A 57671-nucleotide genomic window follows, 5' to 3' on the forward strand; every position below is an offset into this window, starting at 1 on the left:
CATCCTGGCCCCTTCACGTCGCCGACTTAGCCACCGCGCCGCATCTTGCGGTCCGGAGAAAGCACTCATCACGGATTTGGTGAAAGGCATCTTTTTTACTGCATCAGCAAGAGTCCTGCGGATGCCGCTTTCCTTCAGGTCTATATGGATTTGAGGTATGTCTCTCTTACATCCCCAGGGAAACTGATAGCTCTGGATAGCCTCTCGATTCCCTTCATTGTGCCATTTCCTGATCCACCATGCGTACAGGTCAGCGGCTTGGAGCGGCATAAATCTTTCATCTGGTCTGAAGATTGGCGTGCTGCCGATACGGCCTTGCGCCGCTGGATTCATCAATACCTTCATCCAGTCCCACATCTCCAAGATATGAACCTTTTCCGACTCGTCATCGAAGATGAAATCTACTGGATCGTTCCACTGCATGAATTTCTGCTGATGTATGGCCAAAATCTCAATGAGGCCGCGCGATGCGATGTAATATGGATTTTCAAGGTTTTCTCGCCCGAGCACGGTTTCTGTAACCAATTCGCGAACGGCCTTCTTGAGGGCGGCCGTATCAACCGCAATTGAGATGGCTGCTTGCATGTTGTGCTTTTCAATCAGTCGGTAAAAGTACGCAGCTATTTCTAGCCGCTCTTTCATCTCGAACATTTTGAACCGCGCCATTTGGGCATGGTCCAGTTGCGCTTTCCAATCATCTGAAAAGCTGGCCCACGTGTCAGCATCGGCAATATAGCCGGCCAAAACAAGCGACCGCTTATCGCCGGTACCACTGCCATCAATGTACGCCTGCAGCACCATCAGATGACGCGAGGGGTTTCCATTCTGGGCAAGCCGCTGACGAGGGCCCATGCATCTGCGGCGGCATGCCGGGCAGCCTTCATGGCCTACCCCGGGCCTGCATACCACTTGGGTACGGCAACTACAATGTGCCCAGACCGGCAGCCCTTCCTCGATGGACAAGACCCGAAAGTGTCCGCAACTGATTGCAGCTCGCCTGATCACGAGCCCACATTGCTTGAGCGCCGGCAGCATCAGCCTGGCCGATATACTTCCCTTTATCGAAGAAAAGCTGTCGATCGGCCTGTGGCGGAGCAATGAAAGTGGGCAGATGCAATGGTCTCCCGGATTCTACGAAGTGTTCGGACTGGACCCGCGTCAAACAGAGCCGTCCCCTGCCGAGATCGACAGGAGAATTCATCCCGAGGACGGCGGCCGCGTCCGCAGGTTCGGACAGCGATCAATCGCCCATGCGACACTCGAGGGTGAATTTCGGATCATCCGGCACAACGGCACCTTGCGCAGGATTTGCGCCCGAGCCGAGCCGTTGCCGGACCCGACCGCAAGCCGCAATGGATGCTTGGCCTTGCTGCCGATGTCACGGAAAAGCAAAACTTGTCCGAGGCTCTCAACATTGCAACGGAGCGCTCGAGAGCTCTGGCGCGGCTCGTTCGGGGGCTGGTATGGGACGGCCAGTTGTGATGGTCACATCAGCGCGTTTTCCGATCCAGACCCCTGCGTGGAATACGGCAATCCGGGAAAGTGGGCGGACCTTCTCCATGACAAGGAATGCGAACCCGTTTTGAGGGAGTGGCAAGTCTCCTTAGCAACGGGACAGCCATCCGAGGTGGAGGCCCGGTTGCGGCAGGCAAATGGAGCTTACCGTTGCCATCAATGCACGGCTGTACCGCTCGGCAACAGCAATGGCGGTGTAAGCGAGTGGCTCGGCTTGTGGATCGACGCGCATTAGGATAACTCGCAAGGGAGCGGAAAGGCGCATCGAAGCTCACGGGGAGGCAATTGCGAGCCGCACGGGGGATGCTGAACTGGTCGGTGAAGCAGGTGGCCAAGCGAAGCGGGTTTTCATGCGCCGTCATCAGGCAGCTCGAAGAGTACAATGACACGCTTCCCGGATCCGACGATCTGCTACAGACTCTGTTGACCACGTTTGCGGGTGCGGGAATTGAATTCACATTTCCGCTGGTCGGCAAGCAAGGTGTTCGGCCACAATGACTTGATACCTTCTCGGTGCCGAACTCACTGCCTGCGGCCATCGTGAAGTGGTGCGTCAGCTCGTCTGGTTTCCTCCGATAGTTCGGCAAGCGCTAACGACGCGCGTTTGCGAGCGCCTGCGGTGAGGGCATGCGGATAGCTCTCTGTCGCTTTTGGCTGCATCGAAATTGGGCTGGCGAGAACGGCCGGCGACCCGCCGGGGCCTCTTTAACGTGTCCCGCAATGTCGGTCGCCTGGCCAACATTACCCAACATTACTCAAATCTTCCTGCGTTGATCTAGGCAATCTCGTGCCGCATGTCGTGAATGAAGCGCCGACAGGCGGGCCGCCCAAGAGGCTCACCATTGCCTGCAACTCCCCTTGTCGGGATGACCTTCCAGGAGCGCTCTCGTGTCAGCAGCCCTTCGCATTCCAACGTGCAGCTCACGCCTTCGAGCGCTCGGCGTGAAGATGATTTGCTCCCAAGCCCAAGGAATGTGACGCAGCAACATGGATACGCTACTTATCGCGGCCTTCGAGATTTTGAGCTTTGGTGCCATCGTTGTGCTGGTCGTGCTCGGGCTCGGGATCATTGCCAGCATGATGGGCATCTTCAACTTCGCGCAAGGCGAGTTCGTCCTGCTCGGCGCGTACGTCACTTATCTCGTGCACAGCGTCGGTTTACCGGTCCCGCTCGGCATGCTTGCCGCGCCCGTCGCGGTCGGCACGCTTGGCTTCGTCCTGGAAAAACTGGTCGTACGACGATTCTATGCCGCTCCAATTGTCGCCATGCTCGGCACCTATGCGCTCGGGCTGATCATTCGCGAAGCCGTGCGCGGCCTGACCGGGGGGCTTTATCTCTCGGTCCCGGAGCCAATCAGTGGCTCTATTACGATCGGTAGTCTGCATTTCGCCTCCTGGCGCGGCGTCATCGTCATCATCACTTTGCTGGTCATGGCCGCGAGCCATGCACTGCTCGCCTACACCTCGTTCGGCCTGCGAGTCCGCGCCTCGCTGGAGAATCCACAGCTGGCGCGTGCCTCAGGCATCTCCACGGGCATGATCTACAGCGTCACCTTTGCCTTTGGTGCGGCGCTCGCGGGTCTCGCCGGCGCGCTGATCGTGCCGGTCTTTTCACTATTTGCCGATCTCGGCATCCGCTTTCTTATCCAGGGTTTCGTTGCCGTGATGGTCGGTGGCGTCGGGTCCTTCGCGGGCCCGGTCGCTGGCGCCAGCGTCATCGGTACGTTCAGCGCTTGGCTGCCTTGGCTGATGTCACCGGTCATCGCCGACGTTCTGGTGTTCGTGCTCGCCATCATTTTCATCAAGTTCCGGCCGCAAGGCCTTGTTTCGGGAAGAGGGGTCAATCGATGATCAACGCCAGCCGTCAACTGAGCCGCCGCCGCTTTCTCGGCAATCTCGGCTTCGCCTCCGCCGCCATCGCGGCGGGTCCGGGCAGCTGGGTGATCCGTCCGGATTGGGCAAATGCTGCGGAAGGTCCGATCAGGCTCGGCATTGCGACCGACCTTACGGGGGCACTCGGCTTTGCCGGCAACACCGACGCCAATGTCGCTCGCATGCTGGTCAAGGAGATCAATGACTCCGGCGGCCTGTTGGGACGCCCGATCGAACTCCTGATTGAGGATACTGCCTCCGACGAATCCGTCGCCGTAGGAAATGTGCGCAAGCTGATCCAGCGAGACAAGGTCGATCTGGTGATCGGCGGTATTTCGAGCTCGATGCGCAATGCGATCAAGGACGTCATTATCTCTCGCGGCAAGACGCTCTATATTTATCCCGAGGGTTACGAAGGTAAAGAATGCACACCCTATCTGTTCTGCACCGGCCCGGTACCGGCACAGAATTGCGACCAGTTCATTCCCTGGTTGATCAAGAATGGTGGCAAGCGCTTTGCGCTGCCTGGCTCCAATTATGTCTGGCCGCAAACGATCAACGCCTATGCGCGCAAGGTGATCGAGAGCAGCGGTGGCGAAGTCGTCTTCGAAGAATACTACCCGCTCGATCAGATCGACTTTTCGTCGACGGTCAGCCGCATCATATCCAACAAAGTCGACGTGGTGTTCAACGCCATTGTGCCGCCGGGCGTGAGCCCGTTCTTCAAACAGCTTTATCAAGCCGGCTTCTCCAAAAACGGCGGGCGGCTGGGGTGCGTCTATTACGACGAAAATTTCCTGGAAATGAACCAGGCCCAGGAGATTGAAGGGCTTGCGAGCAGCCTCGACTACTACAAGGTGCTCGCGGCGGAGGATCCGGTGAGCGCCAGGATTCAGTCGGCTTACGACAAGCAGTTCCCTGCCAAGTTCCGATTCTCTGCAGGCAGCGCTGCGACCGGCACCTATCGAGGATTGAAGCTGTGGGAGGCTGCAGTGAAGGAGGCCGGTACAATTGACCGTGACGCGGTAGCCGCCGCGCTCGACCACGCCAAGATTGCGGAAGGGCCGGGCGGGCCCGCCGAAATGGCGCCCGGCAAGCGCCACTGCAGGATGAACATGTACATTGGAGTGGCGAAGGGCGGCCAGTACGAGATTGTCGCGCGTAGCGCCGGCCTGGTCGATCCGAAGGAGTGCTGATGTCATCGACCGGCACCGGCATACAGCCCCCGCCACACGTGATTGAAGCTGCTCGTTCGCCCGGCATGGCATCTGCCTTCGCCGGGCGAATGAAGGTGCTTCCGATTCTCGAAGTGGCATTGCTCATTGCAGCTTCGATCGCACCGCTCGTCCTGCGGGATTACATCACTGTCTATGCGACGCGAGTGCTCATCCTGTGCCTCTTTGCGTTGTCGTTCGACCTGGTGTGGGGCTATGCCGGGATTTTGAGCTTGGGTCAGTCGTTGTTCTTCGGCATGGCCGGCTACGGAGTGGCGCTGCTTTCACGCGACTTCGGAGTCGGATCGATTTTTGCCGTCCTCCCGGCTGGAACCCTGATCGGTTTTGTGGCGGCATTGTACCTGGCTGGTTTCCTGCTGCTTGGCCGTCACCCCTCCAGTGTGGTCTTCGTTTCGCTTGGTACGATGACCGGAGCTTACACAGCTGACCGGCTTGCGAGAGGCTCTCATTACCTTGGCGGCCAGAACGGTATCCCTTCGATCCAACCGATGACAATCGGCTCATACCAACTGAGCGAGGGACCAGGGTTTTACTACCTGGTGCTCGCCATTCTGGTTCTGATCTACCTTCTGTCGCGCTTTTTGTTGAGGTCGCAGTTCGGTCTGGCGCTGGCGGGATTGCGAGAGAACGAACAGCGCATCGCCTTCTTCGGGTACAAAGTGCAACATTTGAAGGCGATCATATTCGCAATCAGCGGCGCGATCGCAGGGACTGCCGGCAGCCTCTATGCGTTTCACGAGGGGTTTGTCTGGACCAACATGCTGGGCGTGGTCATGTCGACCCAGGTCGTACTCTACGTCCTGTTCGGCGGCTCCGGGACATTGATCGGCGCGGTCATCGGCACCGCGATTGTCGAGGGCCTCAGCTTCTGGCTCTCCGACAACTATCGCGATATTTGGCCGATCATACTCGGCGTTCTGCTGTTGCTCGTCATTTTGTTCCGGCCACTCGGCTTGATCAGCCTGGTGCTGGGCGAGCGGGAACGTGTAGGTCATTTCGGCCCGAGCCTGAAGGAAAAGCGCAATGCCGCTCCTTGAAGCCGTGGGCATCTCCAAGGTCTTCGGCAAGCTCACCGCGCTAGACGGAGCGGCGCTCACGGTCGGCGAAAGAGAGTTTCATGGCCTGATCGGGCCGAACGGCTCGGGCAAGAGCACGCTGATGAAGTGTCTTGCAGGTGCGCTGGTGCCGACGCAGGGCAAGGTGACGTTCATCAATACTGACGTCACCTCGTTGACGCCGCCAGAGCGTGCGCGAGCGGGCATGAGCCTGAAATTCCAGATCACCGCCGTGCTACCTGCCCTCACGCTTTACGACAACATCCTGCTCGCGCTGCAGGCCCGGTCCTCACTGCTGGATCTGGCGTTCTCGCGTAGTCGGGGACGACTGCACGAGGAGGTCATGGCGATGCTCCTCCAGTTCCGGCTCGCCGATCGCGCCTTTGATGCTGCGGCGACCCTGTCTCATGGGCAGCAGCAATGGCTGGAGATCGCGATGGCGCTCGCTTGCCGGCCGCGCCTTCTGCTGTTGGACGAGCCGACCGGTGGCATGAGCCTCGAGGAGCGCCGCGTCACGGGCGAGTTGCTGCAGCCGATCAAACAGCATTGCTCGCTCCTGATCGTGGAGCACGACCTAGATTTCATCCGCGACATCTGCGACCGCCTGACTGTGCTCGATCAGGGCAAGGTGCTGGCGTCAGGGACGGTTGCCGAGATCCAGGCCAACAGAAGTGTCCAGGAGATCTATTTGCGCCGTGCCTGAATTCCTCAATATCAAGCATCTCGACGCCGGCTATGGACGCAGCCAGGTCTTGTTCGGCGTCAATATGGCCGTCCCGCCGCGCGGCGGTGTGGCCGTCCTTGGCCGCAACGGCGCCGGAAAGAGCACGCTCATGAAGGCGATCGTGGGCGAACTGCCGGCATGGAAGGGCGGCGTGCAGTTCGGCGGCCGGGACATCGATCGCCGCCGCACCGAAGAGCGGGTGCGGGCCGGTATTGGATATGTGCCGCAAGAGCATTCGGTGTTCGCGCGCCTGTCCGTGCGCGACAATCTCGCCGTCGGATCGCTTTTGCACCGCGATGGATCGGCAGTGGACCGGGTCATGAGGATGTTTCCAAAACTCGGCCAGCGCCTGGATCAGCCGGCCGGAACGCTGTCCGGTGGCGAGCGCAAGATGCTCGCAATCGCCCGCGCGATGCTCGGCAACCCTAAGCTTCTCCTATTGGATGAGCCGACCGAGGGTGTCTGGATCGGCGTCATCGAGGAGATCACCGAGCGCTTGATGGAGCTGGCCAGAGAGATCGCCATCATCATCGTTGAGCAACATCTCGATCTTGCAATGCGTGTCGCGGAGCACGCCTATGTGCTCGATCGCGGCCGTGTCGCGCTGTCGGGCCCCTCGCAGCAATTACGCGACGACCCGCGGCTCCTGACGTATCTGGCGCCGTAGAGGCGTCCCCGGCTGCCATCACAGCCCGAAAGATGGCGCCTTGAAGTTCCTTGCGATGGCCGAACAGAGAGGAACGATGTCCAAAACCATGAGCGATTTTGTGAATGCGTGCCAAGTCGTCGATGTCCATGAACATCACATACCCGAGGTCGCACATAGCCGGGACGTAAATCTGTTGAAACTGTTTCAACAGAGCTATGCGGCTTGGACAAGCAACGTCCTGCCATCCGAGCCCAAGGCGACGGGCGACATGTTATCTACCGCTACCGAGCCGACCACCTGGGAAGCCCTTGCGGCGTTCCTGGAGAAGAGCGGATCGAACGCATTCGTTCGCAACCTCGCCGGCGGTGTTGCCGAGCTTTACGGCGTCGCCGAGACCGGAATCACGCGCGACAACTGGGAGGCGGTAGACGCTTCCGTGCGCTTACGCCACAAGGAGGCGACATGGCCAAGTGAAGTCATTGGGCGCGCCGCCATCGGGCGGATCGTAACGGACCCTTTTCTCGATCCGTTGATGGATCCGCGCCCGGGTCTTGGACAAAACTACGATGCGGTCCTCCGGATCAACGCATTCGCCCTCGGCTGGCACCCGGAATCCCGCGATCACAATGGAAATTGCGGCCATACGTTGCTGCGGCGCCTTGGCATGGAGGTGAAAACCTTTGACGATTATTGCAATGCAATCCGCGAGCTGGTAGCCGGCTCCGCCCTGCGCAATCACGTTGCGCTCAAAAACGCGCTCGCCTATGACCGGGACCTAAGCTTTGACGAACCGAACGAGGACCTGGCTCGGCAGGCCTGGGGACAAAGGTCTCCATCCCGTGCGGCGCGCAAGGCTTTCTGCGACTTTGTCGTCGACCTGTTTTGTCAGCTCGCAGGCGAGGCCGACCTGCCAGTCCAAACGCACCTTGGAACGGCAATCATCAGCGGCTCCCACCCGCTACGCATGATCGGGTTGATTGAGCGTCATCCTCGGACGCGCTTTCTGCTGATGCATTTGGCCTATCCCTGGAGCCGGGACTTATTGGGAATGGCCTTTGTGTACCGTAATGTCTGGCTTGATTTGTGCTGGTCCTTTCTGTTGAGCCCGTCACATTTCAAGCTCGCCCTGCACGAGGCCATTGAAGTCTTGCCGGATGAATCGCGAATGATGATCGGAGGAGATTGTCTTCACGTCGAGGAGACGTTTGCCGCGGTACAGGGCGCACGCCGGCTCATCGGCGAGGTTCTGAACGAAAAGGTCGCGAAGGGTTACTTTCGATCCCGAGACGCAGAGCGCCTGGCGGTCAGAATCCTTGGCGAGAACGCGAGGGAGTTTTTCAGACTGTCCTGAACGCTGCCCTTTGTTACGCGATTTTACCCAAACGCGAGCGTAAGAGGCTGCTTGAAACCAAAAGGGACGGATAGCTTTCCGCCTACCGCGCTCCCCGAGGGAAAGAGCAGGGCGCGTGATTTAAGGCCATGAGCCAAGGGGAGGTCAGTTCGATGTTGAATGATCACCGGCAACTCAGCCGCCGCCGCTTTCTCGGCAATTTCGCCTTTGCGTCTGCGGCCGTTGCGGCCGGCCCGGGCAGCTGGGTGATCCGTCCTGACTGGGCCAACGCCGCCGAAGGCCCGATCAGGATTGGCATTGCCACCGACCTTACGGGGGCACTCGGCTTTGCCGGGAATACCGACGCCAATGTCGCTCGCATGGTCGCGAGCGAGATCAACGAGAACGGTGGTCTCCTGGGACGCCCGATCGAGCTCCTGATCGAGGACACTGCGTCCAACGAGTCGGTTGCTGTCGGCAATGTCCGCAAGCTGGTTCAGCGAGACAAGGTCGACCTGGTGCTCGGCGGCATTGCGAGCTCGATGCGCAACGCCATCAAGGACATCATCATCTCTCGTGGCAGGACGCTCTACATCTATCCGCAGGCCTACGAAGGCAGGGAGTGCACGCCCTATCTGTTTTGCACCGGGCCGGTACCGGCGCAGAATTGCGACCGGTTCATTCCGTGGTTGATCAAGAACGGTGGCAGACGCTTTGCGCTGCCTGGCTCCAACTACGTCTGGCCGCAAACAATCAATGCCTATGCGCGCAAGGTGATCGAGAGCAGCGGCGGCGAGGTGGTGTTCGAGGAGTACTACCCGCTCGACCAGATCGATTTTTCATCCACCGTGAGCCGCATCACGTCCAACAAGGTAGACGTCGTATTCAACAGCGTTATCCCCCCGGGCGTCGGCTCGTTCTTCAAACAGCTTTATGAAGCGGGCTTTTCCAGGAATGGGGGACAGCTGGGCTGCGTCTACTATGATGAGAACACGCTCGAAATGAACCAGGCTCACGAGATCGAAGGCCTCGCCAGCAGCCTCGACTATTACAAGGCGCTCACCGTGGAGGACCCGGTGAGCGCCAAAATCCAGTCGGCCTACGAAAAGCAGTTTCCAGGCAAGTTCCGGTTCTCAGCAGGCAGCGCCGCGACCGGCACTTATCGAGGACTGAAGCTGTGGGAAGCCGCAGTGAGGGAAGCCGGTACAATTGACCGCGAGGCCGTCGCCGCCGCGCTTGACCACGCAAGGATTGCGCAAGGGCCTGGCGGGCCGGCGGAGATGGTGCCGGGCAAGCGCCACTGCAGGATGAACATGTACATTGGTGTGGCAAAGGCCGGCCAATACGAGATCGTCGCCCGTAGCGCCGGCCCGGTCGAGCCGAAGGAGTGTTGAATGCCGCATGTTGCGCGGGCGAGCATCGCCGGCGCCGCCTGCGGGCAAATCGTGGTGGCTATGTCCCGCGATAGTTCGGCGGCCTCTTCTCAAAGAAGGCGTTCATTCCCTCCTGCTGGTCAGCTGTCCTGAAAGCGTGACGTATCGCTTGCCGCTCGAACTCGAGCCCGACGTCCAGCGTGGTCTGAAACGCTGCGAGAACGGCCGCTTTGGCAAGTTCAGCCGAACGGGGAGGCTTTTGCGCAATCAGATCGGCTATTTCGAGCGCTCGCGTCTGTGCCCGGCCGCTTTCGACAACTTCCGCGACAAGGCCTGCCTGCATCGCCATGCGGGCCGTAATGGACTGGCCGCTCAGGATCATCAGCATGGCCAGAGATTTGCCAGCCACACGAGTTAGCCTTTGCGTTGCGCCGTCACCCGGCAATATCCCGATGTTGATCTCAGGCTGCGCAAAGACCGCCCCTTCGCCTGCTATCACGATATCCGCGAGCAGCGCCAATTCGTGGCCGCCGCCGAAGCAAATGCCCTCGACCGCGGCAATGAGGGGCTTGGGGAAATTGGCTATGTCCCGCCAGGCAGAACGTCGCGCGGAATTGTCGATTGCCTCAAAGCCGCGTTCTCGCATCTCCTTGATGTCGGCTCCGGCAGAGAAGAACGCATCGCTGCCACAAAGCACGACACAGCGGACATCCTCATCGGTTGCGGCACGGCGCAAGGTGGCGCCAAGCTCGCCGATCAGCTGGTTGCTCAAGGCGTTTCGTTTCGATGTCCTATTCAGCGTCAATAGGCGCACGTGGGGCGCGACAGATGTCGACAGGATGAGATCGGGCGTCTCGGTCATGGAGCGATTCTCCGGAAGGAATATGACGTCACGCCTTAGACTGAAATCGATTTCTTAGCAACGGAGCTTTTCGGGGCTTCATTTTAGCTAGTTTGGCTCTTGGGGCGCTGGCTCGACGCGGCTTCGCCAGCAGTGTGGCTGACCTGCCCCTTAGAAAATGGCTTGACTCGTGGTTCCAAATGCTTATCTTTTATGAAATCGATTTCATGGATCGACGGAATAGATACCCGATACTGCGGGAAACCGGAAGCGTGCGGCCGGCGTGAGTGGGCTGCATCAGAGGGATCTCATTGACGCTGCGACGCGCTCTTGTGACGCCGCGCTGTCCAACAAGAATATCGGCTTCTTCAGAAGCGCGCTTTGAGCAACAGAGGAAGGCTGGCCATGAGGATGGCATGGAATCTGGCGCGCGCTTCATGCGAGCCGCCGCGCAAGTCGCAAGCAGCAATGGAGGCGTCCTGCGCGACCGAGGCCGTACGATGGCCGCTCGTGAGGCGAGGCCCGCAAATAAGTGAGGCGAGGCAGGCTTATCGCCAGCATGCCGGCCACCTTTTGCGCCTGCGCTTTCGCCGGCCGGCCTGCTCGATGCCGCCGCTCTCGTAGACCCCGCCGCGGCGGGCGCAGTTGAGCCGACGAGCGGCTGCTCGTTCTCGCCCGACCCGCAATACCATTCACGTCATCAATAGAGCCCGAGGACCCATGAACATTGTTGCTCAGCCCAGCGCTGCATCCATCCAGCTTGACAGTCCAGTCGCGAATAGACGGATGACCGCCGGCCTCGGAGGAGGCGTAGCTCTGGAGTGGTACGACTGGAACATCTATGGCGCGATGGCGGCGTTTCTCTCGCCTCACTTCTTTCCTTCTGATGATCCGACGACTTCGCTGCTCGCGGGACTGGCGGTGTACGGGGCGGGTTTCTTCGCTCGGCCCCTGGGCGCGGCGCTGCTGGGGCCGGTCGCCGATCGCATCAGCCACAAACGCGTCATGCTGATCTCGGTCACGGCCATGGCGGTTTGCTCGCTATTGATATCCTTATTGCCGACCTACAAGGACATTGGCGTCACGGCGGCCGTGGCGCTGCTCATCATGCGACTGATTCAGGGGCTTGCAACGGGCGCTGAAGCTGGTGTCGCCAACGCCATCGCGATTGAACTGGCGCCGCCCGGGAAGGAGGGACGTTTTCTTGGTCTAATCGGCGGCACGTTCATCCAGCTGGGAAACCTCGGATCCAGTCTGGTTGCCTTCCTGGTGAGCGCCTCGGTGGCTCCCGATGTGATGCGCGAGTGGGCTTGGCGCATACCCTTCGCGGTCGGTGGCGTGCTGGGCCTGTTGATCATCTATCTGCGCACCGCGGTGCCGGAAACCTTGATCCATCGGGCCATGCATAGGCAGGATGAGGCTTCGCGCATTCGGGAGACGACGGGCGGGGTGTGGAAGACGCTGTGGAGCGTGCGGCTATCCCTGCTGACTGTCATCCTGGTGATCGGGTCGATGCAGATTGCCAATTATGCCTGGAATGCCGGGCTGCCCAACATGGCCAACACTGTGTTCAAGGAGAACAGCACCTCTGTGTACGGGATCATGACATTGATGGTCCTGACCTGGATGCTGTCCGCACCTTTTGTCGGCGCCTTCGCGGACAAGGTACGGCCCTCGCGTGCTTTCACGCTGCTGCGGCTGCTGCTCATCCCGTGCTTCTTCCTGACGCTGCTCTACTCCGAAAAGAGCATCTCCACGTTTTTCTTTGTCACGGTATTCGGGGGCGCCATCGTGGGCTTCAACATGGCCCTCTACAACTTCATCGCCACCACGCTGATGCCGCGTGCGGTACGGACAACGGGAGTAGCTCTTGGCTATGCACTCGGTGTTTCGCTGTTTGGCGGAACGTCACCCTATCTGATGGTCTGGCTGCAACGCGAGCAAATTGCCTGGATGTTTCCCGTGTACGGCTCGTTCGTCGCGCTGCTCAGCGTCGTCGTCTACCGGGTCGCCAAGAAGCGCGGCCGCGTCTACATCGGTGATTGAAGGCGCTTTGCCTGCTGCATTCCGCTGCGCCAAGGCAGACGCAAGTGTTTCTTATTCGAGGCAAGGCAATGATCGCGGCAAACCTCACTTGCGGACCGGCGAATTCCTGAACTGGAGTCCAATGAATGAAAACGCCTTCATCGCCGCACTTCACGCCCGTGGACTTGAAGCCATATTTCAACGCCAGGCGTGCAAATGCCGGTGAAGGTTTTGCCAGCCGCCCGGGCGACACTGGCTGGATCGATTCCCTTCGCGGTCCGAAGATCCATCGCGGCATGCCCTTTCTCTTCGGCAGCGATACAGGGCCGGATGTGCTGGAGCTGCGCCCCGGGGCACCTCCTGTTGCCATCGCGCTGCCACCGACAATGGCGAGCTATGTGTTGTTCGTGCAAGTGGCGGCAGACCGACCCAGCGCAAGCCCCATGGGTTTCGGAGAGATCGGCCCGGCCACGCTGCCTGTGGAAGGCAATCCACTCGGCGATCTGGTCGCGACATACACGCTCTGCTACGCCGACGGCAGCGAGACCGACGTGCCGGTGCTGCGCAGGTTCGCGATCCAGCAGAACCACATCTCCTGGAGTGCGAGTGCGTTCGCTGCCCTGCCGCTACGCGCACCGATCGTGCACGCAAGCACCGGCGAGGACTTCGTACTCGGCAGAGTGCCGGGTGCGAGCTTCTTCCTGGGCGAGGCCCGCACCGAATCCGGACGCATGGACCGGCAAGGCGAGAACCTGTGGCTTTACGCGCTCCCGAACCCCTATCCAGACAAGGAGCTTTCCGCGTTAAGTTTGCGCGCGGGACAGGAACTCTCGCTCGTCTTTGCGGCGACCACGACAATCCTCACCCAGCATCCGCTGCGCCTTCAGGGCCGCCGCAAGCTCAAGGTGCGGCTGCCGCCCGGGGGCCATCTGAACAAGCTTGGCGAGCTCGATGTCGACGATCGGGGCGAGCAGATCGGCATGGACCTCGGCACGGTCATCTCGGCCCGCGCAGTGCTCGAGTACTCCAGAGCGGATTGGCTTGGCGCCAAAGTTGATGTGCAGCCCGTGCGCTCCGGGAACGAAGTCATCGTCGAGTACTCCGCACATCCGGACGCAAGGCTCTATCTGCGCTCTGACGATGGCCGCTTGCACGTCTTCGAGCTTCGCTCGCTGGAAGCTGCCGGCGATGCAGGAGGCGCGCCGCTCAATGTGACCACAATCGAACCGGCCACAAGGCCGGTCAGGATCCGCATCGTAGAGAAGGGCAGTGGCATGCGTGTTGCCGCGCGCCTGCATCTGCACGGTGCGCACGGGGAGTATCTGCCGCCCAAGGGGCATCACCGCAAGGTCAACACCGGCAGGTTCGAAGACTTCGCCGGCGAGTTTGCCAACGGGCTGAACCAGTACGCCTATGTGGACGGCAGCTGCGAGGCGGACCTGCCGCTCGGGCCCGTGTTCGTCGAGATCTGCAGGGGCTTTGAGGTGATTCCGCTACGCACCATCGTCGAAATCACTGCGTCCACCGACAATCTCACTTTTGAGCTCGATCGTGTCCTGCGCTGGCGCGAACAGGGATGGGTCAGCTCCGATACGCACGTCCATTTCCTGAGTCCGCAGACAGCTCTGCTCGAGGGCAAGGCTGAGGGTGTCAACGTCGTCAACCTGCTCGCGGCACAATGGGGCGAGCTATTCACCAACGTCGCTGATTTCGACGGCCGCACGACGATCGGGGCAAAGGATTTCGGTGGGGACGGAGAGTTTCTGGTTCGGGTCGGCACGGAGAACCGAATGCAGGTTCTGGGGCACATATCGCTGCTCGGCTACGAAGGCGAGATGATCAATCCGCTCTCTTGCGGCGGGTCCAACGAAGCTGCGATCGGCGATGTCCTTGAAGCGACCATGGCCGACTGGGCGGAGCGCTGCCGTCACCAAGGGGGACTGGTCGTGATGCCGCACGCGCCGAACCCGCAAGCCGAGCGGGCGGCCGACATTGTGCTCGGCCTTGTCGACGCCATCGAAATGATGTCGTTCAACCCGCGGACCGCGCAGATCAGCGCGTTTGGCCTGGCCGACTGGTACCGCTATCTCAACATCGGATACCATCTGCCGCTGGTAGCCGGCTCCGACAAGATGGACGCGGCCGCACTCCTCGGCGGTTCGCGGACCTATGTGCGGCTGGGCGAGCGCGACTTCACCTATCGCAATTGGATGGAGGCCGTGCGTCGCGGGGATACGTTCATCACCGTCGGGCCTCTGGTTGAGATGATCGTCGAAGGCCAGCGTCCCGGGAGCACGATCCCGCTTTCCCGTTCAGGCGGCACGCTTGGCATCGACTGGCGCATCGAATCGGTCAGCGTCGCACCGACACGGCTGGAGCTGATCCGTAACGGCACGGTGGTCGAGGAAGTCCGATGTGCCAGCTTGTCGTGCAAAGGTCAGCTCTCGCTGCACATCACCGAGTCCTGTTGGATCGCGCTACGCGTGCGGGGCAGTGTCGCTGGACGCGAGGCTGACATCGCGGCGCACACCAGTGCTGTCTACGTCACAGTTGGCGAGATGCCCATCTTTGCCACTGCGGACGCCGTGGCGGTCCTTGCGCAAATCGAGGGGTCGATCGCCTATATGGATACGCTTGCCCCGAAGTCCAATGAGGCGCGACACGCGCGGCTGCGAGCCACCCTGGAACTTGCGCATCATCGCCTGCATCACAAGCTGCACGAGCTCGGCGCCAGCCACCACCATGCGCCCGTTCACTCCGTTCACGCTGAACGCGAGCATTGAAAACCTCTGTGCCGTCGGCTCTTGGGAGGTGTCGTGGCATAGTCGCCGATCTACTTTTCGCGCGACAATGAATGGGCGGGCAGCACTGCGTTTCGACCGGCTCCTGGGGCCTTGGGGAGGTCAAACTACCTCCTTAACTGAAATCGTTTTCAAGTGGTGGGCGCAATCATACATCTCGGCTGCGCCGCCGGCGGGCGGGCCCTTCGCCAGAGCGTGGCGGCGCGCTCGATGAGCGCATGACAAGGCGGTAAGGCAACAGGACGCTTTTGGGAACCGGACTTCCGGCGATGGCATTGATTAGGTAATCGGCGGCCCCTCGGCCGATTTCAGCTGCCGGAACACTGACGGTTGTGAGCGGGGGGTCCATTTGCGCCGCGAGCTCCACATCGTCGAATCCTGTGATGGATAGCGCAGTCGGAACGATCAGCCCCATTTTTCGAGCCTCTGCCATGGCACCGATGGCAAGCGTGTCGGTGGTGCAGATCACCGCTGTCGTATCAGGGTGGTCGGTCAGGAGTTGACGAAGGGCGCTGCGGCCCTGGGCAAGCGAATAATCCGCCTTGATGATCTGGGTCGGCTTGAGCGGCAGGCCCGCGTCGGAGAGTGCGCGCTGAATTCCCTCGAGCCTGGCGCGGGATCTGTCGTTGGAGGTTGCAACAACATTGGCGATCGCGCCGAATCGGACATGTCCAAGCCTTAGGAGATACTGGGTCATCTCCCGGGTGGCGCTTTCGTTATCGATCCCTATCGCGGGGATACCGCCACCTGCCTTGGAAACATAGGTCGTGATGACGGGTACGCCGGCCTGTTCGATCAGGCTCCTCAGTTCACGTCCATGGGAGCCGCCAACAAGTACGATTCCATCGATGCCGCGTTCGACAAGGCTCTGCAGTTCCTGGAATTCCCGCCGCTGGTCATACTGCGAATTCGCAATGAACAGCGTGTAACCGCTTTCGCTGAGGCGGTTCTGCAGCGCCTCCACCCCTTCCGCAAAGATGCCGAGCGCCAGCGTCGGGACGATGACGCCGACAGTCCGCATGCGTCCCGATTTCAAGGCCCTGGCCGCGCTATCGCGCGTATAGGAGAGGTCATTGATATGCCGCATGACCCTGTCGCGAAGCTCCGGCCGCACGATATCGGGATGATTGAGGACGCGCGAGACGGTCGCCGGTGAGACATTTGCCTTCCGGGCGACGTCCTCGATCTTCACGCGCGGTTGCTGGCGGCCTTTGGGGTCGATGACAGGTTTCTTGTCCATCTGCTCTGGTCAATCGCGAGCAGGAGAGGGTCTCCCGCTCAAAACTTTAACCACCCCGAGTGCCACATGCTCAAGTCCTGTGTGTGGACGATCCCGCGCTATCTGTGGTCCTCCCAGCGCGGACGGCAGGTGAGCTGGTCGGGCGGCATTCGAAAAATCTGTTGATCCGCTTGACTCCGTTCGAAGGAGGGAATAATTCTGAAATCGATTTCAGAAATGAAGTAAGAAAATACCGTCATCTTCACGAAAGCCGAAGGCACGAACGTATGGTCGATCTCTTGAAGGGCATTCGTGTCCTGAGCTTCAATCACTTCCTGATGGGGCCGGTCGGGGTGCAGTTTCTGGCGGACCTCGGCGCTGACGTGATCGCCGTAGAACCTCCCGGCGGGGCCTTTCAGAGGAAATGGGGCGGAGCGGACAAGCGGGTCGACGGCCAGTCGATGTTGCTTCTCACCGGAAACCGCAACAAGCGCAGCCTCACGCTCGATCTGAAGAAACCCGAAGCCGTGGCCATTGCCAGGCAACTGATCGCGCAATCGGATGTGATCACAGAAAACTTTCGCCCGGGCGTGCTCGACAAGCTTGGCCTTGGCTATGAGAATGCAAAGAAGATCAATCCTCAGATCATCTACGCTGCCGCCTCCGGCTACGGTCCTGACGGGCCCTACGTCAATCGCCCCGGCCAAGATCTCTTGATCCAGGCGCTGTCAGGACTTGCGATGATCACCGGAAGCCGCGAGCAGGGGCCGCGGGCTGTCGGCGTTTCCGCCATCGATCATCACGGCGCTGCCTTGTTTGCGGCGGGAATTCTGGCTGCCCTGGTGAGAAAAGCGCGCACGGGGCAGGGCTGCCGCGTCGATGTCAGCCTGCTGTCGGCAGCGCTCGACCTGCAGATGGAATCTTTTACCTGCTACCTGAACGGCAAAAGGCCTGACGACGTCCGTCAGCCAGGCCCCGTAGCCGGCTGGTACTACGGAGCACCTTACGGCATCTATGCGACGCGCGATGGACACATTGCGATCTCTCTGGGATCGCTGGAGGCGCTCTCGGACGCGCTCGGCCTGCCTGCCGATCAGCGAATTCCTGACCAGGAGGCGTATCGCCGGCGGGATGAAGCCTCGGCTCTGATTGCCGCCAACGTCGCCAAGCGCTCAACCACGGAATGCATCGTCCTATTCGAAGCGCACGGAATTTGGCACGCCGCGGTCAACGACTATGCCGAGGTCGTTGTCGATCCGCAAATCGCGCACAACAAAAACTTCCAGGTCGTCGCTGGTGCAACGGGGACTCCCATCACGCTCGTCAGCCATCCCGTGCGCTACGACGGGGAGCTGCCGGACGTGCGTTTGCCGCCGCAAAAGCTTGGTGCGCAAACGGAAGAGATCCTGAAAGAGCTCGGCTATGACGCCCGGCAATTGAAGGATCTCTACGAGACGGGCGCCGTCGGCGCTGCAGAGTAGCATTATCAAACAAAAATAAGCTTCCCGAAAGAAGCACGCTTTTACACCAGGAGGGACCACGGGAATGGGACATAAACCTACTCGCGCGCGCTTTTTCGGCGACGCTTCCAGCAATGTTTACTCTTCGACGTCAGCGCAAGCGGCGATGCCGCTCGGCGGAGAGGTGAACACGTTCGTTCACGTCAGTCCCGTGTCCGATGCGCCTGAGGGGCAGATTGCCACCAGGACAATGACGGCAGGCCTCGGGGGAGGGGTTGCGCTCGAATGGTACGATTGGAACGTCTATGGCGTGATGGCGGCGTTCTTGTCGCCTCATTTCTTCCCATCGAATGATCCCACCACCTCGTTGCTCGCCGCGCTCGCCGTCTATGGAGCAGGCTTCTTCGCGCGGCCGCTGGGCGCGGCCCTGCTCGGTCCGGTCGCCGATCGCATCAGCCACAAACGGGTGATGATGATCTCGGTGACGGCGATGGCGCTGTGCTCGCTCTTGATCGCGCTTCTGCCGACTTACAGGGATATCGGGGTCGCCGCGGCGGTTGCGCTGCTTCTCCTTCGTCTTGTTCAAGGACTGGCGACCGGAGCTGAAGCCGGCGTCGCTAACGCCATCGCCATCGAGCTGGCGCCGCGCGGCCGGGAAGGGCGTTATCTGGGCCTGATCAGTGGTACGTTCATCCAGCTCGGCATCTTCGGATCCAGCATGGTGGCCTTTCTGGTGAGCGCGTCGGTCGCCCCCGAGGTGATGCGCGAATGGGCCTGGCGTCTGCCATTCGCCGTCGGCGGCGCGCTTGGCCTCTTGATCATTTATCTTCGCAGCACCCTTCCAGAAACCTTGATCAATCGCGCGATGCACCGGCAAGATGAGCTGTCGCGCATTCAGGATACGACAGGCGGTGTCTGGAAGACGCTTTGGAGCGTCCGGCTCTCCCTGCTCGCCGTCATTCTGGTAATCGGGTCGGTGCAGATCGCGAACTACGCCTGGAACACCGGTCTGCCCAACATGGCCAACACCGTGTTCAAGGAGGATAGCACGTCAGTCTACGGCATCATGACGCTGATGCTCCTGATCTGGATGTTTGCCGCACCCTTGGTTGGCGCGTTCGCCGACAAGGTCCGGCCCTCGCGCGCTTTCACGCTGCTGCGGCTGCTACTCATTCCGTGCTTCTTTCTGACGCTGGTCTATTCGGAGAAGAGCATCTCCACGTTCTTCTTTGTCACGGTGTTCGGCGGCGCCATCGTGGGCTTCAACATGGCCCTCTACAACTTTATCGCCACGACGCTGATGCCGCGTGCCGTGCGGACCACGGGGGTGGCGCTCGGCTACGCGTTGGGCGTGTCGCTGTTCGGCGGGACGTCACCCTATCTGCTCGTGTGGTTGCAACGTGAGCAGATCGCCTGGATGTTTCCTGTCTATGGATCGTTGATCGCGCTGCTCAGCGTCGTGGTCTACCAGATCGCCAGGAGGCGTGGCCGCGTCTACATCGGCGACTGACCCCCAACCTGCCTCCCCACCGCGCCTATGACGTAAAGAGAACTCTGTAGGACCAAGAATGATGTCGAGAAGCGAATATCTTTCCGCGCGGGAGCGCATGCTCACGCGCATTGCACAGACCCGGGACGCTGCACGCTCTGGCCTACCACACTGGGCGAGCACCGTGGACGGAACCTGGACGTTCACGCCCGACGGTGATTGGACTGGCGGAGCGTTCGTCGGTGAGCTCTGGCTTGCGCATCTCGCTGACCCGAGGCGGTTCTCAATCGAGGATGCGCATGCCGCGCTAAGTCGGATGTTGCCACGTGCCGAGCGGCTTACGGCCTTCAAGGGTTTCGGCTTCTATCATGCCGGCGCCCTCGGCAGCATTCTTTTTGCGGATGAAACCGCGCGCGCGGCGGCTATGACAGCAGCAAGGTCGCTCCGGGACATGTTTGATCCACGCCTCGGACTGATACCGTTGGGCGGGGATGCCGAGGAGGCAAGCGCAGTCGGAGCCTCCGAGAGCAGCATCGACTCGCTCCAGGCGATAGGCCTGCTCTATTGGGCCGCAGACGAGCTTGCCGATGCCCGGATGGAGGAGGTTGCCAATGCACATATGCGGCGCGTCCTGGAGATCCACGTGCGGCCGGATAATTCGGTCATCCAGTCCTCCACGCTCGACCCGCACACCGGAAAGGTTCTCAGAACACACACGCACAAGGGATATAGCGATATCAGCACCTGGGGCCGGGCGCAGGGATGGGCGATGCTCTACACCGCTCACGCGGCCATGGTTCGCCCGAAAGAGCCGTTATGGCGCGATTACGCGGTGCGGGTTCTTGGCTGGTGGATCGACCATGTCCCTGCCGACCTCATTGCCTACTGGGATTTCGACGACCCGGCGATCCCCAACACCAGCAGGGATACTGCGGCCACTGCTATCGCCGCTGCCTCGGCGTTGCGGCTCGCATCCGCACTTGGTCCTGAGGAGGGCGCCAAGTATCGAGTGTTTGCAGAGCGCACAGTAACGCAGCTGTTGAAATACCTGACACCGACTGTTCCCGAAGACCGGCGCCCGCCCGGAATCCTCACCGGCGGCTGCTTCACCCGAAAGGCGATCGTGCGCGATATCGATGCGGCGGAGAATGTCGAGCTGATCTTCGGAAGCTATTTCCTGTTTGAATGTCTTGCCATCCTGACGGGGCTGCTCCCATCTGGGCGGATCTAGGAGCGATGAGCGAAACGTCCGGTCGCGATCGGCAGCATCTTCGAGCAGTCTTGCTCGGACGCCACGCCGCTCAATTTGTTCAGTAGGTTCGGCACTATCTGCTGCACTCCTTCAATGTTTCCGATCGACTGATCGAGCTCGAAAGCAACTGACTGCCTTCTGTTTGGAATCCTCTGCATGAGAAATGCGAAAACTCCCGTCTATCGCGGCCTGTTCCCGGTCGCTCCGACGCCCTTTACGAAATCCGGAGATCTCGATCTGGAAGGGCAGCGGCGCGTGCTGGATTGCATGATCGATCAAGGCGTCGACGGGATCTGCATTCTGGCCAATTATTCCGAGCAGTTCCTGCTGTCGGATCAGGAGCGCGATATTCTGGTCGATCTTTGCCTCTCGCATGTCGCGGGCCGCAAGCCCGTCATGGTGACCTGCAGCCATTTCAGTACGCAGATCGCGGCGCAACGCGCCCGCTATGCGGCCGAACGTGGCGCAAGCCTCCTCATGCTGATGCCGCCTTATCATGGCGCAAGCCTCAAGGCGGATGAAAGCGCCATGATCGCGCATTTCGGCCGCGTCGCGGACGCGGCCGGGATTCCAATCATGGTCCAGGACGCGCCGCTCTCCGGCGTTACATTGACGGTCCCTTTTCTCGTCCGGCTTGCTTGCGAGGTGCCGCTCGCCAGATATTCCAAGATCGAGGTCCCGTTTGCGGCTGCCAAGCTGCGCAGCCTGATCGAGCTCGGCGGTGAGGCCATCATCGGTCCATTTGACGGGGAAGAAGCCATCACCATGATGGCAGACCTCGATGCCGGTGCGACCGGAACGATGTCGAGCGCGCTGCTGCCCGATCTGCTTCGCCCCGTGCTCGATCATCACAAAGCGGCACGTAGGCAGGAAGCCGCTCTTGCGTATGCAAGGGTGCTGCCCCTCATCAATTTCGAGAACCGCCAGTGCGGCCTGCGCGCAGCCAAGAGCGTGATGGCTGAAGGTGGTGTGATCAAATGCGAGGCCGTGCGCCATCCGCTCGAGCAGCTCCATCCGGCGACGAGAGCTGGATTGATGGAGCTTGCGCATGAGCTCAACCCGCTGGCTCTTCACTGGGGACATTGAGGCATGAAGAATCGGGAACAAGCGCTGCAGACACAACCTGTGTACCCCCAGATCAAGATGTTCATTGCCGGGGAATGGACGGAAGGGCGGGCGGATCGCTCTGAAGAGATCCTCAATCCCGCGACCGGACAGCCCATTGGCGAGACTCCTTATGCGTCCCGCGTCGATCTTGATCGCGCCCTCGCGGCCGCCGCGGAGGGCTTCGAGATCTGGAGAAAGGTATCGGCCTTCGACCGGTACAGGATGATGCGCAAGGCCGCCGATCTCATACGCTCGCGCGCAGCCGACATCGCGTCGATCATGACGCTCGAACAGGGTAAACCGCTGAGCGAGTCGAGCGCTGAAACGCTCCTCGCCGCCGATATCATCGACTGGCTCGCCGAGGAGGGGCGCCGAGCTTATGGGCGGATCGTACCGGCGCGCTTTGGCAATGTTGCCCAGCTGGTGACCAAGGAGCCGGTCGGGCCGGTTGCGGCATTTACGCCGTGGAATTTTCCGATCAATCAGGCCGTGCGGAAGATCTCCGCAAGCCTTGCAGCCGGCTGCTCCATCATCGTCAAGGGACCTGAAGAGACGCCGGCGAGCTGCATGGAGCTGGTTCGTAGCTTCGCGGATGCGGGCTTGCCGGCCGGCGTCGTCAATCTCGTTTTCGGCGTTCCGTCCGAAGTGTCAGACTATCTTATCCGCCATCCCATCATCCGCAAAGTATCCTTCACCGGCTCGACCGTGGTCGGAAAGCATCCGCAGCCCTTGCCGGCGCCCATATGAAGCGCGCCACCATGGAGCTTGGCGGGCACGCGCCTGCCATTGTTTTCGCGGATGCCGATGTCGGGAAAGCCGCCAAAATCCTCTCGGCGAACAAGTTCCGTAACGCCGGCCAGGTCTGCGTCTCGCCGACGCGTTTTCTGGTGCATGAGAGTATCTATGAAGAGTTCGTCGACAGGTTTGTTGCCGAGGCCAGCGCGATCAAGGTTGGCAATGGCCTCGAAAGGGATAGCCGGATGGGACCGCTCGCCAACTGGCGGCGGGTCGACGCAATGGAAAACCTTGTCGCGGACGCTCTTGGTCGCGGCGCACAGTTGCGCATCGGCGGCAAGCGTATCGGCAATGCGGGATACTTCTTCGAGCCGACGGTCCTGACCGATGTTCCACTCCAAGCGCGCATCATGAATGAAGAGCCGTTCGGCCCCGTCGCCCCGATCGCGCGGTTTAAAACCTATGACGAGGTTGTCACGGAGGCCAATCGACTGCCTTACGGGCTCGCCGCCTACGCCTCCACGCGATGCGCCGCTACGATGGCCGCGATCGGGGCCGATCTTCAATGCGGCATGGTGTCGATCAATCATCATGGGCTTGGGCTTCCCGAAGTGCCTTTCGGAGGAACGAAGGAGTCGGGGTTCGGTTCGGAAGGTGGCCTCGAGGCAATCGAGGGCTATCTTCACACCAAATTTGTGAGCCAGGCGAGCTAAAACCGGAATACCAGACGCCAAACCGGCGGAGAGCGACTTCGTTCGACAGTGTCGCCGGATCGCCTCGAGCGCTCCGCCCCTTCTCCGCTGGCAGGCCGGTAAGTCTGCCGTCTCCCAAGACTTGAGCCGCTGTTGGAGAAATCCGGCAGCGATCCTTTTCTTTGCTGGACTGACACCTTCTTCTCCATTCAGGCGGGAGCAGAACGAGATACTTTGCCCAGAAAATCAGCCCGTCGTGGACAACAGTTACGTGTGCAGGAGCGCTCAAATATTCGCGCCAATGATAGCCGGCGAGCAACCACCAATACCGGCGTTTCTGTTGCAAGCGTAACGCGTTCGAATCCGCCTTGCCTGGAATGTGCTGCCGGAGGTCTTCAAGCGCGGGCAGCTCTAAGTCGAGCCGAACAAGGAGGCAAGGAAGCACCCGTGAGCGATGTGAGCTATTCGTTGCTTCCCGTCCGCGTGCCGCCCCACCAGCACCGGTTTGGATTACTCGCCAAACGCGTTACGGGTTCGAGCACGCGCTTCATGATCGCTAAACCACCGCCTGCAATCGCGAGCGCCCTGGCTCAGTCCGGTGCGCTGCACCTCCTGACACCGCCGCCGGATTCGCTTGTGCTGAGGCCTAATGTCATACTCATCGAACACGCGGCGGCACGCGCCGAAACACGGACACCAAGGCACGCGGAAAGATGGCCCCGTTGACTTATACCAAGCCGTTTACGATCGCCAAATGTGGCAGGGTCAGTTCACCTTTGCCTGCGACAACCGCGAGGTTGAATTCCTGCGCGGCAGCATCCAGGACCGACACGGAAACGGCTCTCTCGCGCGCTAGGCGCACAGCACACTCGATATCCTTTGCAGCATTTGCAATCGAGATGGCGAGTGCATCTGGTTTTTCGCCTAACAAAAAGGCGGCGAAAGCTTGGAATATTCCACTGTTAGTCGAGCCGCGACCGACCAAAGAGCGTAGCGTCACAAGATCTATCTCTAGACTATCCGCGAACTGACAGACCTCAGCGGCGACGGCAGCTATGCCCATCGTCATGCTGTTGTAAACAAGCTTGAGCTTGTGGCCGTCTCCGACATCTCCAACATGCAGAACGGTCTCGCAAAACGCAGCAAGAACGCGTTCGGCGACGGGAAAGAGTGTTGCATCCGACCCAACCATCGCGTTGAGAAGGCCCAGCTCTGCTTGCTCGGGGCTCCGTGTTACCGGAGCATCAACAAAGTTTATACCCCGGCTTCGCGCCTTTCTCGCCAATGCAATGGTCGAGGTAGGATACGAGGTCGTGCAATCAATTATCAGACCTCCTCGGCACATGTGAACAAACAGTCCATCGTGATCGAGGCACACCGTCTCGACTTCGCGGCTGGACGGTAGGGATAACACCACGACACTTACGTGCTGCGCCAATTCAGCGATCGATGTATGCTCGCGGGCCCCTCCACCTGTCAGGCGATCAGCACCGAATCGGTTCTTGTTGACTTTGATGTGGAGCTCGCTTTGGCGACGCAACAGGCTAATGCCTATACCTGTTCCCATGCGCCCCGCTCCGATAAGCCCTACGCTCTGCTTGATCGCTTTGGGAGCCGCGTTGGCTGATGATCGCTTGCTCATGATTTAGCATTCCGAAAAGAAGCCATGCTTTTGTAGGATAGGCAACAGCTCGTGATGGTTGTTGATCGTGTAATCTGGATGCGCGGCTTGCAGGCGCGACGCCGAAACAAAACCTCCGGTAATGGATATGCTTGTCAGCCCGAGATTACGCGCAATATCAGTCTCGACGGGCATATCGCCTATGATGAAGGTTGACGACGGATTCAGGCTGTACTTGTGCATATAAAGGCGAAGCCGCTCTCCTTTGCTCATCGATTTGTATTGGGTGGCGCGGCTTTCAAAGGCGATCACATCGGTGATGTAGTCATCCACGCCAAGTCTCCTCAGCTGGGACTGTAGAGGCGCGACTATGTGGTTGCTGACGATGATGAGTGGAGCGGATTCTCGGCGCGCCAACTCGAACACTCTGCGAGCGCCCTCACGTAAATCGGCTTTATCGGCAAGAGGCTCGTACGTGTCATGAAACAGTGCGCCCTCGTCACGCTCTATTGCCTCAATCTCCTCCTGCGACATTCCAAGGCTATGAAAGAGACGAGAGAGGGGAACATCACAATGCTCTCGTAAGGTGTCTATATTGATGCGCGGACGACCAAAGCGGTTCAAAATTGCGTTGGTCGTATCGAGCAGCGCGTACGTGTCATCCAGCAGTGTTCCGTTCCAGTCGAATACGAGAGCGGGTTTCATGATCCTGACCTCAGACGGGGATTGACGGAAAGAGCGGCCAGCAACGCGTCCAAGCTTCTGTCCGCGCGCTGCCGTCCAGCGGGAGTTGGCATCTCGAATGTGAAGGGTGACAAATCGATGCTGTCTAGCCTGTCAGCCAATATGGATACTAGGGCGCGGAAGGGCAGATAAGTTACCGTCGCTGCTTGGATCGCTCTCGCAATGTTGGTTTCAATGGTTCTGAGGGCTGGCAAGTCCATCCTGTGGAAGCGAAGGCACTGGGCGCGCAGTTCAGGCGGAAGTCGCTTCAATGCCTGCCAGAATGCGAGCTCATCTGGCGTGTCAATACCCATGCCGTAGTAATTTGGGGCAACTATAGGCGGCGAACCAATCGCCCAATGTACGGCTTTGGCTCCAGCGGCAAGAAGCATGGTTGTGACGGCTTGGCTGGTATCGCCTCGAATGAGTGCCTCGTCAACAACGACGATGGCTCGTCCAGCGACGCCAGCTTCCGACACTCGATACTTTTGAGCAATGCGAGATTGGCGGCCCCTGGGTCTGCCCAGCAGTGTTCGCTCAAGAAATTGCGTTGCCACTACGTCGCCACGCTCGGCACGCACGCCCTGTTCGGCGAGAGAGTCAAACAGACCATCGGCGTACGGCCCTCCAGTATTTGGCATGGAGGACACGATTGGCGGCATCAAGAGTGCCTCTGCTTGAACTCGCTCGGCAACAATTCTCCCCAAGGCGAGCCCGATGTTGTAACGGGTTTGGAGATGTGAATGGCCCTCGACCGAGGTGTTCGGACTTCCCAAATATAGAGTTTCGTAGGCGCAGAGTTTGGCTTTATATCGTCGGCTGTTCAGGGCATGGTCAACGCTGCCGCCTGTCTTGGCGTCCACGCGCCGTATGCTCCCCGGCAAGAGCTGCTGGGTCTTACCTTCCGAGCCAGCGAAGGCACAATTTTCAGAAGCAAAGAGCAACAATCCATTGTTCGTCGACATAGTCTCCAATGGGCGCAAACCGCTTCGATTGCGGTATGCAACAAGATCTCCGTTCTTATCTAGCAAAAGCGCGCTAATGGCGCCGTCTATACGATCATCCAGCTCGCGAAAGATGGCTTCGTAGTTTGCGGGCAAGCCGTGACGCCAATATTCTCGTTTGCAAGATCGTTCAATCCACCTCAGCAAGAGCTCGGCGTCAGTGTTGGTGTCTATCAGTTGGCCTTGAGCGATTAGTTCGCTTCTGAGTTCATGAGCGTTGACCAAGGCGCCATCCAGAGAAATTGCAAAATGGCGGCTAGTGCCTGCAGCGGCGGGAATTGACTGCACATCGTCGTCACCCCCACTTCCACAGGATCTGCTACGGATCTGCGCGATCGCAACATGAGGCCGAAAGCGCGACTCCTGTTCGATGCGGTCAATGCGTACTGAACTATCGGCCGATTGAAATGCCCTTCCATATCGGATCCCACGCTTTTTCATGAAAGCAGCGACTAGGACACCTGCTTGCCCACGGAGTGCAAGTGTCGGAATCATTTTCTTCAGCTGATCAACAACACGCGGCGATGGTTCGTTTGGAGAGCAGAGAAATGCACCGGCGACACCAGACATATAACACCCAACTTCTTAAGGAGCCGATCTGGCGGGGCGCCTCCCATGTGCATATGAGGGCGGGACTTCGCTTCATCCTTAAGCAAGTGTCGTACCAGCCCTTTGGACGCACTGGCTGGCATTTCTGGAGCGAGGAGAATTGGAGGACGAGCCATTCTAGCCGTCAGGGAGGCTTCGTTCAGGCCCTCACACGTTTGTTCAAGATGCTACGGCTGTGTGCGAAAAGTGCTACACCGGAGCGAGAAGGTACGAACGCGTCAAGTCGGCGAAGGCCCTCTAATCTTCACTTATGCGCTCCATTCTGCGGCCAAGCGAGCAAAGCGGCTCTTTAGACGACCAGCACTAGATTCGGCAGATGATGCAGAGCGAGTGCATCGCGCGGTGGCGGACACACCGACGAGCCGGGGCCTCGACAGCCCAAGTGCGCCCGCCCCGTTTGCGCGACAGAGTAGCGTAGGCACCTGGCCCAGCGTTCTTTAGCCAACTCACATGTTGGTCGCCGCCGTGCGCACGCTGCTCCGACCAAGGGTTTGAACTAGGGGCGCGCCCGGCTTACTAGGGACTCTTGGGCGTAGCGCGCCGCCTGACCGATCTCGCGGCCCATGTTTTTATTGCTTGCGTTAAGAGCCTTCAGGCGCCTCCGGAACGGCCGCGCCATCAACCACTACCCCAAGCTAGGGCCCTCTTTCTCCATTGACGATGGAGTCTGCGACCGCGAGCCGACCTGCGGCGCCAGCAGAAAGGTACCTAAAGCGTAGACGGCCTCCGCTTAGCTGCTAGAGCTAACTCTGGGCGATGTAGTGATAGCTTGCGGGCGTTAGCGTCTCCTCGGGGCCGCTTAGAAGTGTCCGCGTCTGATTGCCTGGATCGGTCGCAACATCTTAGCGCTTTTTCGATGCTCGCCGGATCAACTACTAACACTGGTCATTGATTGGGAACATAGTTCCTGGCGATGACACACCGTGTCGCCTGTGCGCATCAGGCGCATGACGATGCACCTTCAACAAGTGTGGCTAGAGCAACTGCATTATGTCACCGTCAACGGCTCTGTCGCGAGGCGCGCGGGCTAATGCTCGCGTTTACGGTATCCTTTTGAGTCCGAGGTCAGTATCACGTGCTGGCGGCAAAACGCTTCACAAGTAGGACGATAGCAGGAGCCCGTGCTCGCAAGCAGTCCAGGATGGCCTATACGCCGATAGTCGAGCCGAAGATCAGTCCGTTTGATGCCCGGCCAAAATTGTCTCACCAAGCACTCAGGGTGGAGCGACTGCCATTAGGCTGCTAGCGTTGTGTGTTGGGGGGACTGTGTCGGTCTAGGTGAGATCGTCGGCCTCGCCGGATATGGATCGATGGCTAAACCGGGAGCGCACGGCGGTTGCGAGCTTTGGCTCGCTTCGAGTTCGACGACCGTGGGAGGTCACTTTGCCGTCACGATTGATATCGTTCGGTTCTACAGAGCGTGCGTCCGGCGCCCAGGGCGCGGCCACCGGTTCTGTCGGTGGCGGAGATCAGTTCATCGATCTCGCGAACGACGAGATCATCCAGCCACTCTCATCAGTGCACGAGAGGGCGATGGTTACCGTCGATTCTGGGTCGAGCGGCGTCGTGGATCCCATTGGCCTTATGCCGCTCCGCAAAGCTGTTGCCGAAAGGCTCGCGGCCCAGACAGGCCTCGATTGGATGGCGGAGGAGATCGCAATCACTGCCGGCTCAAGGGAAGCACTGCTTTATGCGGCGTTGGCCGTTTTAGAGCGGGGCGATGAGGTTATCATTATCCGCCCCTGGCAACCGTGGGTCCCAGCGCTGGTTCAGGCCGCTGGCGCAGTACCGGTGTTCGTCGATGCTCAGCGCCCGCGATATACTCCTAATGTCGGCTCAATCCGAGCTGCCGTTACATCGCGGACTAAAGCGATGATTATCAATTCACCCAACAATCCGACGGGCGCAGTCTACAGTCGAACAACATTGCAGGAGCTCGGCGAGCTTGCTGTCGAATTCCGAATATGGATCATTTCGGACGAGCGCTACTCAACATTAGTATTCACCGGTTTACACCGCCATGAGTCGATCGTCGTGGCGTACCCCGCCGTGCGACCGCGAACGATCATAGTCAATCCATGTTCGCAGGCGCTGGCGATATCAGGCTCTCGCTTGGGTTATTTCGCGGCTCCCACCGCCATCGTTTCCGCCGCAAGAAAGCTTCAGGGCTATGCAGCGATAACACCAAGTCGAGAGGCGCAGCAAGCTACGCTGAGCCACTTTCAGGTCGCCGGCGGCCGGATTGAGCGGGAGACATACCAACGGCTTTTCGGCGCTCGCGACATGGGTCTTAACATTCTTTCTAATCTACGTGATGTAACCCCACCTCGTGCCGACGGGGCATTCTTCTTCTATCTTGATCTGAACAGGCTTGCATCTGCTTTGCAGGACGAAGGTCGCGTTGGAGTGACGGATGATTTTGCAGGCTGGCTCCTGAAGCATACTAATGTGGCTTGCCTTGCGGGAGACGCGTTTGGAGACGTCAACGGCCTGCGACTCTCATTCGGCGCCCCACCGGGGGCATCGGCGATCGGACTGAAGCGCATCGTCCAGGCGCTAAATAGCCTTAGGATCAGATAACCGCCGGTCCAGTCCCAGACGAAAGGCATGGATATGAATATCTGCGCTTCAGCTGATGATGGCACTCCGCAATGTACGCAGCTCCTATGTCCGTTAACGGCGAGCATCGGTTGAATTGTGACATCAAAGACCGCGATTCGTCGCCGCCTCTGGAGGTCACGTCTCCTGATCTGGTTTGGAAAGGATCGGTTAATGATCTCACTATCCGGTAAAGAGTTCCGCTGCACTCGTTCGCTCGACGTCGAAGGCAGCAGGTCGCATGCACGCAAATTGTCGCCGTAGGCGGGAGTGCTTGGTCCGAAACCGAACGCGTCCGGTGTCACGAATCGATCAAGTCGCTTCAAACTCCGACTTTGATCAGACAATCGCCAGCGATTCCTCTGATTGGAACTGGCCCAGAGCGTGCATCGTGACAGTGGGAGCCCATCTGAGTCTTGCGACACGAGCAATAGTTGCGGCGCCTTCAAATCGGATGGATCACCGACGTTAGGTTCGGAGACAGTATGCGCATCTGCGGCATTAAACTGACCCATGACGGAGCAGTCGCCCTTATCGAGGACGGACGGCTTGTCTTTTGTATCGAGCAGGAGAAGCGGGGCAATAATCCGCGATATCAAAAAATCAACAATCTCGATGCGGTTGTTGTCGCCTTGGCAGAGCACGGTTTAGATCCGCGGGACGTTGATCGGTTCGTCATCGACGGATGGTGGGGCGAGGTTGAGTCACAATTTGAGGTTTTCAGTGGGACTGTACCCATTACCCTTAAAGGGGCGCCGTATGTTGAGGGCGATGCCGAAGGCCTCCTCATAGCGCACGACGGCTCTGGGCTGCTGCTCAACGAGAGCGCCTTCCCTTACAAAAGCTATCCGCACGTGACAGCCCATGTGGCTTCCGCTTTTTGTACCAGCCCCTTCGCCAAGGCCGGGCAGCCCGCGTTCTGTCTGGTGTGGGACGGAGCTTCCTTTCCACGTCTCTACCATGTAGAGCGCCGCGCCGCCAGGTTCCTCGAGTGCCTCTTCCCGCTGATCGGGCATGCTTATGCTGCCGCGGGCTATCACTTCGGACCATACAAGCAGGCGAACCGGACCAAGTGGGACCTCGGTGTTGCGGGCAAGTTGATGGCCTACATCGCGCTCGGTTCAGTCGATGAAAGCATTGTCGGGGTGTTTCGGGAGCTCTACGAAAAGCACTTTAGCACGTTTACGGAGCCAGTCGGTCGTTGCAGCGAGGACGCCGCGCTTGAGCCTGTCCACGAGTTCTTCGATGCCAGCGCGCTACGGTTCAAAGCCAAAGCTCCCGAAGATGTGCTTGCTTCCTTTCATTGGTTCCAAGAGCGTCTGCTCGTTACCAAACTCGCGAGCGCTATACAGAGACATTCGAGGCTTCACGTGCGCAATCTGTGCATCGCCGGCGGCTGCGGTCTCAACATAAAATGGAATAGCGCACTACGAGCTGCCGGCTTGTTCGATGCTATCTGGGTGCCACCCTTTCCGAATGACAGTGGCTCGGCAATAGGTGCCGCTTGCTCCGCATTGGCGGCGGACCAAGGCTTTGTACCATTGGAATGGTCCGTCTATAGTGGTCCAGCCGTGGAACGAGGCGGCGTGCCGCCCGGATGGGGCGGCTCACCATGTAGCATGCGTGAACTTGCAACGATTCTCGCCAGCAACAAGCCCGTTATTTTCCTTGCTGGCCGCGCGGAGCTTGGACCTCGGGCTTTGGGTAGCAGAAGCATACTGGCCGCGGCGACATCGCCGCGAATGAAGGACCGTCTCAACGACATCAAACTTCGCGAGCGCTTCCGGCCTGTAGCGCCAATATGCCTAGAGGATCGTGCGCCGGATATTTTTAGTCCTGGAACGCCAGACCCTTACATGCTCTTCGAGCACCTAATACGAGCAGAATGGCGGGACAAGATCCCCGCTGTTGTGCATCTGGACGGATCTGCCCGATTGCAGACGATTTGTCGGACCTCTCAGCACAAAATCGCCGAACTTCTTGTCGAATACGAGGCCCTCACGGGCATTCCGCTACTATGCAACACAAGCGCCAATCGCAATGGACGCGGGTTTTTCCCGAATGTGGCATCTGCCTGCCAGTGGGGCCGCGTTGACCACGTGTGGTGCGATGGTGTGCTGTGGACGAAACTCGCGGGCGGAGACTCAGCGCCGGCCAACGGCATTTTTCTCTCTCAGCGCGCGGAGGCGGGACCGTACGACGAAGAGCGGATAACTCCCGCCACAGGTCGTCTTGTTTGACGAATGCGATCGCCGCCGGCCTAGGGTAATCTTGGGAGAAGGCCACGATTTCGAGGGTCGAGATGATCACCTCGCTAGAGGGGCGGCGCGGTGATCGCTGGATAAGAAGGAGCGGCTTGTTGCAGTATCGCCCGCGCCCGGCGCCAGTTTCCGAGGCAACTCGCATCGTCGGTTTCATGTGAGCCAGCTGTTCAGGTGGCGCCAGAGCTTTGGAAGCACGTTGAAGCGAGTATAGCGCCGTTCGTGGGGGGCGAGATTGGATCGTCTGTGCCGCCGCGGGAAGTGGCCGAAGCTCCATCGACGACGACGGCGGCACGTCGACGAAGGGGCCAGGGAGTCATCGTGGTTGATCCTGGTACCGGGCACCGCATCCGGATCGATGGCGAGGTCGGCGCAGACGCTACTTCGCGTTCTCCATGCTTTGATCCGGTCCAGCACGTCGCGAATTGGGGCTTCCGCTCCGTGAGGGGAGACGCCTGCTGGCGGGTTCTGTCGGGCGATATCAGAAGGCGCGCTCTCGTGCAGGCGGATGGTCCTATCTAACCGTGCTCCTCGCATTCGCGGATGGCGCACGCTTCCTCCAGCACGTGGATCCTCTATCCCGCAGCGTCCGTGTTGTCGGCCTAGCTCAACAGTCATCACCATTGAAATCGACCCCGAATACGACGAAGGCCGCGTTTGTTCCGGCTGCCCCGATCTAACAAACAGATCGTCACCCACCAAGACGCAATAGACGTACTCTTCGTCTCGGCGACGGTGCGGGTATCGGCGGACGTACCCCCCTACCGCGAGGGCGAGGGCATCGATCGCTGATTTGTCGCGCGTCGTCTTCGCGTCGAGCGACACGATCGGCGGGAGCCGGGGCCTATTCATCCAGCGCCGGATTCAAGGACGGCCGGGGCTCAGCGCGCCTTGTATCTCCAGTGCCATTTGGGCAGGGCGAAGCGTCAATCCACGCGGTGCGCCGATCACCGCGCTCGGGGAGGTGGGACTAGCGCGGTTTGGCGACTCACGTTACCCATCATTTTGAGCCACCTCACTACACAATGGGAATGAAATGGTTGCAGCTACCCGTGAACCGCCGGCCTCTGGTTACGCACTCGAAGTGGATGGCCGACTCAAAGCCGAATTTGCAACCAGAGACGGCGCCAGGGCAGGTGGAGAAGAACTAAAGAAACGTTTTCCCATGCTTCAAATCAGGATCTATGACGCGCAGACGCATGCGCGCGAGGAAATCTAGATCTTCAGACTAGCGGAATTTTCCGCTTTGCGCGTGCGGCTTCCGCCGCACCGGGCTCTCGTGAACCGAGCCGCTTTGCGTCTCGGCCATCCGGCTTCGATCCCTCGCGCAGGACTGGGGAGTTCCTCGCCGGGGGCACTCGGGAAAGGGGCTCGCCTCTCGGCGATCGCTATCGCTGCCCCGTTCCCGGGTGCCGCTATTGAACCGGTCTCGTCGCTGCACTCGGACCCGCGTGCCCCTTCGGGTCGCTATGCTCACGCTCTCCGGGTGCCATTTTGCGTTGAGGCGATGCGCCCTTGGCGCGCGCCGGGTGGGGCCTGCGGCCCCTAAAGCACCTCGAGGCCATCCCGAAGAATGGAACGAAAGACGGAGCGCGTCGCAGATTTCGCATTCTGTCATCTGTGTGCGTGAGGAGCTCTCGCAAATCACGCGCCCTCGATTTCCCCTGAAAAAGCTTAAAGTGAGAGTGCCGGCCGGGTTTTGCCGTGACGGGTTACAGGCTGCGAGAGAGGCTCGCGGCGCCCGTCGCGGAGATCCGTTATGTCCAGACACTATCTTCGGGCACGCGCCGGCGAGGACCGGACCAGCCTTTATGACGAAATCACCAACAAAATTATCGGCGAGCTTGAAGTCGGCCGCGTCCCGTGGGTACAGCCTTGGGGTTCGACGGCGGCGGCGTCATTGGCCATGCCGAAAAGCGCCGCCACTGGCCGTCAATACAGCGGCATCAACGTCCTAATCCTTTGGGGGGCTGCCACCGAACACGCATTCACCGGTCAGAGCTGGCTCACCTTCCGCCAGGCGCTCTCGCTTGGCGGTCACGTCCGCAAGGGCGAGCGCGGCACGAGCGTCGTCTATGCGGACCGCTTTGTGCCGGCCGACGAAAAGCGGCGCGCCCGCGAAACAGGTGACGAAGCCCAGGCCATCCCGTTCCTCAAGCGGTTCACGGTCTTCAATATCGACCAGTGCGAGGGCTTGCCTTCGGAGATCGCAACGACGCCACCTCCGCCGCCTGGCCTGATCGAGCCAAAGATTGAATACCTGATCAAGGCGACCGGGATCGACTTCCGCATTGGCGGCAACCGCGCCTTCTATATGCCGGCAGAAGATTATGTGCAGGTACCGCCACCACAAGCCTATTTCGAGCCGATCAACTGGCATCGGACGGCCCTTCACGAGCTGGCGCATGCTAGCGGCCATACATCGCGTCTGAATCGCGATTTGTCGGGAAGCTACGGAAGCAAGAAGTATGCCTTTGAGGAATTGATCGCGGAGATATCGTCCGCATTCGGATGCGCCTCGCTCGGCATCGTGCCGACGGTGCGGCACGCCGACTATATCGGCTCCTGGCTTGAGGTGCTGCGAGAGGACAATCGTGCCATTGTGCGAGCTGCCTCGCAAGCCAGCAAGGTTGCGGACTATCTCCTTGGGTTCTTGCCGGAGGAGGTTGGCGACATGACGACGGAGAGAGCGGAACAGGAGGCAGCGTGAGGGTCTCCTCGGCCACCGCGAGTAAGCGAGTGAGAGGGCAGGGTCGTTTTTCGCGACGGGTTGAAGGCCGAGAGAGAGGCTCACGGCTGCCCGTCGTGGAGAATCGACATGACGAAGGCTGTCCAAAAGATCACCCTGTCGCCCTCACGCGACATTCCGTTCAACAAGCTGGTGCTGAGCCAATCCAATGTTCGCCATGTGAAGGCGGGCATTTCGATCGAGCAACTCGCCGAAAGCATCGCGGCGCGCACGCTCCTGCAGAGCCTCAACGTCCGTGCCGTCGTTGATGCCGAAGGGAACGAGACGGGCATGTTCGAAGTGCCTGCAGGCGGCAGGCGCTATCGCGCCCTCGAACTGCTGGTGAAACGAAAGAGCATGGCGGAAACGCAAGCGGTTCCGTGCGTCGTCCGGGACCAGGGTATCGCGGAAGACGACTCGCTCGCGGAGAATGACGAGCGAGTCGGCCTCCACCCCCTCGATCAGTTCCGCGCGTTCCAGCGCCTCCAGCAAGGTGGCATGAGCGAGGAAGACATCGCTGCCAGGCATTTTGTGACGCCGGCTATCGTGAAGCAGCGACTTCGACTGGCCTCGGTTTCCAACAAGCTGCACGAGATCTATGCCGAGGACGGTATGACGCTCGAGCAACTGATGGCGTTCTCGGTGACAGCCGATCATGCTCGCCAGGAGCAAGTCTGGGAGCAGGTCAGTCGTTCGGGTTACGACGAGCCATACCAGATCCGGCGCTTGCTGACAGAACAAACGGTCCGTGCGTCCGATCGCCGCGCTCGGTTCGTGGGCCTTGAGGCTTACGAACAGGCAGGCGGCGGCGTTTTGCGTGATCTGTTCGAGCATGACGATGGCGGATATTTGCAGGACCTTGCCTTGTTGGACCGTCTTGTTACCGACAAGCTGAAGCTCGAGGCGGAAAGGATCGCGACCGAGGGTTGGAAGTGGATCTCAGTGGCGGTCGATTTCCCCTACGGCCATACCAACGGCCTCCGCGAACTCGAGGGCAAACCTGTGGATCTCACCCCGGAGGAGCAGGCCACCATCGACGCACTCAACGGCGAGCATACTAAGCTTGAATCGGATTATCAGGATGCCGACGAACTGCCCGATGAGGTCGACCAGCGGCTCGGCGAGATCGAAGCGGCACTGCTCGCATTCGAAGACCGATCGATGATCTACGAGCCGGCCGAGATCGTCCGCGCTGGCGTCTTCGTCAGCATCGATTCCGAAGGGCGCCTATCGGTGGATCGGGGTTATGTCCGGTCGGAGGACGACATGTCCGCGATCGATCCTGAAGTCGAGCAGGGCACCGATGCGCAGCCGGTCGAGGGGAAGGAGGCAGGTCGCTCTATTCAGCGCACGGTCATCGCGGTCGCAAGTAGCGCTGCTGACGCTGCAGAAGATGATGAGGACGCGGCCAAACCTTTGCCGGATCGGCTGATGATAGAGCTGACGGCGCATCGCACGCTCGCATTGCGGGATGCGCTGGCGGAAAATCCGGCGATCGCGTTCCAGGCGGTGCTGCACAATTTCGTGCTGACCGCCTTTTACCGGTTCTCGTCGACGGGGAGTTCCCTTGAGATCGGACTTCGCACGCCGACCTTTCCCGCTCAAGCCCCCGGCCTGAGGGAGAGCGCGTCCGCGAAGACCGTCGAGGCGCGGCATGAATCCTGGAAAGCACGGTTGCCGAAAGGTGAGAAGGACCTGTGGGATGCGCTCACAGCTCTCGACGGTGCCGCTCAGGCGTCCCTGTTCGCTCACTGTGCGTCATTTGCGGTCAACGCTCTCTACGAGCCAGCCAGCCGCTACGATCAGGGCCGTGTCTCCGCCCATGGTGTTCGCGCGCGTCTCGACCAGGCCAATGTGCTGGCGCGCGCGGTCGGGCTGGACATGGTGCAGGCCGGCTGGCGACCCACCGTCGACAACTATCTTGGCCGGGTCACCAAGCCTCGCATTCTGGAAGCTGTGCGAGAAGCAAGGGGCGAATCTTCCGCGCAGTTGATCGACCACTTGAAGAAGGCCGACATGGCCAAAGAGGCCGAGCGTCTTCTTGATGGTTCAGGCTGGTTGCCGGAACCGCTGCGTCTCGTCGATCCCAATGCGGCGCCAGTGGAGCGGGAGGTTGAAGCAGGCCCGCTACCCGAATTCCTCGCCGACGATGAGGATCGGGAGAACGCCGGCGACGATGACCCGCAACAGCTCGACGCGGCTGAGTGACACAGAGCGGGATGGCTCGGGCCATCCCGCAGTTGCCTGGGGACCGGTGTGCAACGCCGGTCCCCATTTTTATGGGCGAGCGCTGAGAGGGAGAGCAGGGCCGGCGAGGTTTGAATTGCCGTGGTCTTAAGGGGAGCGCCGCGCGGTTCGATCTGTTCCTGCTCTCCCGAGAAATCCTGCCATGACCGAATTTCTTGCGGGCGGCGCTGCCGCCGCGCCGCTCTCGATGCGTGCCGCTGCTACTGTCACCTCTGCCGCCCTCAAGGCCGCCCGACAGATCTTGACTGATCTTGAACGCGGCGGTCGCATCGATGCGGCTGTCCTGCGTAGTGCCATGGAAGCTGCCTTCGGCGCCTCGGACGCGGCCGGCGCATGGAACTGGAAGACCGCCTATGACGTCTGCGAGGCGGCAACCGTTCTCTTCCTGCGCAAGTTCGGTCCGGCCATGCGCGCCAAGGCTGGCTCGACGGCTGCCATGCTGCCAATGCTCGCGAGAATCGCGAGCTGTCTGCCGACCCATACGCGGCGTTCCGAGGACAGTCAGGGGCTCCAGCAATTTTCGACGCCGATCCCGCTTGGGCTGGCCGCATGCACCGCAGCAGGCATTACGCCTGCCGACCGCGTTCTGGAGCCATCCGCGGGGACCGGCTTGCTCGCCATCCTGGCCGAGCTCGCCGGCGGCTCTTTGATGTTGAACGAGTTGGCCGAAGGCCGCGCGGCGCTGCTCGATCATCTGTTTGCCAAAGTTGAGGTTACGCGGTTCGACGCCGCGCAGATCGACGATCACCTCGACGCGAGCCTTGTGCCGAGCGTCGTTCTGATGAACCCGCCGTTCTCCTCGGTGGCGAATGTCGATCGACGAATGGTGGACGCCGCTTTCCGGCATATCGCTTCGGCGCTCGCGCGTCTTTGCGATGGTGGGCGCCTCGTCGCCATCGCCGGCGCGGGCCTTGCGCCGGATAACCCGGCGTGGACCGGTGCCTTTGTTCGGCTCCAGCAGCGGGGACGGGTCGTGTTTTCTGCCGCGATCGAGGGCGCCGTCTACGCCAAGCACGGGACTCACACGGACACGAGGCTGCTCGTTATCGACAAGTGGCCCGCTGCCGATCCAAAGGCTTTTCCCGCCTCGCAGGGCATGGCCGGCGATGTCGCCACCTTGCTCAACTGGGTGACCCAGCACGTGCCTCCAAGGCTACCTGTCGCCGCGCCGGTCGTGGCCGACATCGTTAGGCGTCCTGCAACGCCCCGACCGGCCGGCGCCATTACACCAAGCCCGTCGTCCAGTTCGGAGAGCGCGCCCGAAGGTGTGGAACTTGCGTACGAGACCGTCGACTGGTCGCCGCCTGAAGGCGTCCGTCTCACCGATGCGCTCTATGAGGAGTACGGATTGCAGTCGGTCCGTATTCCCGGATCGTGCGCACATCCGACCAAGCTCGTGCAGTCCGCTGCGATGGCGTCCGTTGCGCCACCGAAGCCATCCTACCGTCCGCATCTGCCTTCAAGTCTGCTGGCAAAGGGAGTTCTGTCGGACGCCCAGCTCGAGAGCGTCATTTATGCGGGCGAGGCGCATTCCGAATTCCTGGCGGGCTCCTGGGCCGTCGATGCGACCTCTGACGTTGTGGCCGCCGCGAGCGACGACGCAGAGAATGCCGTCCGCTTTCGTCGCGGCTGGTTCTTGGGCGATGGCACCGGTGCGGGCAAGGGACGGCAGGTCGCAGGGATCCTGCTCGACAATTGGCTCAAGGGCCGCCGCCGTGCGGTCTGGATCAGCAAATCCGACAAGCTAATCGAAGATGCCCAGCGCGACTGGTCCGCGCTCGGCATGGAGCGGCTGCTCGTTACGCCCCTGTCCCGGTTTCGCCAGGGTACCGCGATCCTGCTTTCGGAAGGCATCCTTTTTGCCACCTATGCCACGCTACGCACCGACGAGCGTGGCGAGAAGCTTTCGCGTGTCAGGCAGATCGTTGAATGGTTGGGCTCCGACTTCGACGGAGTGATCGTCTTCGATGAGAGCCATGCCATGCAGAATGCGGTCGGGGGCAAAGGCGAGCGCGGCGACCAAGTGGCCTCTCAGCAGGGGCGCGCGGGCCTGAGGCTCCAGCACGCCCTGCCCAATGCTCGCGTGGTTTATGTGTCGGCGACGGGCGCTACCACGGTCCACAACCCAGCTTATGCCCAACGCCTGGGCCTTTGGGGCGGCGCCGACTTCCCATTCGCCACGCGCGCCGAGTTTGTCGAGGCAATCGAGGAGGGTGGAGTCGCGGCGATGGAGGTGCTGGCGCGCGACCTCAAGGCGCTCGGTCTCTATGCCGCCCGCTCATTGTCCTATGAGGGCGTCGAGTACGAACTCGTTGAACACCAGCTTACGCCGGAGCAAGTTCGCATCTACGACGCTTATGCAGAAGCGTTCAGCATCATCCATAACAACCTCGACGCGGCGATGCGGGCCGCCAACATCACCGGCGAAACCGGAACGCTGAACGGGCAGGCAAAATCCGCGGCCCGATCCGCCTTCGAGAGCGCCAAGCAGCGGTTCTTCGGTCATCTGCTGACCTCGATGAAGACGCCGTCGCTCATCCAATCGATCGACCGCGATCTCGACGCCGGCCATGCCGCTGTCATCCAGATTGTCTCAACGGGCGAAGCGCTGATGGAGCGCCGGCTCGCCGAGATCCCGACCGAAGATTGGGGCGACGTCCAGGTCGACATCACTCCGCGCGAGTATGTGCTCGACTATCTCGCCCATTCCTTCCCGGTTCAGCTCTACGAGCCCTTTACCGACTCGGAGGGCAATCTCTGCTCTCGGCCTGTCTATCGCGATGGCCAGCCGGTCGAGAGCCGGGAGGCCGTCGCACGACGCGGTCGCCTCATCGAGAAACTCGCCTCGCTGCCTCCAGTACCTGGCGCGCTGGATCAAATCGTCCAGCGCTTCGGCACCGACATGGTCGCCGAAGTGACCGGCCGCTCGCGCCGCGTCATCCGCAGCGGCGATCGGCTGACGGTCGAAAACCGCGCCGGCTTGGCCAATCTCGCTGAGACCTCGGCCTTCATGGACGACGTTAAGCGCATCCTCGTGTTCTCCGACGCCGGCGGCACGGGGAGGAGCTACCATGCTGAACTATCGTCCCGGAACCGCCGTTTGCGAGTCCACTATCTGCTCGAGCCCGGATGGAAGGCGGATGCAGCGATCCAAGGGCTCGGCCGGACCAACCGCACCAATCAGGCTCAGCCGCCGTTGTTCCGGCCCATCGCGACCGACGTGAAGGCGGAAAAGCGCTTCCTCAGTACCATCGCCCGTCGGCTCGACACATTGGGAGCGATTACGCGCGGCCAGCGCCAGACCGGAGGGCAGGGGCTGTTCCGGCCTGAGGACAATCTCGAAAGCCAGTACGGGCGCGATGCGTTGCGTCAACTCTACACGCTGCTCGCGCGAGGTAAGGTCGACGGCTGCTCGCTCGAGAAGTTTCAGGATGCGACCGGCCTCAAATTGACGGATGCCAATGGGCTCAGGGATGAGCTGCCGCCGATCACGACCTTCCTGAACAGGTTGTTGGCGCTCACCATCGACCTGCAGAATGTCCTATTCACCGCCTTCGAGCAGCTCTTGACCGCCCGGATCGAGGGCGCTGTCGCGTCGGGCACCTATGACCTCGGGTTGGAAACGCTCCGCGCCGAAAGCTTTGTCGTCAGCGGCCGGAGGACGATCTACGTCCATCCGCGCACAGGCGCCCAGACGCGGCTGCTCACCATCGTCCAGCGCCAGCGTAACCATCCTGTTGGTTTGGATGACGCCCTTGCACGTTTTTCCAATCATGCGGTCCTGCTGATCAACGAGCGCTCGGGACGGGCCGCCGTGCAGCTTCCGGCCCCGAGCATCATGCTCGACGACGGCGAGATCGAGCGCCGCGTCCGCCTGATCCGGCCTATGGAGCAGCACCAGGTCCCCTTGAACATGATGGTGGAGAGCCATTGGGGTGAAGCAGATCGCGAACGTTTTGCCGCGGCCTGGCTGGCGGAGCTTGCCGAGGTGCCTGAGTTCACGGAAAGCACGATCCACGTCGTTGCTGGCTTGCTGCTACCAATCTGGAAGCGATTGCCGAACGAATCGACCCGTGTCTATCGGCTCCAGACCGATGCGGGCGAACGCATCATCGGCCGCAAGGTTTCTGCCGCGTGGGTCGCAAACGCCATCTCGGCGGACACGCCTACGCTATCGCCGGACACTGCCTTTGCGGCGTTGATGGAAGGACGCACCCTCCTCGATCTCGCGGAAGGGCTCCAGCTTCGTCGCGTCCGGGTGATGGGCGCATGCCGCATCGAGCTATCGGGATTCAACGACACGATGCGCGATCGTCTCCGTGCTTACGGCCTCTTTGGAGAGATCATCTCCTGGAAGCTGCGGATGTTCGTCCCCACAGACGAAAGCGGCGTCGGGATCCTGACAAAGGTGCTCGAAACCTACCCGGTCGCGCGCGTTAGTGAGCGGGAGGCCGCGTGATGTCCGCCGCGCCTTGCGAATTGGCACGCCGCCTCGCGCGCGAGGCCGAGGCCGTGTGCCGATATTATCTCTCCAATGGCAAGCGGGCGGGGCGATACTGGGTGGTCGGCGACGTCCGCAACACGCCGGGCCGCTCGATGTTCGTGCGGCTTCAGGAATCACCGAAGGGCCCCGCCGGCAAGTGGACTGACGCTGCGACCGGTGAGCATGGCGACCTCCTCGATATCATCCGCGAATGCCGGGGTTTACGCGATTTCAGCGAGGCCGCCGAGGAGGCGCGACGGTTTCTGAAGCTTCCTCGTCCTGAGCCGCAGCCGGCCTCGAAACCCGTTCGTTCGGTGGCGCCCGCTGGATCGCAGCAAGCCGCCCGTCGTCTCTTTGCGATATCCAGTCCGATCGAGGGGACGGAGGCCGAAACGTATCTGCAAAGTCGCGGCATAACCCGCATTCACCATGGTGGCAGCCTGCGCTTCCACCCTCGTTGCTATTATCGGCCGGACGAGCATTTGCCGGCCGAAAGCTGGCCGGCGATGATTGCCCGCGTCACGGACCTTGAGGGGCGGATCACCGGAGCGCACCGAACCTGGCTCGATCCAGACGGCTTTGATCGCATTCGTCTCGGCAAGGCTCCAATAGACACGCCACGACGGTCCATGGGCAACCTGCTCGGCAACGCCGTTCGCTTCGGCGTCGTGGACGACGTGCTCGCCGCCGGCGAGGGGATCGAGACCATGCTGTCGCTGCGCTACGTGCTGCCGACATTGCCGATGGCAGCTGCGCTTTCGGCCAATCATCTCTCGGCCATGGTGCTACCGGCTGGCCTGCGTCGGCTCTATATCGCGCGCGATGCCGACGCCGCGGGAGATGCCGTGCAGGCGTCTCTCGCCCAGCGAGCAAAAGACGCCGGCATTGAAGCGATAGCGTTGTCACCCCGGCTGGGCGATTTCAACGAAGACCTGCACATCTTCGGTCCCGAGACTCTCCGAGCAGAGTTGCGGCCTCAACTCGTACCAGAGGACGTCGTCCGCTTCCTGCGTTTGTCGACAGTAGCGGCAGAATAGGTCGGTGCTTCGATCGACGTTGATAGGTCGCTCATAACGAGGCCATTGCCGGAAGAGGACGCGACCTCGGCCTTCTAGAGGGCGATCGGACGGCAAGCGGACCGGGCCGGCAATGGCTGCGCCCGGCTATTTTCCGCCGCGCGCCGGCGATGAGCAGACACAACAGCCATCAAACCGGCGCACTTTGCATCGCGAAGCAAAATAGCCGGCCTCCGCCATCCTCCGCTGCCGCTTCGGCCCTTGCGGGTTCTGGCCCGTTCCGCCCGCCGTCTGAGTGATCGCCACGAAGGCCGCGATGGGCGCGGCCGATCCGGCAAAGGATCCCTCCAATGACCGACCGTGACGACATCGAACCTCCGCACGCCTCTTCTCCAACTGACCACGTCCTCAACGAGCTACAGCTCTTCGGCTACCGTCCCTTCGACGACCAGCCCGATCCACGGCCACTTCCCGAGGCCAAGATCATCGCGGGTGCCGTCGCCGACATCTTCGACGCCCTGGTCGCGACGTTGAGCGACACGCGGCTCGAACCGGACCTTGACGATCTGCTCTGGTCGACGGTCAACCTGTTCCATCGTGCCGTCGACCGCATCGAGCGCCACCTCGACGACAACGAACAGGCGCAGCAGAAGAGCCAGCGCGAGCAGAATGGCTCTGAGGTTCGATCGGTCGAACTCGAGCGCCTGACGGCCGAGGGCATCACGCTGATCGAGCGCCGCAACTGCCTGGAGCTCTTCCGCGACACGGCCATCGAGCGCTTCGAGACTCACACCGGATCGTCCTGGCGTCCTCGATCGGGATCGCTGGTCAATCACCGCGCGCTGACCGCCGCGATGATCGACTCCCGCGACTTCATCGCAGCGAAGCGTCGCGCTGAAGCCGAGCTCTTGTTGCCAGAAGGACCGAAGATCGCACTCACCGGCGGGCTCGACTTTAATGACTACCACCTCATCTGGGACCGCCTCGACAAGGTCAATGCCAAGCATCCCGACATGGTCCTGCTCCATGGCGGCTCGCCGAAAGGTGCGGAGCTTATCGCCTCCAAATGGGCGACTAATCGCAAGGTGCCTCAGATCGCATTCAAGCCTGACTGGACCAAGCACGCCAAGGCGGCCCCCTTCAAGCGCAACGATGCTATGCTCGAACTCCTGCCGATCGGCGTCATGCACTTCCCGGGCACAGGAATCCAGGACAATCTCGCTGATAAGGCGAAGCGGCTCGGCATCCCTGTCTGGAGGTTCGGCGGCGCGTGAGCGCCGTCTTCTGCCTGCAAACCGAAGTGGGGTTGCATGCGCCGCAACTCCGCCTCCTTTCGGTCTCATGTTCAGAGTTGCGCCGTGGTGGTGGTGGAAGGCGCGATTGGTACATCTATGCACATGGAGCCACCACCATGCTTGCCCTTGGGCTTGCCATCAACACACTCGGCATCGGCTTGTTCTGCTGGGCGATCTTTGCGCTCGCTGTGTATGCACTGCCGTTTTTCGTCGCTCTCAGTGTCGGAATGACTACGTTTCGGAGCGGCGCCGGCCTCATTGGTGCGGTGCTTATCGCGACGGCCGGCGGTGCGCTGACGCTCGTCCTCGGCCAAGTCGCCGTCGCAATTACCCGGTCCTTGGCTTTGCGCATCGCGATCGCGACAGCATTTGCTATTCCCGCCGCCGTTGCCGGCTATCATGTGGTGTTCGCCCTGTCCCAGATTGGGTTGCCTTCGTTGGTTTGGCGTGAAGTCTTCGCTTGCCTGGGCGCGGTTTGCATTGGCGTCACGTCATGGACGCGCTTGATCGTTCCGGCGGAGAGCCGCCCGTTCGAGCCGGGTAGGGTGGTGGAGAGTCCGTCCTAACCAGTTCTTACGGCCGGAAGGCCTGAGAGATGACCATTTACCTCCTTCGTCGAACAGGTTCGCATAGATCGGCGCGCTGAACGGGGATGATCGAGCGCGGGAGAGGCAGTCCGCCTCGGAGCTCTCGATCAAGCCGCCGGCATTCGGATCTGGCCCACGCAGCCGCGGCGGAGCGGTGTTGCCCCGATCCATTCATGGGAGCCGATACCGCCCTTTGCAGCAGTTTGTTTCTGTTTCTGCGCTGAATCGTTCCGACCTCTTGTTCAGCAAAACCGATATGAGTCATGTCTTCTCCTGAGATTGCGGTTCAGCACGCGGACGCACGTGGCCTCATGGATGGCTTGATCTGGCCGAAGACCGGCTTCGCCTCGATCGTCTGAGCCGCAACGCCGTTGATGCGACTTTCTTCCCCTGGGCTTCGCCCATTCCTCGCGAGTCAAGAAAGTCGCCACAACGGCGTCCTCCGCTGCGCTCCGGCCCGCGGGCGGGTGCGTCGCCGATCGTCTTCGGCCCTAGATCGCCATCGAGGCCGCGGTGGTCGCGGGCTCGAAACACAACAGGAGAAGTGACATGGCTAACATCGGTTCTTTCAAGAAGGTCGGCAACGATTTCCAGGGCGAGATTGTCACCCTGAGCCTGCAAGCCAAGGGCGTCCGCATCGTCGCCGAGACCAACCGGTCCAACGACAACGCCCCCAGCCACCGCATCTATGTGGGGCGCGCGGAGATCGGCGCAGCCTGGTCGAAGCGTTCCGAGGAAGGTCGCGACTACCTCTCACTCAAGCTCGACGACCCCTCCTTCAACGCTCCGATCTATGCGAACCTCTTCGAGGACGAAAGCGGCGAAGGCTACACGCTCCTCTGGTCGCGGCCGCGTAAGAACGGTGAGTAAGCTCGCTCAATCAAGCCCCGCCCGGTTCGCCGGGCGGGGCACTTCGCGCCCGGGCTGAGGTGCGGATTACGATTTGCTAAGCCGCGCAGCCCTTTTGAGCGGGTCTCCCGGCTCGCATCCTAATGCTTCAGCAATCTGCCCGAGGACGGTAACGCTTGCTGATGCGTCGCCGATGGCGCCGACATAACGGCGATTAAACCCGCACGCTCGGCGAGCTCCTCCGGCGTCATTTGTGGATCGTGGCGTTTCCGACGCAGAGTCACAGCCACGACGCTCTTGAGATCCATGGCCATATGGGATCGTTCTAGCAACGATCGTTTCTATTCGTGTCCGAACATGCTATCGATGTGACGGCGCTACGTGCGCGACCGAGCTCGGCCGTCGTGTCTACCGAAGGAATATCCAGGATTCCAACGGTCGTTCCGGTCAAAGTCGTAACGGGGCAGGTCGCCGTCTCAGCCACTGCTCGACCTTACAGCTGGCCAAATGCGCAACGCTGTCGACGGCTGGCATGCCCTGCTTGGCATCGCTGCGGTAGATCACCGTGTCTGGTCCAAAGCGACGCCGGTACTCGGCTGGTCATATGCGGCCGAGCTGCCAGCTGACGGCGATATAGAAGCGCGCGCCTATGCAGCCCGGCGGCTGTGGCGCGCGACGAATGGACGCGCGCCAGCCTTTCATCAACTATCGAAACGACCGCTTGAGGGCTGCGATCCGTGCGCTCGAGGCGCACGGCGCGGGCGCAAGCTATCGCGTTATCGCCGAACTACTGTCCGGCAAAAAGCGTATCCCGATCGCGCCTGGAAGACGCATGATCTGCGCAATCGAACGATCCGCTTCGTGCAAGGCGGCCTCACGTTGATGCGCGGTGGTTACCGCAAAAAATCCTGCGGCCTGGGCGCAGGGACGGGTAGCGTCGTTCCCCAGGGTGCCGAAAACCGTTCCCTCCATATTCGGCATCCCTCTCCGAAGTCTTGCTCCTCCATGATGACCGCACACACGCCGGCCTAGCCAAGCGTAGTGCGTCGTCTTCTTGGAGTTCTCAAATGCCCGATCCGATGGCCGGTGTTCCCCCGCGATTCCTGCGTACACCTGAGGCCGCGCGCTATCTTGGCCTGTCCGGTCGCACGCTGGAGAAGCACCGCACGTACGGTACCGGACCAACATATCGGAAGATTGGCGGACGTGTCGTCTACGCCGTCGATGACCTGAAAGCGTGGGCCGACCGCGGCGCCAGGACGTCGACGTCCGATCCCGGCAAGGGGACCGTGCTGCCCGCCAAAAAGCATCCGGCCCTGCGTCCCTATGCAGGTCAGGAACGTCGCTGATAGCCGCGTGAGAGCAGTGACTATGCGGCGCAAACTTCATTCCGAGCGCGACCAGCTTGAGCTCTTTCGGGCGCTACCCGGCGATCTTGCGCCCCGCGACGCGCAAGATCTGATGGCCTATCCGTTCTTCTCGCTCGCAAAAACGAAGCGGATCGTGCCGATCGATTTCCGCGCGGGTGCGATCGCAATTCGGGTCGAAGCAGTGCCGGAACACGGCATGGCGACCATTTGGGATGCAGACGTTCTGATCTGGGCTGCGTCCCAGATCGTCGAAGCGCGTGACGCCGGCTTGAAGACGTCGCGCCTGATGGCCGCAACGCCTTATGAGATTCTGACGTTTGTCGGCCGCGGCACCAGTGCACGCGACTACGATCGGCTGAAGGCGGGCCTCGACAGACTCCAGTCAACGACCGTGATGACGTCGATCCGCCAACCGACAGAACGGCGACGGCATCGCTTCTCGTGGATCAACGAGTGGAAGGAGACGGCCGATGCAAATGGCCGCCCATTCGGGCTCGAGCTGATCCTGCCGGATTGGTTCTATGCAGGGGTCATCGATGACGCGCTCGTGCTGACGATTGACCGCGCCTATTTCGATCTGACGGGTGGGCTCGAGCGCTGGCTTTATCGTCTTGTGCGAAAGCACGGCGGCCGACAGGACAGCGGCTGGAGCTTTGATCTTCTGCACCTCCATGCCAAGTCCGGCATCCTCTCGCCGCTCAAACACTTTGCTTACGACATCCGTCAGATCGTCCAGCGCCAGACGTTGCCCGGCTATCAGCTCGTTCTTATGCGCGATCCTGATGGCACCGAGCGGCTGAACTTCACGCCTATGCCTGTTGATCCCTTAACGGCACGCCTGCGCCGCCGCGGTCTCATTCCAAATTTGGAGGACAACCTGTGAATCAGCTCGTGCTATCGGGGACCGCAACCCTCGTGCTATCGGGGACCCGATCCTCGTGCTATCGGGGACCGGAATCGAGCTTAACAGCTTGTTTCTCCGTGCTTTCCAGCCGCTCTAACTTTACTAACCAGAAATCCTTCGGATTTCTTCTAACGGACCAAGCCGCAAAGCGCATGGGAGGTGGCCGGCAAAGTCGGCCCGTCCGTCCTGCTGGCGTTCGCAAGCCGTACACGCACTTCCCCGCCGCCAAAGCGAACGGCTCCCAGTTAGAGCGTGGGGGAGCCACGGCATGAGCGATCTGACCGAAGTAGAAGTGCTGTGGCTCGAAAAACGTATCGAAAATCTCATTCGGTTCGGTCGTATCGTCAAGGAACGGCAGCTTGATCGCCATCGGCGCCTCCTGTCGTTTGCGCCCGGCAGCATCTTTGCCTTCGTCCGATGGACCTCGAACGACTTTGGGGCAATCATTTCGCGGATCGACATCTTGCGCGCAGTCGCGCCGGGACAACGCTGCTCGACCGTCCCTTATGTGACACCCGGCGGAGAGATTTTGCTGCGTCTGTCCGGCTGGCCGAAAGTCGAGCGAGTGCTGCAAATGGCCGATGCCGTTGAGGCGCTCGGCATCGATCCAGCTGACGTCGCGCCTGATCATTGGCATCACGTTCATAACCGCCTGTCCGTCAACGAAAACCCGCGCCCGTATACTAAGGCGCGCCATCAGGCCTGGCTACACCGCCAAAAGGTGATGCGATGACGGGCCGCCTGAAGACGCTGACTGCGACGTTTGGGGCGGCTACTGCGCTCGTCGTGACGATCGTCCTGGAGCCGCTTCCGCTTTACATCTGGAACGCATCGGCAAGCGTGCCGATCGGTCTCTACCGCCTCCGACCTGCGGACCAATTCCAAGTCACTGAATTGGTCGCCGTGCGGCCGCCGGAGCCGCTTGCGACTTTCCTTGACCTTAACGGTTATCTGCCCATTGGCGTTCCCATGCTGAAGCGCGTGCTCGCACTTCCGGGGCAGAGTGTTTGCAGAACCGGCCTCATGATTTCGGTCGACGACGTCGCGGTGGGCGAGGCGAAGGATCATGACGGACGAGGCAGGCCGCTGCCGAAATGGCAGGGCTGCCGCGTCGTCGGTGACGGCGAGCTGTTTCTGATGAACTGGCAGTCGGACAACTCTCTTGACGGCCGGTATTTTGGATTTCTTCCGGCATCTAGCGTGATCGGCCGCGCGATGCCGGTGTGGACGTGGGAGGAGTGATCGTGCGTATTCGACGTGTTCTCCTCGCCATTCCCTTGTTCGATCGGTCGCGGGATCATTCCTCCGTCGCGAGCGATTTCTGCAAGGCTGGCGCGAGCCCGACAGCGTGCTTGGGTCGGTTGGGCACGCGCGTTTGTGCTGTGGTGCCCCTTATGTTTCTTCTGACCACGTCCGACAGTGCTGCTTTGGCCCAGAGCACATCAGCTGGACGACGGGCCATCGGTCAGACAGTTAATTCGTTTGAGAGCTTCATCACTGAAGCCTCACAACGCTTTGCGATTGCGCCGATCTGGATTCGGGCAGTTCAAAGCGTCGAGAGTGCTGGTGACGTGCACGCCAGATCGCCACAAGGCGCAATGGGCCTGATGCAAATCATGCCGGCGACCTGGGCGGAGCTTCGCGAGCGCTACAATCTCGGGAACGATCCCTACGACCCGCACGACAACATTCTGGCCGGCACGGCGTACTTGCGCGAACTGCTCGACCGGTATGGCTCGCCTGGCGTGTTTGCCGCGTACAACGCGGGACCATCTCGCTATGAAGAGCATCTCGCAGGCGGCTCTCTGCCAGAGGAGACGCGAGCATACGTCGCAAAGCTTGCAAATCTGCTTGCCATCGAACTGCCGCCGAAGTGGATGTCCAGCGGACGGTCATCAGCAGTTGCGACGCTATTCGTTAAGCGATCCGATCTCATGAAAACGCGCGATCGGTTGCTTGCGCTCATGCCGCCGGGCGGTGTGACGACCGCAATCTCGGCGTCCGGTGTTTCACCCATGGTTCCCCGGCCTAGTGGCGTGTTCGTCCCTCGATCGGATTCGGGACAATCGCAATGACCAAGTGTGCGGGTTCGCAAGCCTTGGCGTGCTTCACCGAGCGAGTGTCACGTGCTCATGGCGTATGGGCGATGCCTTCGGCCCGCGCTCTACTCGTCGCTTCGCTCCTCACCGAGCCACCCTTCGGGTGTCTCGGCCCTTCGGGTAACGATCGCTATCGCAAGCGCTCGGAAGCAGTCGGGGCTTCGCGAGTTGGCTGCCAAGTCGCGGCGGCTCTGTCGGGAACCCGCGACCGGGAGACCACGACGGCAGGACGGCGAGATAAAAGGGGCTCGCCGGTCGAACCGCAAGCCATTGGCATGGCTTGGGTTCTGGCGTGCCGGTCAGTCGGGGCGCGTGCCGCGCCTTGCATTTTGTTTAATGCAATCAAAGGCGTTTTCGGCACCGTGCGCGCTTTTGATCGTTGGGAGGCCCTGCCGTGAGCGTGGGCGACAGCGACCTGCGTGTTCGGCCTGGGCGCATCCGCAGCACTCGCTCGCCTAAGCCGAAGAGCTTCATCAACCAGGTGCTGCGGGCGGCGAAGAAAGCAGGACACACCTCGGGTCAGACCGGGACCGGCAGGCGTTTGGCGGCCTATGGGCGCTCGACGTTTGGCCGCGGGCGCCTCGCATTTAGCCGCAGCCGATTGTTCAGCCCGACGCGGCGCGTCGTGGTGAAGGCGCGTGTGGTTCGTCACAAAGGGCGAGCCTTCCGTTCAGCGCCACTGACCGCCCACCTCTCATATTTGAAGCGCGACGGCGTGACCCGGAGCGGCGAGCGGGCCGAGATGTTCGATGCTGGCAGCGACCGCGCCGACAGCGCGGCTTTCGCGGACCGGTCCAAGGACGACCGGCATCATTTCAGGTTCATCGTCTCGCCTGAGGATGCGGCGGACATGACTGACCTGAAAGCCTTCACGCGCGATCTCGCCAGACAGATGGAGAGTGATCTCGGCACGCGGCTCGATTGGATGGCTGTCGATCACTGGAATACCGACAACCCTCATGTTCATCTTCTCGTTCGGGGAATAGATGAGGACGGGACGGATCTCGTGATCTCCCGTGACTACATCAGCCGAGGCCTGCGCGCGCGCGCCGAGGAATTGGTCGCCATTGAACTCGGTCCAAAACCGGAGCACGAAATCCGCAATTCGCTGGAGAGCGAAGTCACGGCTGAACGATGGACGCGGCTCGATCGGGAGATCCGGCTGGCGGCCGATGAGACCGGCCATATCGATCTACGTCCCGAAAATCCCGGCAGGCCCGATCCCGAGATCCGGCGCCTGATGGTCGGTCGCCTCCAACACCTGGAGAAGATGGGCCTTGCCGCATCCGCCGCACCAGGGGAATGGATGGTTGGGCTTGAGGCCGAGCGTAGCTTGCGCGACCTCGGTATGCGCGGTGACATTATCAAGACGATGCACCGCGCCTTCACAGAGCGTGGAGAAGTCCGCGGCGTTGCCGATTTCATCATCGAGGGAGGGCAGCCGACGTCCCAGATCATCGGACGGCTGGTCGACCGTGGACTGCATGACGAACTGACCGGAGAGGCCTATGCCCTGATCGACGGAACAGACGGGCGGGCGCACCATGTGCGCTTTCGAGGCTTAGAGGCTTTCGAACATGCACCGCCGGCCGGCGGCATCGTCGAGGTCCGACGCTTGGGTCAAGCAGGCGGTCCGCGACCGATCTTGGTGCTCGCGACCCGTTCCGATCTCGATCTCGGTGGGCAGGTCACCGCAAAAGGGGCCACCTGGCTCGACCACAGGCTGGTCGAACGCGACCCGATACCGCTCGCCATGGGTGGATTTGGCCGCGGGACCCGCGACGCCATGGAAGCCCGTACCGAGCATCTGATCCAGGAGGGCCTGGCACGGCGGCAGGGCCAACGGATCATCCTGCAGCGCGATCTCCTGGACACGTTGCGCAGACGCGAACTGGACGAGGTGGCAGCAAAGGTCTCGGCTGACACCGGCCTGCCTCGCGTGAATGCCGCCTCCGGGGAGCATGTGGCGGGCACGTATCGCCAGCGCCTGACGCTCGCCTCGGGACGCTTCGCCATGATCGATAATGGGCTCGGGTTCCAGCTCGTGCCCTGGTCGCGCGAACTCGAAAAGAGGCTCGGCCAACACGTCACCGGCGTCGTGAAGGACGGCGGCGGCATCGAATGGGGCTTTGGTCGGAAGCGCGACCTCGGCCTCTAGCTATCTCGCCAATTCAGTTGCAGAAGGGCGCTCAGAATGTCCGGAACCAAAATCCTCTGGGGACAGGTGATCGTTGTCGGCCTGATCGTTTTGCTGGCCATCTGGGGAGCAACCGAGTGGACGGCCTGGCGACTTGCCTACCAGCCCGAGCTTGGACGGCCTTGGTTCGAACTGTGGGGCTTCAAAGTCTATTATCCACCGATCTTCTTCTGGTGGTGGTTCGTCTTTGATGCCTATGCCCCGCAGGTCTTTGTCGAGGGGGCCTTCATTGCGGCGTCGGGGACTTTCGTTTCGATCGCGGCGGCGATCGGCATGTCGGTGTGGCGGGCGCGCGAAGCCAAGAACGTTGAGACCTATGGTTCGGCGCGCTGGGCTGGCGCGGAAGAGGCTCGAGCGGCCGGACTTCTCGGTCGGGATGGTGTGGTGCTGGGCAAGCTCGATCGCGACTACCTCCGCCATGACGGGCCGGAGCACGTGTTGTGTTTTGCTCCCACCCGGTCCGGCAAGGGTGTCGGACTCGTCGTTCCCTCGTTGTTGGCATGGCCGGGCTCGGCTATCGTGCACGATATCAAGGGTGAGAACTGGCAGCTGACCGCGGGTTTCCGCTCGTGGCATGGCCGCGTCCTGTTGTTCGACCCGACCAACCCGGAATCCTCGGCTTACAATCCGCTGCTCGAGGTCCGGCGCGGGGAATGGGAGGTTCGCGACGTCCAAAACGTGGCCGACGTCCTGGTCGACCCTGAAGGCTCCCTCGACAAGCGGAACCATTGGGAGAAGACTAGTCATTCGCTCCTGGTCGGCGCCATCCTCCATGTCCTCTATGCCGAGGCAAACAAGACTTTGGCCGGGGTCGCCGCCTTCTTGTCCGATCCGAAGCGGCCGATCGAGGCGACGCTGAAGGCGATGATGACAACGCCGCATCTTGGCGAGCAGGGCGCCCATCCCGTGGTCGCCTCGACCGCGCGCGAACTCCTCAACAAATCCGAGAATGAACGTTCCGGTGTTCTGTCCACCGCGATGTCGTTCCTCGGACTTTACCGCGATCCCGTCGTGGCCCAGGTGACCTGCCGCTGCGACTGGCGGATCGCCGACCTGATCGCAGATAGCCGCCCGACGACACTTTATCTCGTGGTGCCGCCCTCCGATATCTCGCGCACCAAACCGTTGATCCGCCTGGTACTGAACCAGATCGGCCGGCGCCTGACCGAAGATCTGCACGCCCGCGACCGCCGGCATCGAGTCCTGATGATGCTCGACGAGTTTCCCGCACTTGGGCGGCTTGATTTCTTCGAATCCGCGCTCGCCTTCATGGCTGGGTACGGCATCAAGAGTTTCTTGATCGCGCAGTCGCTCAATCAGATCGAGAAGGCCTATGGGCCGAACAACGCAATTCTCGACAATTGTCACGTCCGCGTCAGCTTTGCGACCAACGACGAGCGGACCGCCAAGCGGGTGTCCGACGCGCTGGGCACGGCGACCGAGATGCGGGCGATGAAGAACTATGCCGGACACCGGTTGAACCCTTGGCTGGGGCACCTAATGGTTTCGCGGCAGGAGACGGCAAGGCCGCTCTTGACCCCAGGTGAGGTCATGCAGCTTCCGCCGATGGATGAGATCGTCATGGTGGCGGGGACGGCGCCGATCCGGGCGAAGAAGGTCCGCTACTACGAGGATCGGCGATTCACAGAGCGGGTACTGCCGCCGCCTGATCCGGCGACGGCTGGCCAGTCATCGCGAACGGACGGATGGTCAACGTTCGGAGCGTCAAAGCCGGCGGGGAGTCCAACTGAAAAAGCCGCGAAGGCCGAGCAGGACACGGCGAATAGCGGACTCCGTCGTGAGCCCGAACTCCCCGATCACGTCGCGATCGCCAAGGAAACGAGCGAGCCAACGCCAGCCGAGGAATTTTCCGCCGTGCTTGACGATGACGAGGACGCGGTCCGCCAGTCCCGGCTTATACGTCAACAGATGCGCGGTGTCGCCCGTCAAGTCGCCATGGATCCGAATGACGGTATGGAGCTCTGAGGCATATGCGCGACCGGATGAACGTCTACTTCCCACCAGAGCTTCTGAAACAGATCTCGGAGCTCGCCGATCGCAAGAAGCTTTCCCGGTCTGCCATTGTGGAAGCTGCGGTCGCCTCCTTTCTTTCACCCGACGGAGTGGACAGGCGGGAGGCAGCGTTTACCCGTCGCCTGGATCGGCTTTCCCGTCAAGTGCAGAGGCTGGAGCGCGACGTTGGTTTGACGGCGGAGACCCTGGCTCTTTTCATCCGCTTCTGGCTAACGATCACGCCACCATTGCCAAACGAGGCGCAGGCGGCCGCACAGGCCAAGGGCAGGGAGCGCTTTGAAGGCTTTGTCGAAACGCTCGGGCGTCGGCTTCAAAAGGGACAAGGCTTCTTGCGCGAGATTCCTGAAGATATCCTCCGTGAGAAACCGGCCGGCGAAACGTGACCGAGCATCCCGGGTATGTTATCACGCGCCTTCCCTTCTTTTCCACACCAACCTGCGACCACAGGAACCGGGCGTAGCTGGCAATGAGCTCGACGCGCTATCGGCTCGAACAATCCGTGCTTTGGTCGCCAATCAGCTCGGTTTTGGTGCTGCTGTTCCTGGGGTGCCTGCCTAAGTCTGTTTGCCGATGTTTCGTGGCTGCTCAATCCCTGCCGGCATTTTGTCGGAGCATTATTGCGCCCGTCGCGCGCTCAAGTGTCGCGGTCGAGCTGCGTCTGCGCGACAAAAATCATTAGACAAACTCCAGATCACAATTTAGAATTGTAGTAAACGATCGCATATTGGACGGGCTAACTCCTGAATTATTGGTTTGCTGCTGCTGCTTTGAAGGTCTTTGAACTTCTTTGAGCGTTGATGGCTGGTCGCTACGCGCGCTAATGTTGAATTGCTTTGCTTCCGAACGGACAGTGCGACGCCGAATGCTGTGATCGCTGATCAGGATAACGGCGCTCGATCTTACTGACAGATATTCGGCGGTTGATCCGTGAGTAATATTTTGAATCTTCGGTACGGCGGCGGCTCGCTCGCTCTGAACAAGAGCAGCACCCTCGCAGCTGTCCATTCCGGCTCGTTGCTTCAGCCCGCTGCAGAAAATCAAATCGCTTCTCGCTCCGGTTCGTATCAAATCCGGAAGCGCAGCGACCTTGGAACCATCAAGGCGCTCGGAGACGAAACGCGAAGGGATTCGAAGAGCCTCGAAAGTACGATCGGCAGGCTGTCACGTCCCGCGGAAATTACCAACGTCTATCACAGCTCTCCCGATATGGTGCCTTTCGTTCCGACCGGAACGGTCTATCTCGAATTTCATGAAATGGCCGATGAGCAGACGAGGAATGAACTGATCACCCGGCACCACTTAAAGCTGGTAAGACGGGAATTCGACGGCGGGTTGACGCTTCGTGTGGACGATCATCGACGGGACGCAGTCGAAGTTTGCACCGCCTTGCAGCAGGAGCCATCAGTCAGGATCGCCGAGCCCGACCTGTCGACAGAGGGTGAGGTGAAGGGCTTTGCCGTCCCGAACGATGCCCTGACGGATCACGAGTGGTACCTCGAAAATACCGGCCATAACGGCGGCGACACTGGCAATCTGAAAGCTGGCGCCGATGCGCGAGTGATTGCCGCATGGCGTCTGCTTCAAGGCTTCGGTTCTCCCGATGTGGTGATTGGAATTATCGATGACGGCTTCGACTTGAGCCATCCCGATCTTGCGGATCGATCGGTGCATCCCTGGGACTTTGCGCGCAATGCGGCCAACGTCGCTCCCGAACCCAACCTCACGTCGCCGCAGTTGGGAAACTGGCATGGCACGGCATGTGCCGGGATTGCCATTGGGGCCGTCGGCGCCGGCAAAATCGTTGGCGCCGCTCCTGGATGTTCCTGGATACCGGTGCGCTGGTCGAGTCTGGAGCCGATAGAGATCGCGAAATGGTTTGACTATATGCGTGAGCACGGAGCATCGATCGTCAGTTGCAGCTGGGGCGCTCGGGCGACCAACTACCCACTGTCGACGCGGGTTGCCAAAGCAATCAGCCGTTGTGCCACCGAGGGGCGTGAAGGCAAGGGCAGCATCATCGTCTTTGCCGCCGGTAATGAAGGCCGTGACGTCAATGACCCGGCCCACAGCAGCGTGAATGGATTCGCCATCCATCCAGACGTCATAGCGGTCGGCGCTTCCGACAGCCTGGATGAATATGCTTCCTATTCGAACACCGGCAAGGAAATCTGGATATGCGCGCCCTCGAGTAGTGACAGCGGTCGTGGTGTTACGACTGCCGACGTGACCGGAGAATTCATCGACTCGATCGGAGCGACGCGCCCTTTGGGCTATGTGCCAGGTGATTACAACGAACACTTCGGCAAGACGTCGAGCTCCTGTCCGCTGGTTGCCGGAATCTGCGGGTTGGTGCTGAGCGCCAATCCAGGACTGACCGCGGCGGAGTGCCGCGAGATCCTCAAGCAGACCGCGCGTCGGATCGGTGATCCTGGTTCCTACGATGCTGATGGCCATTCACGACTCTTTGGATACGGATGTGTTCACGCCGAGGCGGTGGTTGCCGAGGCGAAGGCCCGGTTGTTGCAGGCTTAAGCCAATCCGCTGCCTGCAGATCAAGTGTTTGCCCCAAGGGCGCGAGTTGTAACGCAGGAGGAAGTTATGTGGGCATTCCGGGCTTTCGCGATGATGATCGCCGTCAACGCGAGCTTGCATTCGGTCAGCGCGATGGCACAGGAGGCATGGAAGGAACCGCAAGATTCCGCCGCCGCGGTCACCGATCCGGACCGGTATGCCTGGCGGCTTTTCGTGGCCCTCAATTGGCCGGCAAACGTTAAGCAGAGGGCACCGGATTCAACCAAGAAGTTCGGAGATGCGGCACCGGGACCGGTCGTTTGGGAAACCTGGCGGAGCGCCAATAACAATGCAGCCGATACGGCTTACCCCATCGACGGTTCTGACCCCGGCACCTGGCTCGACAAAGAAACGCCCGCCGACAAACCTATCGCTGGTCTGGACCGTGGCGCGGAGCAGCAACGAATCCTGCTGGAGTCGATGAAGCGGGGAAACACACCGCTGCCGGCATTCGAAGAGGACATCGCAAGAGCCTTAGAGAACGAAGAGACCGTCAACGAGACCAGATTAAATCAGGCAACGTTCGAATTTGTGAGGTCAAAGAAGCTCTACAACGTCGACGAACAGATCAAGCTGTTTACGAACCGGGTCCAGACCATCGACTTTCCGCTGGCAGCCAAGGAAGTGAAGGCGCAATGGCGCGAGATCCAGGAGGCCGACAAGCCGCGCTACCACTGGGTCAAGTCCGACAACGGCAAGATCTATGGACTGACGGCGCTCCATATCACGACAAAGGATTTACCGAAATGGCTTTGGGCGACCTTCGAGCACATTGACAACAAGATTCCGGAATCCCAGGGCGGGCGCAAATTCAATATTGGCTGGAATCTGAAGTCGGTGGATCACTTTGCTTGCCCTCAGGCGCCGCATGATTGTGAACAAGCGCCGGCCAATATCGGTCTCGAAGGCACCAAATGGGCAAACTACCGGCTTCGCGGAACGCAGATCGATTTCGTCGACAGCCGCGGCAACATCACGCTGCTCGCGAATTCGCAGCCCGAAGGCGGCTTCCAGAACACGTCGTCCTGCATCACGTGCCACGCCCGGTCGACGATCGGCGCAACGGCACGCATGTCGGTCTTCAAATGTCAGGGGCAGGGT

Annotated in this window: 41 protein-coding genes and 2 pseudogenes (2 of these 43 only partly in view); 36 read left to right on the forward strand and 7 right to left on the reverse strand. The window is 60.8% G+C overall.

Going from position 1 to position 57671, the window contains the following annotated elements; translation table 11 throughout:
• Positions 1-801 carry the 5' portion of a DUF3800 domain-containing protein gene (locus XH84_RS14300; protein WP_164937369.1) on the reverse strand. The gene continues 39 nt to the left of window position 1, outside the view, so only the first 801 of its 840 coding nucleotides appear in the window; its start codon is at positions 799-801; its stop codon lies beyond the left edge, outside the window.
• Between the two features lie 154 nt (positions 802-955).
• Between XH84_RS14300 and XH84_RS14305 the strand changes: the two genes are divergently transcribed.
• From XH84_RS14305 to XH84_RS14340, 9 genes are all read left to right on the forward strand, one after another.
• Complete coding sequence (locus XH84_RS14305) at positions 956-1750, forward strand: PAS domain-containing protein (protein ID WP_164937370.1); 795 nt, start codon at positions 956-958, stop codon at positions 1748-1750.
• Positions 1751-1818: 68 nt separating this feature from the next.
• Positions 1819-2013 (forward strand): hypothetical protein, encoded by a 195-nt coding sequence (locus XH84_RS40370; protein ID WP_208757082.1) that lies wholly within the window; start codon positions 1819-1821, stop codon positions 2011-2013.
• A gap of 489 nt (positions 2014-2502) precedes the next feature.
• Entirely contained in the window at positions 2503-3366 is an 864-nt protein-coding gene (locus XH84_RS14310; protein ID WP_128948339.1) for a branched-chain amino acid ABC transporter permease, read from the forward strand.
• Entirely contained in the window at positions 3363-4583 is a 1221-nt protein-coding gene (locus XH84_RS14315; RefSeq protein ID WP_128948463.1) for a substrate-binding protein, read from the forward strand. Before XH84_RS14310 ends, XH84_RS14315 begins: the two co-directional genes overlap by 4 nt.
• A gap of 65 nt (positions 4584-4648) precedes the next feature.
• The gene (locus tag XH84_RS14320) at positions 4649-5659 is read left to right on the forward strand and encodes a branched-chain amino acid ABC transporter permease (RefSeq protein ID WP_128948464.1); all 1011 of its coding nucleotides are present in this window, start codon (positions 4649-4651) and stop codon (positions 5657-5659) included.
• Positions 5646-6380 carry an ABC transporter ATP-binding protein gene (locus XH84_RS14325; RefSeq protein WP_128948340.1) on the forward strand — a complete coding sequence of 245 codons (735 nt, stop codon included), beginning with the start codon at positions 5646-5648 and terminating at the stop codon, positions 6378-6380. Before XH84_RS14320 ends, XH84_RS14325 begins: the two co-directional genes overlap by 14 nt.
• A complete protein-coding gene (locus XH84_RS14330; protein WP_128948341.1) occupies positions 6373-7068 on the forward strand; it encodes an ABC transporter ATP-binding protein in 696 nt (231 codons plus the stop codon). The genes XH84_RS14325 and XH84_RS14330 overlap by 8 nt, the downstream gene beginning before the upstream one ends.
• A 76-nt stretch (positions 7069-7144) precedes the next feature.
• Complete coding sequence (locus XH84_RS14335; RefSeq protein ID WP_164937371.1) at positions 7145-8401, forward strand: amidohydrolase family protein; 1257 nt, start codon at positions 7145-7147, stop codon at positions 8399-8401.
• Between the two features lie 152 nt (positions 8402-8553).
• A complete protein-coding gene (locus XH84_RS14340; RefSeq protein WP_164937372.1) occupies positions 8554-9774 on the forward strand; it encodes a substrate-binding protein in 1221 nt (406 codons plus the stop codon).
• A gap of 58 nt (positions 9775-9832) precedes the next feature.
• On the opposite strand, the gene XH84_RS14345 is transcribed toward XH84_RS14340, so the two are convergent.
• Complete coding sequence (locus XH84_RS14345; RefSeq protein WP_128948343.1) at positions 9833-10615, reverse strand: enoyl-CoA hydratase-related protein; 783 nt, start codon at positions 10613-10615, stop codon at positions 9833-9835.
• 765 nt (positions 10616-11380) lie between these two features.
• Here XH84_RS14345 and XH84_RS14350 point away from each other — a divergent pair.
• Both XH84_RS14350 and XH84_RS14355 read left to right on the forward strand, forming a co-directional pair.
• Positions 11381-12640 carry an MFS transporter gene (locus XH84_RS14350; RefSeq protein ID WP_164937373.1) on the forward strand — a complete coding sequence of 420 codons (1260 nt, stop codon included), beginning with the start codon at positions 11381-11383 and terminating at the stop codon, positions 12638-12640.
• 125 nt (positions 12641-12765) lie between these two features.
• A complete protein-coding gene (locus tag XH84_RS14355; RefSeq protein ID WP_245471724.1) occupies positions 12766-15402 on the forward strand; it encodes a CehA/McbA family metallohydrolase in 2637 nt (878 codons plus the stop codon).
• Positions 15403-15568: 166 nt separating this feature from the next.
• Here the strand turns inward: XH84_RS14355 and XH84_RS14360 are convergent, their stop codons facing one another.
• Positions 15569-16660: a LacI family DNA-binding transcriptional regulator gene (locus XH84_RS14360; protein WP_128948345.1), complete on the reverse strand. Its 1092-nt coding sequence runs from the start codon at positions 16658-16660 to the stop codon at positions 15569-15571.
• An 83-nt stretch (positions 16661-16743) separates the two neighbouring features.
• Here XH84_RS14360 and XH84_RS14365 point away from each other — a divergent pair, with 83 nt between their 5' ends.
• The 5 genes and pseudogenes from XH84_RS14365 (at position 16744) to XH84_RS14385 (ending at position 23395) form a co-directional block, all read left to right on the forward strand.
• Positions 16744-18120, forward strand: coding sequence for a CaiB/BaiF CoA transferase family protein (locus XH84_RS14365; protein ID WP_245471725.1), 1377 nt, complete (start codon positions 16744-16746; stop codon positions 18118-18120).
• Positions 18121-18283: 163 nt separating this feature from the next.
• Complete coding sequence (locus XH84_RS14370; protein WP_164937374.1) at positions 18284-19609, forward strand: MFS transporter; 1326 nt, start codon at positions 18284-18286, stop codon at positions 19607-19609.
• Between the two features lie 58 nt (positions 19610-19667).
• A complete protein-coding gene (locus XH84_RS14375) occupies positions 19668-20819 on the forward strand; it encodes a glycoside hydrolase family 88 protein (RefSeq protein ID WP_128948347.1) in 1152 nt (383 codons plus the stop codon).
• A 177-nt stretch (positions 20820-20996) separates the two neighbouring features.
• On the forward strand, positions 20997-21926 hold the full coding sequence (locus XH84_RS14380; RefSeq protein WP_128948348.1) for a dihydrodipicolinate synthase family protein: 930 nt from the start codon (positions 20997-20999) through the stop codon (positions 21924-21926).
• A 3-nt stretch (positions 21927-21929) separates the two neighbouring features.
• Positions 21930-23395: pseudogene (locus XH84_RS14385) on the forward strand (NAD-dependent succinate-semialdehyde dehydrogenase).
• 706 nt (positions 23396-24101) lie between these two features.
• Here the strand turns inward: XH84_RS14385 and XH84_RS14390 are convergent.
• From XH84_RS14390 to XH84_RS14400, 3 genes are read right to left on the reverse strand one after another with little or no spacing between them, the layout of a single operon-like run.
• Complete coding sequence (locus XH84_RS14390; RefSeq protein WP_128948349.1) at positions 24102-25016, reverse strand: NAD(P)-dependent oxidoreductase; 915 nt, start codon at positions 25014-25016, stop codon at positions 24102-24104.
• 3 nt (positions 25017-25019) lie between these two features.
• Complete coding sequence (locus XH84_RS14395; protein ID WP_128948350.1) at positions 25020-25700, reverse strand: HAD family hydrolase; 681 nt, start codon at positions 25698-25700, stop codon at positions 25020-25022.
• Positions 25697-27292: an amidophosphoribosyltransferase gene (locus XH84_RS14400; protein ID WP_245471726.1), complete on the reverse strand. Its 1596-nt coding sequence runs from the start codon at positions 27290-27292 to the stop codon at positions 25697-25699. Before XH84_RS14400 ends, XH84_RS14395 begins: the two co-directional genes overlap by 4 nt.
• A 1572-nt stretch (positions 27293-28864) precedes the next feature.
• On the opposite strand from XH84_RS14400, the gene XH84_RS14405 reads away from it, so the two are divergent.
• From XH84_RS14405 to XH84_RS14450, 9 genes are all read left to right on the forward strand, one after another.
• Positions 28865-29911: a pyridoxal phosphate-dependent aminotransferase gene (locus XH84_RS14405; protein ID WP_164937375.1), complete on the forward strand. Its 1047-nt coding sequence runs from the start codon at positions 28865-28867 to the stop codon at positions 29909-29911.
• 503 nt (positions 29912-30414) lie between these two features.
• Positions 30415-32169 (forward strand): nodulation protein NodU, encoded by a 1755-nt coding sequence (gene nodU, locus XH84_RS14410; protein WP_128948352.1) that lies wholly within the window; start codon positions 30415-30417, stop codon positions 32167-32169.
• Between the two features lie 1780 nt (positions 32170-33949).
• The gene (locus XH84_RS14420) at positions 33950-34900 is read left to right on the forward strand and encodes an ArdC family protein (protein ID WP_128948353.1); all 951 of its coding nucleotides are present in this window, start codon (positions 33950-33952) and stop codon (positions 34898-34900) included.
• 108 nt (positions 34901-35008) lie between these two features.
• Positions 35009-37126 carry a ParB/RepB/Spo0J family partition protein gene (locus tag XH84_RS14425; RefSeq protein ID WP_128948354.1) on the forward strand — a complete coding sequence of 706 codons (2118 nt, stop codon included), beginning with the start codon at positions 35009-35011 and terminating at the stop codon, positions 37124-37126.
• A gap of 181 nt (positions 37127-37307) precedes the next feature.
• The gene (locus tag XH84_RS14430; protein WP_128948355.1) at positions 37308-41624 is read left to right on the forward strand and encodes a strawberry notch-like NTP hydrolase domain-containing protein; all 4317 of its coding nucleotides are present in this window, start codon (positions 37308-37310) and stop codon (positions 41622-41624) included.
• Positions 41624-42685: a DUF7146 domain-containing protein gene (locus tag XH84_RS14435; RefSeq protein ID WP_128948356.1), complete on the forward strand. Its 1062-nt coding sequence runs from the start codon at positions 41624-41626 to the stop codon at positions 42683-42685. Before XH84_RS14430 ends, XH84_RS14435 begins: the two co-directional genes overlap by 1 nt.
• 329 nt (positions 42686-43014) lie before the next feature.
• A complete protein-coding gene (locus XH84_RS14440) occupies positions 43015-43938 on the forward strand; it encodes a DUF2493 domain-containing protein (protein ID WP_128948357.1) in 924 nt (307 codons plus the stop codon).
• Positions 43935-44525 (forward strand): hypothetical protein, encoded by a 591-nt coding sequence (locus XH84_RS14445; protein ID WP_333921852.1) that lies wholly within the window; start codon positions 43935-43937, stop codon positions 44523-44525. Before XH84_RS14440 ends, XH84_RS14445 begins: the two co-directional genes overlap by 4 nt.
• Before the next feature lie 570 nt (positions 44526-45095).
• A complete protein-coding gene (locus tag XH84_RS14450) occupies positions 45096-45416 on the forward strand; it encodes a DUF736 domain-containing protein (protein ID WP_128948358.1) in 321 nt (106 codons plus the stop codon).
• Between the two features lie 66 nt (positions 45417-45482).
• On the opposite strand, the pseudogene XH84_RS40770 reads toward XH84_RS14450, so the two are convergent.
• Positions 45483-45703, reverse strand: a pseudogene (locus tag XH84_RS40770) (helix-turn-helix domain-containing protein).
• Positions 45704-46074: 371 nt separating this feature from the next.
• On the opposite strand from XH84_RS40770, the gene XH84_RS40775 reads away from it, so the two are divergent.
• The 11 genes from XH84_RS40775 to XH84_RS14510 all read left to right on the forward strand — a co-directional run.
• The gene (locus tag XH84_RS40775; protein WP_245471727.1) at positions 46075-46278 is read left to right on the forward strand and encodes a DNA -binding domain-containing protein; all 204 of its coding nucleotides are present in this window, start codon (positions 46075-46077) and stop codon (positions 46276-46278) included.
• Between the two features lie 184 nt (positions 46279-46462).
• The gene (locus XH84_RS14465) at positions 46463-46744 is read left to right on the forward strand and encodes a helix-turn-helix transcriptional regulator (RefSeq protein WP_128948359.1); all 282 of its coding nucleotides are present in this window, start codon (positions 46463-46465) and stop codon (positions 46742-46744) included.
• Between the two features lie 22 nt (positions 46745-46766).
• Positions 46767-47648 carry a replication initiator protein A gene (locus XH84_RS14470; protein WP_128948360.1) on the forward strand — a complete coding sequence of 294 codons (882 nt, stop codon included), beginning with the start codon at positions 46767-46769 and terminating at the stop codon, positions 47646-47648.
• 289 nt (positions 47649-47937) lie between these two features.
• Complete coding sequence (locus XH84_RS14475; protein WP_128948361.1) at positions 47938-48402, forward strand: DUF2840 domain-containing protein; 465 nt, start codon at positions 47938-47940, stop codon at positions 48400-48402.
• Positions 48399-48911 carry a S26 family signal peptidase gene (locus XH84_RS14480; protein WP_128948362.1) on the forward strand — a complete coding sequence of 171 codons (513 nt, stop codon included), beginning with the start codon at positions 48399-48401 and terminating at the stop codon, positions 48909-48911. Before XH84_RS14475 ends, XH84_RS14480 begins: the two co-directional genes overlap by 4 nt.
• 152 nt (positions 48912-49063) lie before the next feature.
• A complete protein-coding gene (locus XH84_RS14485) occupies positions 49064-49744 on the forward strand; it encodes a lytic transglycosylase domain-containing protein (RefSeq protein WP_333921845.1) in 681 nt (226 codons plus the stop codon).
• 418 nt (positions 49745-50162) lie between these two features.
• Positions 50163-51926, forward strand: coding sequence for a relaxase/mobilization nuclease domain-containing protein (locus XH84_RS14490; protein ID WP_128948363.1), 1764 nt, complete (start codon positions 50163-50165; stop codon positions 51924-51926).
• A 36-nt stretch (positions 51927-51962) separates the two neighbouring features.
• Positions 51963-53951: a conjugal transfer protein TraG gene (locus XH84_RS14495; protein ID WP_128948364.1), complete on the forward strand. Its 1989-nt coding sequence runs from the start codon at positions 51963-51965 to the stop codon at positions 53949-53951.
• Between the two features lie 5 nt (positions 53952-53956).
• Complete coding sequence (locus tag XH84_RS14500; RefSeq protein ID WP_128948365.1) at positions 53957-54382, forward strand: ribbon-helix-helix domain-containing protein; 426 nt, start codon at positions 53957-53959, stop codon at positions 54380-54382.
• Positions 54383-54926: 544 nt separating this feature from the next.
• On the forward strand, positions 54927-56531 hold the full coding sequence (locus XH84_RS14505; RefSeq protein WP_128948366.1) for a S8 family serine peptidase: 1605 nt from the start codon (positions 54927-54929) through the stop codon (positions 56529-56531).
• A gap of 90 nt (positions 56532-56621) precedes the next feature.
• Positions 56622-57671, forward strand: partial view of a hypothetical protein gene (locus XH84_RS14510; RefSeq protein ID WP_128948367.1) — the 5' portion only. It continues 150 nt past the right edge of the window; only the first 1050 of its 1200 coding nucleotides appear in the window; the start codon lies at positions 56622-56624; the stop codon falls past the right edge of the window.

It is taken from the genome of Bradyrhizobium nanningense, assembly GCF_004114535.1.
Classification (GTDB): domain Bacteria; phylum Pseudomonadota; class Alphaproteobacteria; order Rhizobiales; family Xanthobacteraceae; genus Bradyrhizobium; species Bradyrhizobium nanningense.

What these genes read in the sequence shown, in the direction of transcription:
- XH84_RS14335 (WP_164937371.1), top strand. Translation starts at nt 7,145, where the DNA reads ATGTCCAAAACCATGAGCGATTTTGTGAATGCGTGCCAAGTCGTCGAT.
- XH84_RS14315 (WP_128948463.1), top strand. Translation starts at nt 3,363, where the DNA reads ATGATCAACGCCAGCCGTCAACTGAGCCGCCGCCGCTTTCTCGGCAAT.
- XH84_RS14400 (WP_245471726.1), bottom strand. Translation starts at nt 27,292, where the DNA reads ATGTCTGGTGTCGCCGGTGCATTTCTCTGCTCTCCAAACGAACCATCG.
- XH84_RS14500 (WP_128948365.1), top strand. Translation starts at nt 53,957, where the DNA reads ATGCGCGACCGGATGAACGTCTACTTCCCACCAGAGCTTCTGAAACAG.
- XH84_RS14345 (WP_128948343.1), bottom strand. Translation starts at nt 10,615, where the DNA reads ATGACCGAGACGCCCGATCTCATCCTGTCGACATCTGTCGCGCCCCAC.
- XH84_RS14495 (WP_128948364.1), top strand. Translation starts at nt 51,963, where the DNA reads ATGTCCGGAACCAAAATCCTCTGGGGACAGGTGATCGTTGTCGGCCTG.
- XH84_RS14325 (WP_128948340.1), top strand. Translation starts at nt 5,646, where the DNA reads ATGCCGCTCCTTGAAGCCGTGGGCATCTCCAAGGTCTTCGGCAAGCTC.
- XH84_RS14465 (WP_128948359.1), top strand. Translation starts at nt 46,463, where the DNA reads ATGCCCGATCCGATGGCCGGTGTTCCCCCGCGATTCCTGCGTACACCT.
- XH84_RS14310 (WP_128948339.1), top strand. Translation starts at nt 2,503, where the DNA reads ATGGATACGCTACTTATCGCGGCCTTCGAGATTTTGAGCTTTGGTGCC.
- XH84_RS40370 (WP_208757082.1), top strand. Translation starts at nt 1,819, where the DNA reads ATGCTGAACTGGTCGGTGAAGCAGGTGGCCAAGCGAAGCGGGTTTTCA.
- XH84_RS14320 (WP_128948464.1), top strand. Translation starts at nt 4,649, where the DNA reads ATGGCATCTGCCTTCGCCGGGCGAATGAAGGTGCTTCCGATTCTCGAA.
- XH84_RS40775 (WP_245471727.1), top strand. Translation starts at nt 46,075, where the DNA reads ATGGACGCGCGCCAGCCTTTCATCAACTATCGAAACGACCGCTTGAGG.
- XH84_RS14485 (WP_333921845.1), top strand. Translation starts at nt 49,064, where the DNA reads ATGTTTCTTCTGACCACGTCCGACAGTGCTGCTTTGGCCCAGAGCACA.
- XH84_RS14305 (WP_164937370.1), top strand. Translation starts at nt 956, where the DNA reads ATGGACAAGACCCGAAAGTGTCCGCAACTGATTGCAGCTCGCCTGATC.
- XH84_RS14380 (WP_128948348.1), top strand. Translation starts at nt 20,997, where the DNA reads ATGAGAAATGCGAAAACTCCCGTCTATCGCGGCCTGTTCCCGGTCGCT.
- XH84_RS14425 (WP_128948354.1), top strand. Translation starts at nt 35,009, where the DNA reads ATGACGAAGGCTGTCCAAAAGATCACCCTGTCGCCCTCACGCGACATT.
- XH84_RS14340 (WP_164937372.1), top strand. Translation starts at nt 8,554, where the DNA reads ATGTTGAATGATCACCGGCAACTCAGCCGCCGCCGCTTTCTCGGCAAT.
- XH84_RS14390 (WP_128948349.1), bottom strand. Translation starts at nt 25,016, where the DNA reads ATGAGCAAGCGATCATCAGCCAACGCGGCTCCCAAAGCGATCAAGCAG.
- XH84_RS14430 (WP_128948355.1), top strand. Translation starts at nt 37,308, where the DNA reads ATGACCGAATTTCTTGCGGGCGGCGCTGCCGCCGCGCCGCTCTCGATG.
- XH84_RS14450 (WP_128948358.1), top strand. Translation starts at nt 45,096, where the DNA reads ATGGCTAACATCGGTTCTTTCAAGAAGGTCGGCAACGATTTCCAGGGC.
- XH84_RS14360 (WP_128948345.1), bottom strand. Translation starts at nt 16,660, where the DNA reads ATGGACAAGAAACCTGTCATCGACCCCAAAGGCCGCCAGCAACCGCGC.
- XH84_RS14420 (WP_128948353.1), top strand. Translation starts at nt 33,950, where the DNA reads ATGTCCAGACACTATCTTCGGGCACGCGCCGGCGAGGACCGGACCAGC.
- XH84_RS14355 (WP_245471724.1), top strand. Translation starts at nt 12,766, where the DNA reads ATGAAAACGCCTTCATCGCCGCACTTCACGCCCGTGGACTTGAAGCCA.
- nodU (WP_128948352.1), top strand. Translation starts at nt 30,415, where the DNA reads ATGCGCATCTGCGGCATTAAACTGACCCATGACGGAGCAGTCGCCCTT.
- XH84_RS14480 (WP_128948362.1), top strand. Translation starts at nt 48,399, where the DNA reads ATGACGGGCCGCCTGAAGACGCTGACTGCGACGTTTGGGGCGGCTACT.
- XH84_RS14440 (WP_128948357.1), top strand. Translation starts at nt 43,015, where the DNA reads ATGACCGACCGTGACGACATCGAACCTCCGCACGCCTCTTCTCCAACT.
- XH84_RS14395 (WP_128948350.1), bottom strand. Translation starts at nt 25,700, where the DNA reads ATGAAACCCGCTCTCGTATTCGACTGGAACGGAACACTGCTGGATGAC.
- XH84_RS14475 (WP_128948361.1), top strand. Translation starts at nt 47,938, where the DNA reads ATGAGCGATCTGACCGAAGTAGAAGTGCTGTGGCTCGAAAAACGTATC.
- XH84_RS14435 (WP_128948356.1), top strand. Translation starts at nt 41,624, where the DNA reads ATGTCCGCCGCGCCTTGCGAATTGGCACGCCGCCTCGCGCGCGAGGCC.
- XH84_RS14375 (WP_128948347.1), top strand. Translation starts at nt 19,668, where the DNA reads ATGATGTCGAGAAGCGAATATCTTTCCGCGCGGGAGCGCATGCTCACG.
- XH84_RS14350 (WP_164937373.1), top strand. Translation starts at nt 11,381, where the DNA reads ATGACCGCCGGCCTCGGAGGAGGCGTAGCTCTGGAGTGGTACGACTGG.
- XH84_RS14470 (WP_128948360.1), top strand. Translation starts at nt 46,767, where the DNA reads ATGCGGCGCAAACTTCATTCCGAGCGCGACCAGCTTGAGCTCTTTCGG.
- XH84_RS14405 (WP_164937375.1), top strand. Translation starts at nt 28,865, where the DNA reads ATGGTTACCGTCGATTCTGGGTCGAGCGGCGTCGTGGATCCCATTGGC.